General features: G+C 36.2%; 30 protein-coding genes (1 of these 30 only partly in view). 11 read left to right on the top strand and 19 right to left on the bottom strand.

Translation table 11 applies throughout. The features are described 5' to 3' along the window. Window positions 1-301: 301 nt before the first annotated feature. Genes E0F89_RS15395 through E0F89_RS15385 form a run of 3 tightly spaced genes read right to left on the bottom strand, consistent with a single transcriptional unit; the run spans window position 302 to window position 2,125 of the window. The gene (locus E0F89_RS15395) at window positions 302-934 is read right to left on the bottom strand and encodes a conjugal transfer protein TraD (protein WP_131910620.1); all 633 of its coding nucleotides are present in this window, start codon (window positions 932-934) and stop codon (window positions 302-304) included. Between the two features lie 2 nt (window positions 935-936). Continuing rightward, window positions 937-1,353 carry a DUF3408 domain-containing protein gene (locus tag E0F89_RS15390; protein WP_131910619.1) on the bottom strand — a complete coding sequence of 139 codons (417 nt, stop codon included), beginning with the start codon at window positions 1,351-1,353 and terminating at the stop codon, window positions 937-939. A 4-nt stretch (window positions 1,354-1,357) separates the two neighbouring features. Beyond that, window positions 1,358-2,125 carry a ParA family protein gene (locus E0F89_RS15385; RefSeq protein ID WP_131910618.1) on the bottom strand — a complete coding sequence of 256 codons (768 nt, stop codon included), beginning with the start codon at window positions 2,123-2,125 and terminating at the stop codon, window positions 1,358-1,360. Window positions 2,126-2,848: 723 nt separating this feature from the next. Here E0F89_RS15385 and mobA point away from each other — a divergent pair. Both mobA and mobB read left to right on the top strand, forming a co-directional pair. After that, complete coding sequence (mobA, locus tag E0F89_RS15380) at window positions 2,849-3,280, top strand: conjugal transfer protein MobA (protein ID WP_131910623.1); 432 nt, start codon at window positions 2,849-2,851, stop codon at window positions 3,278-3,280. Between the two features lie 7 nt (window positions 3,281-3,287). Then, window positions 3,288-4,589 carry a conjugal transfer protein MobB gene (gene mobB, locus E0F89_RS15375; protein ID WP_131910617.1) on the top strand — a complete coding sequence of 434 codons (1,302 nt, stop codon included), beginning with the start codon at window positions 3,288-3,290 and terminating at the stop codon, window positions 4,587-4,589. A gap of 26 nt (window positions 4,590-4,615) precedes the next feature. Here the strand turns inward: mobB and E0F89_RS15370 are convergent, their stop codons facing one another. Continuing rightward, window positions 4,616-5,173 carry a hypothetical protein gene (locus E0F89_RS15370; RefSeq protein ID WP_131910616.1) on the bottom strand — a complete coding sequence of 186 codons (558 nt, stop codon included), beginning with the start codon at window positions 5,171-5,173 and terminating at the stop codon, window positions 4,616-4,618. Window positions 5,174-5,383: 210 nt separating this feature from the next. Between E0F89_RS15370 and mobC the strand changes: the two genes are divergently transcribed. Continuing rightward, window positions 5,384-7,405, top strand: coding sequence for a conjugal transfer protein MobC (gene mobC / locus E0F89_RS15365; protein ID WP_131910615.1), 2,022 nt, complete (start codon window positions 5,384-5,386; stop codon window positions 7,403-7,405). Window positions 7,406-7,431: 26 nt separating this feature from the next. On the opposite strand, the gene E0F89_RS15360 is transcribed toward mobC, so the two are convergent. The 8 genes from E0F89_RS15360 to E0F89_RS15325 form a co-directional block, all read right to left on the bottom strand. Next, window positions 7,432-12,825, bottom strand: coding sequence for an N-6 DNA methylase (locus tag E0F89_RS15360; RefSeq protein ID WP_131910614.1), 5,394 nt, complete (start codon window positions 12,823-12,825; stop codon window positions 7,432-7,434). Continuing rightward, window positions 12,812-13,249 carry a DUF1896 domain-containing protein gene (locus E0F89_RS15355; RefSeq protein WP_086452589.1) on the bottom strand — a complete coding sequence of 146 codons (438 nt, stop codon included), beginning with the start codon at window positions 13,247-13,249 and terminating at the stop codon, window positions 12,812-12,814. The genes E0F89_RS15360 and E0F89_RS15355 overlap by 14 nt, the downstream gene beginning before the upstream one ends. 162 nt (window positions 13,250-13,411) lie before the next feature. After that, on the bottom strand, window positions 13,412-13,690 hold the full coding sequence (locus tag E0F89_RS15350; RefSeq protein ID WP_317126102.1) for an ORF6N domain-containing protein: 279 nt from the start codon (window positions 13,688-13,690) through the stop codon (window positions 13,412-13,414). Beyond that, complete coding sequence (locus E0F89_RS15345; RefSeq protein ID WP_131910613.1) at window positions 13,632-15,722, bottom strand: type IA DNA topoisomerase; 2,091 nt, start codon at window positions 15,720-15,722, stop codon at window positions 13,632-13,634. Before E0F89_RS15345 ends, E0F89_RS15350 begins: the two co-directional genes overlap by 59 nt. A 21-nt stretch (window positions 15,723-15,743) precedes the next feature. Next, on the bottom strand, window positions 15,744-17,198 hold the full coding sequence (locus E0F89_RS15340) for a DUF3945 domain-containing protein (protein ID WP_131910612.1): 1,455 nt from the start codon (window positions 17,196-17,198) through the stop codon (window positions 15,744-15,746). 83 nt (window positions 17,199-17,281) lie between these two features. Beyond that, a complete protein-coding gene (locus E0F89_RS15335; protein WP_086452585.1) occupies window positions 17,282-17,590 on the bottom strand; it encodes a helix-turn-helix domain-containing protein in 309 nt (102 codons plus the stop codon). 484 nt (window positions 17,591-18,074) lie between these two features. Further along, a complete protein-coding gene (locus tag E0F89_RS15330) occupies window positions 18,075-18,908 on the bottom strand; it encodes an RteC domain-containing protein (RefSeq protein ID WP_113667154.1) in 834 nt (277 codons plus the stop codon). A gap of 31 nt (window positions 18,909-18,939) precedes the next feature. Continuing rightward, a complete protein-coding gene (locus E0F89_RS15325) occupies window positions 18,940-21,369 on the bottom strand; it encodes an aminotransferase class I/II-fold pyridoxal phosphate-dependent enzyme (protein ID WP_131910611.1) in 2,430 nt (809 codons plus the stop codon). A gap of 221 nt (window positions 21,370-21,590) precedes the next feature. Here E0F89_RS15325 and E0F89_RS15320 point away from each other — a divergent pair, with 221 nt between their 5' ends. The 4 genes from E0F89_RS15320 (at window position 21,591) to E0F89_RS15305 (ending at window position 24,874) form a co-directional block, all read left to right on the top strand. Next, window positions 21,591-21,974: a DUF7793 family protein gene (locus tag E0F89_RS15320; protein WP_131910610.1), complete on the top strand. Its 384-nt coding sequence runs from the start codon at window positions 21,591-21,593 to the stop codon at window positions 21,972-21,974. 38 nt (window positions 21,975-22,012) lie between these two features. Beyond that, the gene (locus E0F89_RS15315; protein ID WP_131910609.1) at window positions 22,013-22,933 is read left to right on the top strand and encodes an AraC family transcriptional regulator; all 921 of its coding nucleotides are present in this window, start codon (window positions 22,013-22,015) and stop codon (window positions 22,931-22,933) included. Window positions 22,934-23,021: 88 nt separating this feature from the next. After that, entirely contained in the window at window positions 23,022-24,506 is a 1,485-nt protein-coding gene (locus tag E0F89_RS15310) for a MauE/DoxX family redox-associated membrane protein (protein ID WP_131910608.1), read from the top strand. An 89-nt stretch (window positions 24,507-24,595) separates the two neighbouring features. Then, on the top strand, window positions 24,596-24,874 hold the full coding sequence (locus tag E0F89_RS15305) for a DUF6520 family protein (protein WP_131910607.1): 279 nt from the start codon (window positions 24,596-24,598) through the stop codon (window positions 24,872-24,874). A gap of 42 nt (window positions 24,875-24,916) precedes the next feature. Here E0F89_RS15305 and E0F89_RS15300 read toward each other — a convergent pair whose 3' ends face one another. The 3 genes from E0F89_RS15300 to E0F89_RS15290 are packed head-to-tail and all read right to left on the bottom strand — an operon-like array spanning window position 24,917 to window position 31,925. Beyond that, window positions 24,917-27,499 carry a S9 family peptidase gene (locus E0F89_RS15300; RefSeq protein ID WP_165930052.1) on the bottom strand — a complete coding sequence of 861 codons (2,583 nt, stop codon included), beginning with the start codon at window positions 27,497-27,499 and terminating at the stop codon, window positions 24,917-24,919. A 4-nt stretch (window positions 27,500-27,503) separates the two neighbouring features. Next, on the bottom strand, window positions 27,504-28,913 hold the full coding sequence (locus E0F89_RS15295) for a RagB/SusD family nutrient uptake outer membrane protein (RefSeq protein WP_131910605.1): 1,410 nt from the start codon (window positions 28,911-28,913) through the stop codon (window positions 27,504-27,506). 18 nt (window positions 28,914-28,931) lie between these two features. Further along, the gene (locus E0F89_RS15290; protein WP_131910604.1) at window positions 28,932-31,925 is read right to left on the bottom strand and encodes a SusC/RagA family TonB-linked outer membrane protein; all 2,994 of its coding nucleotides are present in this window, start codon (window positions 31,923-31,925) and stop codon (window positions 28,932-28,934) included. 904 nt (window positions 31,926-32,829) lie between these two features. Here E0F89_RS15290 and E0F89_RS15285 point away from each other — a divergent pair. Then, window positions 32,830-33,105, top strand: a complete 276-nt coding sequence (locus tag E0F89_RS15285) for a helix-turn-helix domain-containing protein (protein ID WP_165930051.1) — start codon at window positions 32,830-32,832, stop codon at window positions 33,103-33,105. Window positions 33,106-34,062: 957 nt separating this feature from the next. Here the strand turns inward: E0F89_RS15285 and E0F89_RS15280 are convergent. The 4 genes from E0F89_RS15280 to tnpA form a co-directional block, all read right to left on the bottom strand. Then, the gene (locus E0F89_RS15280; protein WP_086455350.1) at window positions 34,063-35,286 is read right to left on the bottom strand and encodes a hypothetical protein; all 1,224 of its coding nucleotides are present in this window, start codon (window positions 35,284-35,286) and stop codon (window positions 34,063-34,065) included. Then, a complete protein-coding gene (locus tag E0F89_RS15275) occupies window positions 35,283-35,723 on the bottom strand; it encodes a QcrA and Rieske domain-containing protein (protein ID WP_086455349.1) in 441 nt (146 codons plus the stop codon). Before E0F89_RS15275 ends, E0F89_RS15280 begins: the two co-directional genes overlap by 4 nt. Before the next feature lie 2 nt (window positions 35,724-35,725). Further along, window positions 35,726-36,925, bottom strand: a complete 1,200-nt coding sequence (locus tag E0F89_RS15270; RefSeq protein ID WP_131910603.1) for a di-heme oxidoredictase family protein — start codon at window positions 36,923-36,925, stop codon at window positions 35,726-35,728. A gap of 101 nt (window positions 36,926-37,026) precedes the next feature. Then, window positions 37,027-37,464, bottom strand: a complete 438-nt coding sequence (gene tnpA, locus E0F89_RS15265) for an IS200/IS605 family transposase (protein ID WP_131910622.1) — start codon at window positions 37,462-37,464, stop codon at window positions 37,027-37,029. A 169-nt stretch (window positions 37,465-37,633) separates the two neighbouring features. Here tnpA and E0F89_RS15260 point away from each other — a divergent pair, with 169 nt between their 5' ends. From E0F89_RS15260 to E0F89_RS15250, 3 genes are all read left to right on the top strand, one after another. Further along, window positions 37,634-37,948 (top strand): DUF6660 family protein, encoded by a 315-nt coding sequence (locus E0F89_RS15260; RefSeq protein ID WP_225872936.1) that lies wholly within the window; start codon window positions 37,634-37,636, stop codon window positions 37,946-37,948. Between the two features lie 96 nt (window positions 37,949-38,044). After that, the gene (locus tag E0F89_RS15255) at window positions 38,045-42,364 is read left to right on the top strand and encodes a CusA/CzcA family heavy metal efflux RND transporter (protein ID WP_086454895.1); all 4,320 of its coding nucleotides are present in this window, start codon (window positions 38,045-38,047) and stop codon (window positions 42,362-42,364) included. Between the two features lie 11 nt (window positions 42,365-42,375). Next, window positions 42,376-42,790, top strand: the start of a protein-coding gene (locus E0F89_RS15250) for an efflux RND transporter periplasmic adaptor subunit (RefSeq protein ID WP_024981662.1). It continues 836 nt past the right edge of the window; 415 of the gene's 1,251 nt are visible here — the first part of the coding sequence; its start codon is at window positions 42,376-42,378; its stop codon lies off the right edge, out of view.

Raw genomic sequence — 42,790 nt, 5'->3', positions numbered from 1 at the left:
TCTTTACCGTATTCCTAGAAAGGGATAAGTAGCTACTTATAAACAACTTACTCTTGCCGTTACAATAGAATTTAATTGCTTTTCTAATTTTACTCATGTCTGTTATTTTGTTTGCCATAATCCGTATTTTTTTAACGAATGTATGGTGCTAACAACATGAAAAAGTTAGTAGTTTTTAATGGTCAATTGTACCCCAAAATCAGGTGGTCAATTTGCACTGGAAAGTGGTGGTCAGTTTGCTCCGAAACTGGTGGTCAATTTACACTGGAATAGGGTGGTCAATTTGACCGGTTTTTCCAGCCTACACAAACTCCCCAATATCAAAATCCTCAAAATCATTTTTCCGCAAAAAGAAAGAACCGGCATCTGTTTCAGAAAAAAGGCTCCCGTCTAATAGCTCAGCTATTTTACGGGAAGCACTTTCCATAGAATTCTCCAGTAAGGTGAATAATTCGGTTCCTTGTATTTTCTGAACTATAGCAACTGCTGTTTCCTTTTGAGATGGCTCCAATTTTTCTTTTTGCAGCAGCATCCCCACGGAGCTTAGTTCTTCAAAGGTAACCCCTTGGGCAAAACCGTTATCCCCACTAGATATTCCATACCTGTTCCATTCTTCTTCCTCTTCCTCCAAATCAGCTATATTTCCAAAAACTTTGTCCAGTTCTTCCTGTGGAATTTGTATATCGACATCTTCCTCGTCGATTTCAATATCAAAATTATCCGTTTCTTGCTCCTGGTTTTTATTTTGTCTTTCAGTGGCACTTATTGGCACTGAAAGACTTCTCATCGGTTTGGGCTGCCCCATGATATCGGGCAGGTTCGGATTAGTTTTTTCCTGTATTGGTTTTTGCTCCTCCCCTTTCCTGATGACAATCTTATCCTCCAACAACAGCCCAATAACAATCAGTAGGCATATAACGATTACTGTTTCCATAATTATAAAATAGGTTTGTATTTATCATTGAAACTTGTGGTAATCTGCTCGCCGAACTCCTGAAAATGATATTCGAGAAGATTGTCTAAGTAGGCGTAAATGGTTATCTTATCTTCGCCTATTACCTGTACGATCCGAGACAGTTTCTCATGGAAATCCGGTCGAATATATACCGTTTTGCCATCACGGGCATTGGTACCAGGTCTTTTGAAAAATATACTTTCGTAATCCTGTTCATTTACTTTTTTGGTTCTATTACGTTCCTTCAGTAAAGGTTTTTCCTGTAACGGTTTCATAGGAGCTTCGGGTTCTTCCGGCGGAAGTTGCAACCCTTCCTTTTTTACTCCATCTACCATTAAATTCATCATTAGCTCTTCGTTGATTTCAGGAATAGCTTTTTTCTTATTGTCTTTTTCCATACTATTATAATTGAACGATTCTTAAAAATTCCGTCATAAACTGGTCTAAGCGGCAAGCTTTCATCAAACGTTCATCGGGAGGCATTAAAGTTGAACGAAAAACGGTCTTGGCACCGGCTTCGCTCTCCTTGCGGAAACGTGTGCTGTTCATGATAAGGCATTGCATCAGACTTAATCCCAACTCATCAATCAATTTATTATAAACATCATACAAGGGCGAGCGTTCACGACCATCTACCTGATTCCAAAACAGGTTAATGGTTACAATGGAGGTTTCTCCTTTTTTCATAATAACATCCTTCATCAGCTGGGTAAAAATGAGCGTACTTTCCATAACTACACGATCTGCTATGATAGGTGTGAAAATATGGTGCATCCCCGCCAGAGCTTTCAAAATACCGGGAGTGTTTACTGTACCCGGAAGATCAAAAAAGATAAAATCAACCGGAAAAGAAATGGATTCTAAAAAATCATGCGCAGCTTCCAGTACACCTTCAGCTTTATGTTGAATGATTGGATAAGCTTTTTTGTTAATGGTTGTAAATTGTTTGAATGCCACCCTTTTTAAAAATTCATTTTCCATCACCATAGCCAAATCACGGGTCTTCATTTTCATTAAACTATGTTGTGGAAAATCGGCATCGAATACGGCTACATTGTAGCCCAAGCGATAATGTAGCGTACTGGCCACAAGTGCCGTAAAGGTGGTTTTGCCTACACCTCCCTTTTGGGAAGAAAAAGCAATGAATACTGTTTTGTGTTCTGTTTTCATTTTTAACTGTATTTAATTATTTACTTATATCGTTGCGTTGGTAGATACTTATCTGCTATTGCCTATACGTATGCAGTTTTGTAGAAAGCTATGTGGTCATTTAAACAGGTATTGCTCTGCTTAAATACTAACATATGTACCTCTATTTTTAGGCAGCTATACATATAGGTTTGTATCATCAGACCAAGTTATATGCAAACCCAAGTCTGTAAATATGCACATATACAACTATATGATTTCATATCCTCAACTGCATCTATCCACATCCGTACGCTTGTACATACACAAGTGACTACATACATAATTAAGGAACTACATACCAACATAGTTATCTGTTTACATCCGCTTGCAGGTACAAAGAAATGCAGATATATACGTCCTTATTCTAAGGTGGAACGAATTGGCGTTCATTGGCACTGTTTGGCACTGCAACACAGCTCAATGCTCTACTGAAGAGGAGTTTACTTTGTAAAGTGATTTTTATTAACGGACTTATGCAAAAATATTATGAAATATCAAGTAAGAAAGTGAACGGCCCGAAGCCGTTTATCCCTGCTTTATTTAATCCGTCCCGAAGGGCGGATTTTTGTGTTCACCAGAACACGGCAAGTTGTGTTTTGAGGCACTCGAAACTGAGTTCGTGCCTCAAAACAACTTGCCCTGCTGGGGGCTGAAAAGCCTTCCGAAGTCAGGCTTTTTACTAAAGTTAAAAATGGATTAATGATGAACGAAAACAGTAACAGAAAACAGAATAAAGGCGGACGGACGCCCAAGAGCAATCCGAGTATTCACCGCCACGTTTTTCGCCTTACGGACGAAGAAAATGCGAAATTATTATCGCTTTTTGAAGCATCGGGAATGGTCAATAAAGCAAAATTTATCATTTCCGTATTGTTTGGAAGAGAGATTAAAACGGTCAAAATAGACAAAGCTGTGTTAGATTTTTATATGAGGTTAACCTCTTTTCACAGTCAGTTCCGTTCCATTGGCGTTAATTATAATCAGGTCGTAAAGCTGTTGTACCGCAATTTTTCGGAGAAAAAAGCAGCAGCTTATCTCTACAAATTAGAAAAACAAACGGCTGAAATGGCAGTATTATGTCAAAAAATTATTCAGCTCACAGAAGAGTTTGAAGCAAATCATTTGAAAAAATAGTGTTGAAATGATAGCAAAAATCGGAAGAGGGAGCAATTTATACGGAGCTTTGGCATACAATCAGCTCAAAGTGGAGAAAGAAAACGGGCAAATTCTGTTTGCCAATAGAATAATTGAAACACCTAATGCGCAGTATTCCATTGCTCAATTGACCCAATCTTTCGAACCTTATCTGATAGCCAACCGCAATACTGAAAAACCAATTTTACATATTTCACTCAATCCTGACCCGAAGGATAATGTAAGTGATAAAAAGTTCAAACTGATGGCTCAGGATTATATGCAGGAGCTGGGTTATGGGGAACAGCCTTTTGTAGTATTCAAGCACACGGATATTGACCGTACCCATATTCATATTGTATCGGTTTGTGTGGATGAAGAAGGCAAAAAGATTTCGGATAAGTTTGAAAAAAGAAGGTCTATGAAGGTATGCCGTGAACTCGAAAACAAATATGGATTACTATCGGCTACGGAGAAAGGACATCGGCAGAATGACAAGATTTTTCGTCCTGTTAATTACCAAACAGGAGATATAAAAAGCCAGATTGCTTCGGTTGTCCGGTATCTGCCTAAGTATTATAAATTCCAGACGTTGGGGGAATATAATGCTTTGCTTTCCCTGTTCAATATTACCACTGAAAAAATAGAAGGCGAACTGCAAGGAAAAATCAAGCAAGGCTTATTATACTTTCCTTTAAATGAAAAAGGAGAAAAAGCTGGGCATCCACTCAAGGCTTCCCTATTCGGTAAAAATGCTGGGCTTTCGGCTTTGGAATTACATTTTGCAAAAAGCAAAGAGGCTTTGAAAGACCACCCGACAAAGCCAACCATTAAAGCTACTGTTACCATTGCCCTGCAATCAACAAGTGATGAGCAGGCTTTTAAAAAGCGATTAGGCGAACAGGGCATTAACGTAGTGGTACGGAGAAATGACAAAGGGCGTATTTACGGAATAACTTTTATAGACCATAATTCTAAAGCAATTTGGAACGGATCCCGATTGGGAAAGGAATTTTCTGCCAATACCTTTAATGATTATTGGAACCATAATATCAAACCGGAAATAAAAAGGCTTAACGAACCTCATCCAAAAATATCTCAGCACAACGCAATGAAAGATCCACCAGCCGAAAAGCCCCATGAATTATTCGATTTCCTAAACAAAGAAATCACCGCTTCCAGCACAAATGAAACTAGTATGATGGAAAGTTTTGGAGGACTGTTGCCTGAGGCACAAGGAGAAGATTACGAAGAACAGGACTTTACCAATAAAATGAAGAAGAAAAGAAGACGTAAGAGAGGTAAGTAGGTTTTACGTTTATTATGAATTCCTTATTATAAAAACACTTTCAATCCCAATGCATAGCTCCAGTACAAAATCTTCGGAGCAGTTGGTGTCTTGAACTGATAAATACCATAGACATATAATGAAAAAAGTATAAATGCTCCCCAACTCAACCCAATACACAATATACTTTGTCGTTCTGTCAGATTGAACATACCTGCAACGAATGATTTTATTATGAGTGCTGGAATAATACAGCATATTAACACACATGTTACCCAAGGTAATATCCATAACTTCCTGTTCTTTGCTTGCAAGCCAATGATAGTTCCTTTAAAAAAATAAATAATGCAGAAAATAAAGTAGGTAAATAATAGAGAGAGACCCCAAATTTTAAATTTGTCGGTTTCTTCTCCCCAGAACTTTTGAGACAGTAAAAATCCTGCATAAAAAAACATACCGAAAATAGCAGCTATTTTTAAGGCTAGAATAAAACCCCCAACGATTACAAACATTAGTCCAGTAGCAGAATCACTTTCTTCTCTTTTCTTAGCTATATATTCATCTTCACTTTCTCCTGGATCAGCATCAGGATTATTCCAATTCATATTTTTCTTCTTTAATATTGATTATCAAATTGATGATGTAACCTAAAAATTTTTCAAGAGTATAAATTTACTAAAAAATCATAATAAAATCCGAACCTAGTTGGAGCTCCTTAACGCCAAACACTGTCATGCATCGCTAATGTCTGCCACTTTTTTGTAACCATGCTGCACTGCCTTTAAATTAACAACCGAACATTTAATAATTATAAAATGCAGGGAGAAGACGATTTAAGAGGATTAGCCAAGATAATGGCTTTTATTCGGGCAGTGAGTATCCTTTTAGTACTAATGCACCTTTATTGGTTCTGTTACGGTTTCTTTATGGAACGTGGCTGGACATTAGAAATCATCAACAAAATCTTAGGTAATTTCGACAGAACGTCGGGCTTGTTTTCACACATCTTATATACCAAAGTCTTTGTTTTGATATTATTAGCATTAAGCTGTTTGGGAACAAAAGGCGTAAAGAATGAAAAGATAACTTGGACAAAAATTTATGTGGTTTTGGGAATTGGTTTTGTACTATTCTTTCTTAACACATCATTGTTAAAACTATCATTAAACATCGCTACATTTCTCTATATCCTTACCACAGGTTTGGGCTATATCTCCCTTATGGTAGCAGGAATTTGGATAAGCCGTCTGCTCCGTACCAATTTGATGGATGATGTTTTCAATAATGAGAACGAAAGTTTTCAGCAGGAAACTAAGCTAATGCAAAACGAATATTCCGTGAACTTACCCACCAAATTCTGGTACAACAAAAAACAGCACAATGGTTGGATCAATATTGTAAACCCTTTTAGAGCGACCATTGTATTGGGTACACCCGGTTCGGGTAAATCGTATGCTGTAGTAAACAACTATATCAAGCAGCATATTGAAAAAGGTTTTTCAATGTATATCTATGATTTTAAGTTTGACGACCTATCTACAATTGCCTATAATCATTTACTAAAACACACTGATAAGTACAAGGTAAAACCGAAATTCTACGTCATTAATTTTGATGACCCTAGAAAAAGCCATCGTTGCAATCCCATAAATCCAGATTTTATGACCGATATATCCGATGCTTACGAATCGGCCTACACCATCATGCTAAATCTTAACAGGAGTTGGATACAAAAGCAAGGGGATTTCTTTGTAGAAAGCCCGATTATTCTTTTAGCGGCTATTATATGGTTTCTTAAAATCTATGAAAACGGCAAATACTGCACATTTCCACACGCCATTGAACTGCTCAACAAAAAATACGCTGACGTCTTTACAATCCTAACCACCTATTCGGAATTGGAAAATTATCTATCACCCTTTATGGATGCCTGGCAAGGTGGCGCGCAAGACCAGTTGCAGGGACAAATAGCATCTGCGAAAATTCCTTTGTCAAGAATGATCTCACCGCAATTGTATTGGGTTATGACAGGAGATGATTTTTCACTGGACATCAACAACCCTAAAGAGCCGAAGATACTATGTGTAGGTAATAATCCTGACCGTCAAAATATCTATTCCGCAGCGTTGGGTTTATACAATTCAAGAATTGTGAAACTTATTAATAAAAAGGGACAGCTTAAAAGTTCAGTCATCATTGATGAATTGCCTACCATCTACTTTCGTGGATTAGACAATCTTATAGCCACTGCTAGAAGTAATAAGGTGGCCGTTTGTTTGGGCTTTCAGGATTATTCACAATTAACCCGTGATTATGGAGACAAAGAAAGTAAGGTTATACAAAATACCGTGGGCAATATATTCAGTGGTCAGGTGGTAGGAGAAACTGCCAAAAACCTTTCGGAACGTTTTGGTAAGGTGTTGCAGAAAAGGCAGAGTTTGTCAATCAACCGTAATGATACGTCGACATCCATTTCCACACAATTGGACAGCCTCATTCCTGCATCTAAAATTTCTACATTGACCCAAGGTGTTTTTGTAGGGGCTGTATCAGACAATTTTGATGAACGTATCGAACAGAAAATCTTCCATGCTGAAATTGTTGTAGACAATGATAAAGTAGCTGCTGAAACCAAAAACTATCAAAAAATACCGGAAATACTATCTTTCGTAAACGAAGCAGGAGAAGATATGATGAAGCAGGAAATCGAAGCTAATTACAGACAGATAAAATTGGATATTATTCAGGTAATTGAAACTGAATTGGAGCGTATTAAAAATGACCCTGATTTACAGCATTTGGTGCAAAAGGATAGTACAAAAAGAATCAGCCAATAAATGTAGCTTCTTGTTTTGTTCCAGATTTACATTGTTTTTAAACGCACAGAAGATTTTCCCTGAACATCATCTATTTTAATTGTACTTTTTTGCCCTTCAGTCATCTCATCTTTCGGTTCTGGAGCAATTGACAATTGTATCTTCCTATCGATGGCCGCCAGTTCGGTTTTTAGTTCGCTCAGCCTGCTTTCTTTTGTCCACGTCCCATTGACCATTTCCTGAAGTACAGGAAGATCTTTTTGCAATTCAGCAATTTTCTTTTGTTGCTGTTCGATATAGCCAGGTATTTTTTCCAAAGCATTAAGGAAGTTCATTGACGCAAGCTTTTCATCATTAGCAATCAAGCCATTATTGTAGGTGTATTTTATGTTGCCTTCACCCTGTACCAAAAAACGATTGACCCTAATATCAATACCCTCTTTTTCGGACATTTCGGTTTTAACTAACAATGCAAACCCATATAGGCTGCCTATTTCTTCATATTGACCACCAGTACGAGCTTTATCGGCAATCTGGTTAAGCTTGGTTCCAATCTGTTTCATATCTGCATTAGACGATAATCCATCAAGTTGGACAGGATTTAGTATCGTACCATCCTGTCGTTTTTGTAAGCGTTGTTCCAGGTTTTCCCTATCAAGGCTCATTCGTTCCAATCGTGACTCGGCAGAATCCAGAGTAGCGGAAATATCTTCCAGTTTGTATTTGGAGCTGAACTTGGAACGGTTGAATGCCTGCTTCTCACTTTCCAATCCGGCAACCTGTTTTTCCAGCTTCGCTTTTTCCAAAAGATCGGTATTGCCCGAAAGAATAGCTACATATTCCGAAAAGTTCATACCCGATTTTTCATCCATGCTTCCCTCGTCAATGGTCCGCTTTCCGAGATTGTTGGTTTTAAGCTGGTCAATAAAAAGCTGTTTATTGTACAGCAGATTAAACTTGTAGCTGTCCAGCGATTTTTCGACTGCATAGATAATTACATCCACCTTGTTATCGGCGAAAAATTTGGCGATTTCATTGCCTTTTCGGACAGCCCTTCCGTCACGTTGGGCAAGATCGCTTGGTCGCCACGGGGTATCCAAATGATGAACGACAACGGCTCTTTTCTGTGCATTTACACCAGTTCCCAACATGCCGGTAGAACCGAACAGCACACGGATTTTTCCCTCATTCATACCATTGATAAGTTCCTTACGCTGCTTATCATTTTTAGCTTCCTGTATAAAACGTACTTCATGTGGCGGTATGCGGTAGTCCTCTACAAGCTTTCGCTTGATCTCCCCATATACATTCCATTCTCCTGGCTTGTAAGTGCCTAAATCTGAAAAGACAAACTGTGTTCCTTTCTGCGCATGAAACTTTTGGTAATACTTTGCAATATTGGCTGCACAATGAGAAGCTTTGTTATCTGGGTGGTCATCATATTTACCGCTTACCATTCGCATATCGAGCGACATCTTACGGGCATAATCAGTAGCAATCAGCATCTTTGCTTTTCCTTCCCGATCTGTCAGCGGAGGTCTCCCTAATAGGATAGCATTACCTGATTTTGCAAACTCCATCAATTTCTGGATGAATACTTCCTGATCTGGTGTAGGCGGTATATTATAAAGCACCTCGTTCTTTTCCGGACGATCTATACCAATATCCTTAGCGGTTCTGTAATCTGTAATTTCCGAATAGAACTGTGCTAGTTCCGGCACTTTGATAAAGTAACGAAAGCGCTCTTTTGACACGATATTATTCGCTACCGAAAACTCATAATCAGTCGTTTTCCTTGCATAGATAGCCGCCCAAGCATCAAAGCAATTGATACCCTGTTTTTCCAATGCTCTTGGACGCAGATATTTGAACAATAGATATAGCTCGGTTAAAGAATTGCTGATAGTTGTTCCCGAAAGAAACGTAGCGCCCATATCTCCTTGTATGCGATCCTGAATGGTGCGGATGGCAAAAAGCAGATTCATAGCCTTTTGACTTCCCATCATATTGCCCAAACCTGCAACCCGGTCATGGCGGGTATTGAACATCAGATTTTTGAACTGGTGGCTTTCATCAACAAATAAGTGGTCGATGCCCATCATCTTAAAATCCACTACATCATCTTTTCGGTTTTCGATGTCATGTTCCAATGTTTTCAACCTAACTTCAAGGTTCTGCTTCCTAATGATTACACCTTTGAGCATTCCCCTTGAAATCTCCTTGCCCTGTGCTTCTAAAGCGGCAAGATTATCTCCCACGCTGTTGAGTTCGACTTGTAGGATTTCCTTTTGCATTTCTGCTGACTGGGGTATCATGCCAAACTGATCATGGGTCAATATCACGCAATCCCAATCGTTGTTTTTAATATCTCCGAAAATCCGTTGCCTTTTCTGTGGGGTAAAATCTTCTTTACCAGGATACATAATTTTAGCGTGTGGGTAGGCTTCACGGTACGTTTCTGTAATCTCATGAACATTGGCTTTCAATCCTATTATCATAGGTTTGTGTACCATTCCCAAACGTTTCATTTCCTGTGCTGCCGTACACATCACCAATGTCTTTCCTGCTCCAACTTCGTGGTCACAAATGGCACCGTTGTTCAGCTTGATCATCCATACTGTATCTTTTTGGCTCGAATACAAATCGTTAATACCTAAGCCTTTTCTGTCCAGTCCGGGAAATTCCTGATGACTTCCGTCGTATTGCGGTCGTACAAAACAGTTAAAGGTATCATTATATTGGTTGGTTAGTCTTTTTTTAAACTCATCATTTTGGGCGTGAAGCCATTCACTAAATGCTGTACGAATTTCATCAATCTTGGTATTTGCCATTTGTATGGCTTCCATATCCCGTACCTTGATCTCCTTATCATCAATCATGACCTTTTTGGTAATATCAGGAGTGGTGTTAACTAATGCATTTTTCAGCAGAGCAATCCCGTCAAATGTTCGACTTTCAGACTTGACAGCATATTTATCCCATATATGTACATTTTTCTGGTAGCATTTTATAGAAAAGTCATCGGAAGTTTCAGAATATTGAATGCGCACCTCTGTGTCGAAAAGATGAGAAGCGAAGCGAGCATAGATCCCTGTCGGTATCCAGCGTTCACCAAGATTGAAATCCAGCTCTTCAAATTCAATTCGTCTTGGACGAGCTTCTTCTAAAGAGGTAAGGCTTTGTTTGGCCTGCCTATCATAGGGATTGTTTTCGAGATATGTTTTTACAGCTGTGGCTTTCTCCACCACATTGCCTGCTATCCATCTTTCAGCTATTTCATATTCCTTTTCCAAAGGATTGTAAAAAATACGTCCTTGTAATGCCTCTTTCAAATTGTCGGATGGCATACCACTGATTTTGGACATATACCCCAAATCAACCCTGCCGTATTTGTTCAGCGATGCGGCCAAAGCCTCATCAGGATTATCAGCAGTCAATGTGATAATGGAGAAGCTTACCGGACGGTGGAAGATATCTGCCTTATGTACCACACCACCCACCACACGTTCCAGATAAGGGATTTCCTTACCTGAACTGTCTGTTTTGATAAGCTTGATATTATCAGCACTGTTTAGGTTGCCGTACCTTTTTACAAAGGCATCGTAAGCCTTATCAAATTTTTCTCTCTCTTCTTTATGTTCAATTTGCAGTTCGGCTTCCTTCTGATATAAATCGAGATAGCTATCCCGTACAGAAATATAGGCTTCAGCCCTTACTTTCTGCAAGGATGATAATTGCAGAGGATGAAACATTGCCTGCTTCTTATCACTTTCAAAATCTTTAAGATAACCTACCCAGCCGTTATCCACTGCAAGGCTATCGTTACGATGAAAAGACTGTATTCCCTTGGTATAAATTGCAGGTTCGGGAATAGTGTTCTCTGAGGTAATCTTTTCGATCACACCATTTCTGTTCACTACTGAAAACAAATCGCCAATGACTTCCTGCGCATTTCTTTCACTTGGAGTATTATTTACTGGAGAAATAGGAACAGGAGGTTGCTGCATCAAACCGCTGAACAGGTTTCCCTGATATCCGCTCACAGTTCTTTTTCTTTTGGCTGGTTGTTTTGTTGTTGCAATTGCTTTAACAGGAGTGGCAACAGCAGCCAGTTCTTCTGAATTTTCAAAGAGATCAAAAATGCTCAGTTGCCTTTCCTCTTTTACAATGTCCTTATTTGTTGTTGAAGCAGATAAAATCTGTGTTTCCAATGTAATTGATACAGGTCCGGAAACGGGAGGTGTAACCGTTGGTTTTATCGGAATTTGTACGACAGACGAATCGTTCCGTTCACCTTTATACAAGCCAATATCAAGATGTTTTCTAAAATCCTCCGTTACCATTTGTTTCAGGTCTTTGGCAATTCCCTCCACACCATTCGTGTGCGTATAGATAAATGCAGGTTGTCCGTACGGATCAGTACCAAGCACACGCGTAGTATGGACAATCCTTACGTTATCCTGAAACAAGGCATTGTTTGGTTTATTGTATTCCGCTATTTTGCTTTGACAAAACAGTTCTTCCGCTTGGGTCACACTTTTCTTTGTAGAATTTTTTTGCAGGATTATCAAATCGCTACCGACTTCCGTACCGGCATAGTCAGTAAACAGGTTGTTTGGCAATCGAACTGCTGAAACCAGATTATTATCCTTCATCAATGCCCTACGAATGGTTTCATTTTTAGGGCTATTCAGTACACCCTGTGAAGTTATAAAAGCCAGTATACCGCCCTCACGGAGCATATCGGCTCCCTTCAGGAAAAAGTAATTGTGTATGCTTCGAGCAGCCTGTACTTTTGCAGTATCCCTGCTTCTAGAATAGGAAAGATCAAAAACGGAAGTATCACCGAAAGGGATATTACTAGCAACCACATCATAGCTATTTTGTTCTCTTTCTGGTACTTCTTCAAAACCGTTTATTCTGACAGAACTGTCGGGATAGAGCTGCTTTAAAATTTTTCCTGTAAGCAGATCCTTTTCATAAGCGGTAACCTGAGGTGAGTCTCTATCGGCAAAAGATTTTATAAAAGAGCCGATACCGGCAGAAGGTTCTAGAAATTTTCGGATGTTTATACCGTTTTCTTTTAAGGGAGCAGAAATAGCATCAATAACCAAAGGCGGAGTATAAAATGCAGTCAGTACAGAACTCCGCATACTGTCCACATACCTTTGGTATTGCTTCTCGTCAGTTGCATTTTCTTTTAGAAGTTGATGGAGTTCTTGTGTAAGTGAAAAGAGTTCGTGTTCAGTTTTCCTCCAATGGTTAATGTCTATCGGTTTTTTGGCAGGGTTCAACACGAATTTAAGACCGCCAAATCCGCTGTATTGCATCATTAGCAGTCTTTCGCCTATCGTGGCTTTCCGTTTCTCCCTTTCCAGTTCAAAAGCAATTCGTAAGGCATCAATATTCCTTTGGAGATGTTGACGTTTACTGAAGCCCATTTTCTTCTATCCAAATGGCTATAGTTCCAGTCAGTTCGGTATAGAGCAGTTCAAACTCCGAAGAATAGGCAAAGTCATCCTCCAATTTGTAGTTTGTAAAAACAGGGTCGCAAACAGGCAACATCTTGAAGGCAAACGGTCGTAGTTCTTCGTCTGCCATTGTAGTATCAAACTCATTGCAAACCACCTGAAAAACGGTATCAAATCTGGAGAAGTACAATCCTTCAAATAAAACATAATCAGCAATATGATTGCATTGACTGACGGGGTTTCCTGCCCGAAATGCTCCTTCATAAGCATTGGAAGCCCAACTTGAACGCTGGTCAATAAATTTAACATCATACGTTTTTTCGGGAAAGCTTGTAGTCAATAATTCTTGTAGTCGTAACCTGAAATAAGACAGGTCTTTTTGATGTGTTTCCATACTATATTTTGTTTATAATTTTGCTAAACGGATAAAATTTGAAGCATTCTGCCAATCTCAATATCCATTCGTGAAAAGGCAAACCATTTTTTACCCAGATCTTTCAATGATACTCCAATATGATAGAGTTCGGTATTATCAATTATGAGAAAACGGTCGTGGTCATCCTTTTACGGCAGTATAGCTGCGGAGCACAGATAAGAGCATAGCGATACCTTGCTCGGTAAAAGCATAAGGCAGATAACGCCTTCCCGCATAATTCAAACTTGAGTTCACAAATTGTGACCTCAAGTTTATAGTATCAAATTCATCTTGGGTCAACTGGAAACGGAAGTTTTCAGGAAAGCGGTCTATATTCCGCTTTACAGCCTGATTAAAGACTTTAGTTTCTACCTGATAAATTAGATTTTTCAAATTCAAAGGAGCTTTCCCCTTTTTCATTCAATACAATATAGGCCTCGAATTTCTTTCCAGCTTTACTTTTCATTCCTCTTATAAGAGAAGTTTTGCCAGTATTGACAAGACTTTCTATATCAGTTATGCTTAAATGCACACCACATACATTTCGGAACTGTACCCAGTTGCAGACCTCATCAGAACATTTAACAATTTTATCTCTAATAATCAGTTGCTGCTTTTTGCATTTAGGACAAACAAGGCTAGGTAGGTTTTCTTGTACAATAGCCGTTTGCAGCAATTCATTGGTAATAGACGTGGCATAGATTTCCATTTCTTTTTGAAAAACTTCCGCATTACTTTCGTTGTTTTCAATTTTCTGCAAAGCTAGCTCCCACTCTGCGGTCATTGCTACATCGGCAATTTTCTTGTCTTTGACCAGTTCATAGACTTGCAATCCTTTATCGGTAGGTAACAGGGATTTATTTCCCCTTTGGATATAGTTACGGCTAAACAGGGTTTCAATAATGGAGGCTCTTGTGGCTGGTGTACCAATACCTACGTTTTGCATTGCTTTGCGTCCCTCTTCATTTTCAATCTCCTTTCCTGCCGTTTCCATAGCTGATAAAAGTCCGGCCTCAGTATAAAGCACAGGTGGTCTGGTTTTCTTTTCCAAAACCGAAGCATCTTTGATTTTGAGTTCATCACCTTTTTTTAGTTCGGGTAATTCCTGCATAGGTCCAGTATCATTATCTGAAAAACTGCCTTTGATGGACCGCCAACCTGGTTCCAATATCTTGCAGCCTTTCAGGGCAAAATCATAATGCAAAGCCTGTAAAGTAATATCGGTTATCTCTTTTGTACAGGCTTGTGAAATTGCTTCCAGTAGTCGAAAGGCAATCATATTGTAAACAGCATTTTCCTTGGCCTGTAATGCTGATGGGATTTTGTCCGTAATCAGCAGACCATGATGATCGGTAACACGAAGGTCATTTACGATACGTTTATTGAAATGCCCCCATTTCACTTTGGTTACTGCTTGCTTGAAGGCTCCCATATCCTGTAAAGCCCTTATCAGATTTGGAATCTCTGCCCACATATCTTCAGGAATATATTTACTCCCAGTACGTGGGTAAGTAATAAATTTCTTTTCATACAGGCTTTGGGCAATGTTCAAGGTTTCTTCAGCCGTCAGATTCAACTTTTTATTGGCTTCTTTTTGCAAGCCAGTCAGATCAAACAGCAAAGGCGGTTGTTCCGTCACGCTTTTGGTTTCTACAGTGGTAACCGTAACTGTATTGCCATTTCTTTCGATGGACTTTAATATATTTTCCACAAGCTTTTTATCTTGCCATTTGTTTTTGGAAAGGCTTTTAAAATCTATGAACTCTTTTGTATGGGACACCTGTATTTGCCAGTATTGCTGCACCGAAAAATTTCTATTTTCCAGATAACGTCTGCATATTAAAGCAAGTGTAGGTGTCTGCACTCTACCAAGTGAATAGATACCATTTCCTACAGCAATACTTAATGCCTGAGAAGCGTTGATGCCCAAAAGCCAATCAGCTCGGCTCCTGCCCTGCGCTGCCTGATATAATCCGTCAAAATCGCTACCAGGTTTTAAGTTGTCTAAACCCTGCCTGATTGCCTTTTCGGTCAGCGAATTAATCCAAAGACGATCAAAGGGTTTGTTGCTTTTGAGGTATTCATAGATATAGCGGAATATCAGTTCACCCTCACGCCCGGCATCGGTTGCGACAATAATCTCTTCACTAAGGTTGATAACATGTTCAATTACCTTTAACTGCTTTAACGCTCCTGTATCTGCTACATAGATTTTGTCTTTTTTGACTTTTCGGACGGTCAATAAAAAAGGATTTGGAAGTATCGGCAGGTATGATTTCTGAAATCCTGAAATTCCGTAATCTTCCGGCATACCCAATCCTACCAAATGTCCAAAAGCCCACGTAACATAATAGCCATTGCCCATTAGGTAGCCATCTTTCTTTTCGGTGGCTCCTAACAGGGCTGCTATTTCACGGGCTACGCTTGGTTTTTCTGCAATCACTACTTTCATAATTCAATACATTTTTAGTAATTACCTTTTTATGCCTTTAGATTTGGCCGGTGCTTTGGCTGCTTCTTGTTCCTCCAGCTGTTCCTTGCTGTCGGGATTTTTTTGTCCTGATTTTAAAGGCTCTTTGATATTCTTGGTCGCTTCATTAGTTTTCCCTTCAGAATTGACTGCCGTCTGTGTTTTATGAGCTTCGGTAGGTTTTGCCTCTTCTTTGATTTTGTTCGGGTTTTGAAAAGAAAAATCTGTTTTGTTTGTCCCCTTGTTGAAAGTGATGTAACCATTGTATTCTTTACCTTTCTTATCCACCAATCCACTAACATAGACAGTCTGACCGTCTTTGAACTTTTGATACTGCTCATTATCCAGTTCTTTACCTCTAAAAGTTTTCGGAGTTTCCAGCGATTGTTTTTTCTCATTACCTTGTACCTGCTTATTGGTATTATTCCTGTCAAACAAGAACTCTACAAAACGTTTGTCGGCATTGAATTGTACCTCTGCATCAAACGAAGTTCCTTTTTTGGAAGTCATACCCTCTATATGAAGCGGCTTACCCTCCATAAGGGTTTGCTTTTGTACATCATCCAGTTTCACGCCTTTGATCTCATCAGGGATTTTGATTTTGTCTGTTCGCAGAGCAATAAGCTCATTAGTCAGCCTATCCACGCTGACAATAGAGAGAATGGTCTCATTAGTTTTAGGATTGATCAGATTGACCACACGCCCCATATTGCCTGTTTGGAGCAGGTTCTCTTTATCTTCCTTACTGAACTCATGACCGAAAAAAGCAAAATTCAGATTAGGTTCTTTGCGGATACCATGAATAGCAACCACAACCGCTCCTTCATCATTTTGTTGTAAAGACAGTCGTGCATCCATCCGAGTAACGGCAGTGCCGAGATTAAGGCTTACTGGTACAAGCTCATTGGTTTTAAAACCTCTCAATAAAGGATCAAGGAGGTTCATCTTTTCAAGTTTTTCTTTATTCAATCCTAGATTGTTCATTGTTTCCCAGTCAATCTGTTCTGGTTTGTAACGGTATCCACCTGTTTCCGATGTTGTCTGTGTTGTTTCCATACTATTTCTATTTTCTTGTTTATTATTATTTTTATCAGGTTCTGCTTTCACTTCGTGTTGCTTCATCAGCTGTTCTACTTCGGGAGTTGGTCTATCCATCTGTTGTTTCATTTCATTTGCCATATCAATAGCGACAGGTTCAGTAACTTTGAAAAAGGAAAAACGAGTAGGATCCTTTAATTGGCTGAAAAAATTAGAAAAAAAGTTAGAAAATAAATCGCCATTCTTATCCACCCGCATAAACTGGTTCTGGTTTTTCTTTATAGGTTCAACGGTTTCCAGCTTGCCATTTTTATCAATGCCCTTTACAGCCTGAATTTTCTTTTTCTCTTTATCCAGTACCAATAATATCTCAGATAATTGTTCGGGAGATTTTGGTGTATCTAAAGTTTGTTCGCTCATAATCTGAATATTTTCTATTTCTATGCCGAAAGTAAAGAAGCTGCCACTGTTTCTCTTTGGTTGGCTTTAATTGACATCATTTGTCAGCCGTTGACTTTTGCTTTGGACAAGGGAGAGGTAAAGCTTTCTCTGATGAACTGGTGCACATCTGAGAGCTTATAATAAATTTTTCCACTAATAGTATAATAGGGTAACTTACCGGAAGAGCGGTAACGCTGCAAGGATCGTGGGCTTATCTTCAGTATTTGTAAAATATCCTGATTGTCCAACAGCTCTTCTCCATCAATAATCGCATGTTGATTTTTAGTCCCACTTGCCAATTCCATAAGGATGTCAAATCGCTCCATTATTCGCTCCATCCAAGCCATAAATTCTATTCTGTCGATATTCATAATCAAAAATTTAGGTTCAATACGCAGTATGTAGCAATTCTTCCAGATAGAGGTACTGTTTAAAATGCTTTTACAAAATTCAGTTGCTTTTGTTGGATTTTATCCCAATGGCTTTCGTAGTACTGAAAAATTTTAACATTTAAAATTCTTAAAGCCTTGGTTTTACTGGAAAATAATTCTCCATAAAATGATGATTTCTTATTCGATTTAAAATATTCTCTTTTTAGGCTCCAATTATTTGAGTGATCTTCTCATGAAAAATGAGTGAAACCATGATTTCTGTTTTTAGATTAGTACTGTTTAGTATGTTTTTATAAAATTCAGCAGCTTTTATTGGATTTTATCCCCATGGCTTTCGTAGTATGAAAAAAGTAAAAACCTTAATTTTTCTGATAATTGTTCTTTGATTGATTCTGGCATAAAAAAAAGCAGTATATCCTTTTAAAATCAGGATTTACTGCTTGTGGGCATAGTGGTTAAGGCTTTATTCTTGGTCTTCTCTATACATTTTTTGCTGTAGGTTTAGCGTTAATTCCTCCAGAAATTTTGTCTTACTGCTTTTACGTGCTTTAATTTCAGTATAGGTTTTATAAATGTTATCTAGTTTGATGTTGAAAAAATCTTCAAATGATGTCGTTATCATATTAATATCTGCCGCACCATGATTGATTGTTCCATTAGAAAACAAGGCGTAGATTAATTCTGTCAAAGCTGTTTTTGGCCCTGTCCATACCAATACTTTATGCTTTTTTTCTTCAAAAATATCAGAATCATCCACTTTTAGTCTTTTTAGTGCTTGTCGGATGTAATGAATAAATCGATACATCGCCTTTACTTTTGCCCAGAGCATGTCTTGCGATGTTGAAAATTCCGGAAATTGGTAATAATCAGTCATAGGTGTAAAGGGAAAATTATCGCGATGGTTTCGAGTAAAGAATTGATGATCCAGATAACTGTATCCTTGTTCCATATAATGCACAAAATCGGCATTTCTGTAAAAGAACTTATTAATTTTCCGCAATTCTTTTTGGAGGAATTCGACTTTATAAGTGTTACCCGCTTTTGGCATTCTTAGCTCGCAGGAACGCACTTCTGTAAAATAGATCAATAAACTCATAGGAACGGGTTTGATATTTTTGAAAAAATCGATCTCCTCCGGAACGGTGTTGAAATCATTTTTATCAACTATCTCTTTTAAGTTCGTTAATGTTTTATTACACAATACAATTCCATTACAAGCCTTATTTTGCATTGTATCGTTTGCCTCTAAAATTTCATTGCAGACAGCATTAAATGATTCGATCGCTTTTTCAAACATCTTTTTAAATATTAGTTGTCAATATCTATCGTCATTTTGCAATTGATTTGTAATCATTTTGCAAAGTATTCATAAGTTCCATTGCGTAATTATCTCTTGTCTGAACATAGGCTACTTTTGGAATTATCCTAGCTCCTAATTTTCTTTTTTCAAATGAGGCTGACACTCCAAAATCTATCTTTTGAAGTTGCAAATCATTAGCTCTTTTTATGGTTTGAAATAACAATTGCCTGTACAGTTGGTATTCTTTCGCCCATTTATAATCCATACCTATTAATTCCGGTACATAGGTATGATTGTCATTTTTGTAGCAAAACATAACTCCTACAAATGGATTTTCAGGCTCTACTTTCAGGGCTAATACTATAAATTCCCAGTTGGGACTTTCATTCATGTTTTCGAAAATTTCTTGGGTGTATCGGAATGTATTGATAGCGCAATTATTGTCTTTTACATTGTTGTAGAGTTGATATGCTCTTCCTATTTCTGATTTGCTCAATTTATCTTTTATTACAACATCATAGTACTTCTCATAAGGTTCTATCTCTTTATTGAAATGTTTACGGGAACGCAACGATAATGTTTTTGTAAACTCTTCGTGTGAATGCCAAACTTGATTTTCAATTACACAGGATTCCGGCATGTCTATTTTGAAATAACCTTGATCTACTATTATTTTGTTGTAGCTGTTGTCTTTTTCGAAATCTCTTAAAACTAACATGTCTGCATTTAAGTCATTGAATTTTTCTTCTAGCTTATCCAATAATAGTTTCAATGCTTTTTCTGCCAAAGGATGTTCCTGATTGATAAAGCAGTGTTCTCCTTCGGTAAATAGAGAGCCCATACCCAATACTCTTGAGGTGAGGTATAAAGGATTAGTCTTTCTTATTTCTTCCAAATGGATAGAAACCGACTCAGTAGCCAGCATGTCGTCTTTCCAAAGACCGTAGGTAACAAAGGTCATTAATACTATGATACCTTTGTTGTCTTTAATGATATAATAGTAAAAATCCCATTGGTTAGTCGGGTCTGGATGCTGACTAAATGTTTTTTCTAAATAAACAATTCCATCCCAATCGAAAATATTTTGTTTTCCCATGTATTGATTCCATGCTGATTTTTCAATATCTTGAATGGTATTTTTTTCTTCGATAAAAAGCTCCTGCTCTTTTGATTGTGAAATATTTTCTGCTTTTTTATTGTCCATTCCAAAAGCCCGTCTGATTTTGATTTCACTACTATTTGTTTCTTCCAAAGCTTTGGGAAAATGGTATTCCATTGCATCAGCTAAGGCTGTAATATCTTCTAGCTTATTGTGGCTCGATAATGTTATTCTGATTCCTGTATTCTTTATTGGAACTGCTGGATAAATTCCCAAGTTCAGAAAAAATCCTTCTTCAAATAGGCGATGCACAAACTTATAAGCTGTTGCAGGCGTACCCATACCCAAAAAGAACACTGGCGAATCATTTTTTGAAATTATGGGGAGGTTTCCGTTTGATAATAACTGGTTAAAATAATCGATTTTATCCGCTAGCACTTTTTGTTTCAATTCTATTTCAGGAGATAAATGAATGTCTGCCGAAGCGATTGCTGCTGCTACAGATGCAGGTTCTAACTGAGCGGAAAAGGTTAATGGTCCGCCAAAATTTTTGATTTTATCTCTTAGTTTCTGATTCCTGCAAAATACCGTCGCACCACTGGCTCCAAAAGTTTTGCTTAGTGTACTCACCACAATACAATTTTCGGGAAGTTCTTTTATTGCATCAAAAATAAAACCAGTTCCATTTTTACCTCGCCAACTCATACCATGAACATCGTCAAAATAGAGATTAAGCTGAGGATATTTTTGAGTTAAAGCCAATAATTCTGGGATAGGTGCATAATCACCAAACATGGAATATACTCCATCAGCCATATACCAGATTTTATTGCATTTGGTAATTAATTGTTTGATTTTATCTTCTAACATATCCAAATTGCTATGTCTGATCATTTCTACTGGAATTCCCCGTAGCTTTAAAAGCTGACACGCATTTTGTACACTCCAATGTACTTGATGATCCATTATTACGGCATCTTCATCTCTTAACAATGTCGGAATAACAGCTAAATGTCCTAATGTACTGTTCTTTGTTATAATTGGTGGTATGCCATACATTAATTCTATTTTTTGCTCTAGTTCACTGTAAAGCGGATGTGAAATATATGACTTAGAAAGTGGGAATTGTGTACCATAATTGTTTATGGCTGCTATTGCAGCCTGTTTCAACCGAATGTCTTGTTCGAGTCCCAAGTAGCCAGTTGTACCAAAATGAAACATTTCTTTTCCTTTAATTTTGATTGTTCTACCTGTCAATATTTTGTCTTCAGCATAGAGATGTAGTACTCCTTCTTTTTTTGCTCCTGATAAAACCTCATCGACTGTGTCTATGAAATTATTGTGCTTAATTTTTGCCATTTTTAAATTGTTTAGGTTGTTTTAAAAATTAGATATCTAAAATTCATCATAAAAATTGAAAGTTATTTCATCTAATACCTCAATACTCCCAATATAACAAGTCAAAGTCCCGAATTGACAACTAAAACATCCAAATTGCAACAAATAATCCCAAATTGGCAAGTGACTTATTAATAGATGTTTATATTTTTGTTAAATTAGAAAAATTAAATCCATAAAACATGATTGCAGCACATGATTTTTATGAGAATGATTTTGCCAGGTTTTGGATCTCTGGGGGCATTCTCTTTTTTGAATACAAACCTAACACTACTATTGATTTAAGAGTAGCCCAGTGCGTTGTAACCGATAGAATTCATTTTCAAAACGAATGCACTTATCCTATTTTATGTGATATTAGAGGTGTTGTTGCTACTGAGAAAGCTGGAAGAGATCATTTAGCACAGTCGGGCTCTATTTTGACGCAAGCAGTAGCACTTATTGTACATGAAAAACTTTCCTTGATTATTAGTACTTTTTATGTAGAGATTAGTAAGCCCTCTGTACCTACTCAAATTTTCACGAAAGAAGATGACGCTTTAATTTATCTAAAAGGGTTTGTTTAGCGTTTAATTTAAGAAAAAAGAATTAAAAGTTGAATCTTATGAATAAAACATACAACGAAGAGCGTATTGTTACAATTCATCAAATGTTATTTGAGATGGCACGTGGCAATTTCAACACTCGCATTCCTTTAAGTTCAAATGATGAAGAATTGGAAACGATAGTTGTTTTAATTAATATGGTAGCGGAAGAAATGAAGGAGTCGGTTTTTCAAATTGGTTACATTAATACACATAAGACCTTTCAAGTTACAGCTCTAAGTACATTTGTTTTAGATTTCTCTTTTTTAATCAAGAGCTTTACTCCTGAAGTTACTTCCTTTTTGGGTCATTCCGAATCTGAGTTGATAAACCTATCTTTGGCGGACATTATTACTACAGTTTCTTTTGAACAACTTCAAGAAGTACTTGATGCAAATAGTACTTTGCCTATAACTATTACATTAGATTTTACACCTAAAGAACATTTACCTATTTCGATTGCCAGTAACATTGTAAGGTTGGTTAATCGTTCGGAAATTATAATAAATCTGGTTACTCCTGCACGTCAAGATACTTATAGTCCTTTACTGTATGGGAATGAAAACGAGAAACATAATAAAACTCGAAAGGCAGATGCATTATTGATTCAAAAACTTTATGATTATATTTTAGCACACCTTGAAGAACCCCTTCCCTCCTTAAAGGTACTTTCTTCTAAATTTGGTACTAATGAACATAAATTAAAAGATGGTTTTCGCCATTTTTTTAAGACTAGTATTTATCAGTTTTATAATCAAGAGCGACTCAAAAGAGCTTTCTTTATGATTGAACATACTGGAATACCGTTAAAAAACATTTCTGTCATGAATGGTTTTAATAATTATCCCAATTTCTCAAAATCTTTTAAAAAACAATTTGGTTTTTCTCCGAACGAATTAAAGCGAAATGAAGTTGATTTTATTTTGGTAGACGAGGATTAAATTTATCCCTTTTAGATATCTCTTACTCCCAAAAAGACAAGTGTTGTTATTTTATAATTCAGAATTTTGCTTTTAAATATAAAGCAATATGAAACTGAATATTAAATTACAAAATGTATTTTTAGAAATGGTGTGCTTCCTGTATATCGTTTTATTTACTTATGCTGCGATCAGTAAACTAATTGATTTTGAAAACTTTCAAACACAATTAGGCCAGTCTCCACTTTTAAGTGCTTATGCTGCTTCTATCTCGTTTCTTGTAATTTTTGCGGAATTGGGACTAGTAGTTGCTTTATCTCTGCGAGTAAGTCGAATAAAGGCCCTTTATTTATCAGTGGGCTTAATGACTGTTTTTACTACATATATTATTTTGATTTTGAATTTTAGTTCGTTTATTCCATGCTCTTGTGGTGGAATTTTAGAAAAGTTAGGATGGACTGAACACTTGATTTTCAACCTTTTTTTCATTTTCATAGGTAGTTGCAGTCTGTTGCTTCATCAATATGATAAAAAAGGGATTATCTCACTGTTATTAATAGTAGTATCAAGTGTGCTTTTCGTTGTTTTTTTATTTCTATCATCAGAGGATACTATGCAGAAGCAAAATCCATTTATTCGTCGATTTACTCCTAACGTTGTATCAAGAACTCTAACAAAAAATTTAAATAATTATGGATTTTACTTTGCCGGCCACTCTAAAGGAAAGATCTATTTAGGAAACACCATTTCTCCATTAACTATCATTGAGTTTAACAGCACATTGCAACATAAAAAACAATATTCTATTCAACTTATTCCGGATACTTTACCTTTTAGAGCCGTTAAAACAAAAATTGTGGGTGCTCATTTTTTTCTTTATGATGGTTCTATTCCTATCATTTATCGGGGTTTAGTTTCAGATTGGAAAGCTACCATTTGGGTTACCAAAAAACCTTACTTTACTACATTACAACCAATTGATTCTACTCTTTGTGTATTTAGAGGGCAACAATTAGGTACTTACGAAAATATATTGGGTACCATAGCTTTAGATGATTCTTTAAAAATTAGAAAGCAAAAGCACTTATTGCAAAAACAAATAGACGGTATTTTTGACACGGACGGAACCCTGACTTACAGTGAGGGTTTAAAGAAAATCGTTTACACGTATTTTTATCGAAATCAATTTATTGTAGCCGATACAGCTTTACAACTTGTCCATCGCGTTACGACTATTGATACCACTACCAAAGCTAAATTAAAAGTAGTCAGAGTCAAAAAATCAGGGGATAGTAAACTTGCAGCTCCGCCTTATACTGTTAATTTAAGAAGTGCTGCCTTTGATCAACTTTTGTTTAATCAATCAGGGCTTCGTGGTCGTTATGAAAGTAAAAAAAATTGGAACTATGCTTCTATAATTGATGTTTATGATATTACGAAAAAAATCTATCTATTCAGTTTCTACATCTACCACGAAAATAAAATGAAAATGAGTGATTTATTGATAACTGAAAAGGCCTTGTATGCAATAGTAGGACATCAAATTGTAAAATATACTTTTGGAGCCCCAATTTTAACGCAACTAAAAAAATAAAATTAAAGATATACTGGCCAGTATCAGGGGTAAGATCGAAAACCTGTAGAAAAGAGTAGATCGAAATAATAATTATTAATTTTTTTATTATGAAAACAGATTTTTTAAAATTGATGGTGCTTCCAATGGTAGCATTCTCATTGGCTAGTGCTGCTGCTGTAACCACTAGTACGGCTACAGAAAGCCAAACGGCTACTGCAATTATTAATGGTTATATCCATTCACCACTCCCTTCCAGTTGTAAACTGGTAAACGTAGATTGCGATGTTACTGGAAATGCTTTTTGTATGAGTGGTTCTTCACAAGTATACGATAAAGATAGTGAAACGAACTGTGCTACGCCGCTTTTTAGAACTGTTAATCCGTAGATTAACGAATAAGTGCAGTTTATTCAAACTGCACTTATTTTTTTATTCCTTTAAATATTGGTCAAACCAATCGGTAATTCGTTTTGTAAGGTCCATTTTATTCTCCTTGATTACAATTACATGCTGGTCTTTTGGGTATACTAATAATACATTCTTTTTCTTGGCTCTCCTCAATGCATTATAAAAAAGTAAACTCTGTTCGTAGGGTAAATTAGTCTCCATTTTACCCACCCAAGACAGTAATGGTGTAGTAACATTATCTGCATAAAGTATTGGTGAATTTTTTAGGTACAACTCTTTGTCTTCATAAATAGATTTTCCTATTCTCCATTGTTGCGATTCACTTCTCCATAATTCTGGAATATTGAGACTTTTTGAGTTACTAAAATACCAACTTACCATGTCTGAAATTGCTGCACCCGATACTGCCGCTGCGAAAATATTCGATTTTGTAATAATGTAATTTGTTTCATAACCTCCGAAAGAATGCCCTATTAAGCCAATATGCTTGGTGTCAATCATTCCAGTTTTTGCAACTGCATTGTTTGCAGCAACAACACAATCCAGTGCACTATTTCCGGTTTCTCCTTCATAATATTTCACATCAGGCATTAGTACAAAATAATTCTGTTGCACAAAATGTTTCACATTAAAACCGGTATCGTTGTATAAAGTCGGAATGCAATATTCATGCAATGAGTTAGTGATTTGGGAGTACACATTGATTATCATCGGATATTTTTTACCTACTTCATAATTTACTGGATAATATAATAATCCTTGCAGTTTGTCTCCTTTTGAATTTGAAAATGAAATTAGTTCTACCTTTCCTTGATTAAAGTTTTTATCATGGGTATTGCTTTCAAACAGAACTTTATTTACACCATTTTTAAAAGATACAATTCTTGGAGACTGATTATGTGATTGTTCTCGATAGACATAGACTTCATTATTGGCTCTTCGCAATTCATCTGATTTTGTATCATTGTTAGCTACTGGAATTAAAATATTGGATGTCGAAACTAATTTGAATTGTTGTGCTTTGGTGGTTGCATTTCTTGATGAGACGATTAAATCATTAGTCGCATTAATTTCAGTAAGAGCCCAACCGTTGTAATTATCATTTCCTATTTGCTTGATGTTCGAACCATCTACAGTGAAGTGAGTACCGCTTTCTCGTCCGCTTGTAATCCGTTTTAGTTTACTTGTTTTTATATCAAATTTAAAAATATCAAACTCATCTTGTACCAAAAGATATTCTCCATTATCACTCCATCCTTTCATTCCAAAAACATGTGGTCTTGTTATGTACTTTAAATCATTTGAAACCCATTCGGAACCTGCAGGTGGAACAATTGACACCGTAGATTGTGTTTTTATATTGTACAGCCACCAATTTTTATCTTTAAAATAGCATATGTACGCTCCATTTGGGGAAAAAGACAATAAGTAATTTTCGCCAGGTTGCTTTTCTAAAAATAACTTTTTGGTGCCATCAGCCAGATTGTACAAGAAATAGTCAACCTCACCATAGCGCTTAAAATGAGGTGCATATGCAGTTGGATTGTAAAGTAATGCAACTGATTTACTGCCGTTAAGCTGTACAAAAGGGAGTTCTTTACTTGTAATCCTATTCCAGCGATTTTCTTCAATAAACCAAACCAATAAAGTGGAATACCCTTCTAAATTTTCCCTGCTTGCTTTTGGATAAATCCATAAATCTTCTGTATCCCAAACCTCGACATCGTCTTTTTTTGGTGTTGTCTCTTCTTTGACTTTTGCGATTCCAAAAAATACCCTTTTACCATCACTTGAAATTTTGAAAGATTTTGTGGTAACAATTTCATGCTTTTCTGGAAAATTTAAGAATGATTTTGGTTCAAAGGTTTGAATACTGTTATCTTGGGTTTTGTAGAAGTTCAGTTTTGTGTATTTCCCGTTAATGCCCTCTTCGAGCCAAAAAACACCTTTTCCATATTCTGCTAATATCAGACCAGATAATTTGTTTTGCGTTGTGTGATATTCTGTTTTTTGGTTTGTCCTAAGATTTATTGTTCCGAAATTACTTTTCCCTTCATGGCTAGTGTGATAAAACAGGATATTGTTAGGCTGATCCAATTGGTATTCCGTTACATTTGGAACACGGATGATTTCTTTGTTTTTTATTGTTCTCATGATTAATTGCCCATCATTGGAATAGCTCACAATAATTTTCCCACTATTTGCAAATTCAAAAGCAGCACTATTCGCTATAACATAACTTTCACTACTTTCTAAGTTGGTTACTATTACTTTATCTCCTTGAAAGGCACCAAATGCAATTTCACCGCCAAATTTGCCCTGTGTTCCTAGTGGAAAGCTAAATCCAATATTTTTCTGCGTATGTTTCACAAAGAGTGTATCTGAACCATTGCTGTACTGCATATCAAATGATATCCAGTTTCCCTTTTGGGAAATAGCTCTGTTTTCTAATTTGCCCCACCTTTCATACTCTACTTCAGCAATATTCTTTTTGGAATGATCCTGCCCGTAAATAGAGCAGGATATTACTATGCAAAATGATAGAATTGTTTTTTTACAAGAATAACTGAAAGCGGTAGTACTATTTTTTTTAAATAGTTTCATAACTTTAATAACCTGTGTTTTGTGGTTGTAAATTTGGATTTGCATTCAATTCTAGCTCAGGGATAGGCCACAAAATATCGGAACTGTTCCAGCCTGGTTTTGAAACAGATAGTACTTCATCGACTGATCCAGTGCGCTTTAAATCAAAAAAGCGATGGCCGTGTTCCGTAAAAAATTCAAATCTTCGTTGTTTTTGAATTTCAGATAAAATTTCAGTTGCAATAGTTGAGGTAATTATTGGTAAACCAGCGGTCGTTCTTATCTTATTTAAATCCTCTTTTGCGCCTGTTAAATCGCCTAGTTTTGCTCTTGCCTCGGCTCTAATTAAATATTGTTCTGCTAAGCGCAACACAATAGAATATTCCTGCGAACTTGTTGTTGCGGTGCGTAGTTTGTATTTATTGGGATGATACCAAGTATTTAGTCCGGTGTTAACTGACTTTGTCCAATTCACTTTGCGTTGGTCGCCTGTTTCAAATGCATTTATAAAATCGGTACGAAGCGCACAAACTGGTGGCGGTCCTGATACGAAAATAAAAGTTGTACCTTCATTACTGTTTCGTACCGCTGTTGCTGATGCTAATTGCCAAATAGTAGTTTTACTATTTCTTAGAAAAATCTTGTTTAAATCCGTTTCCCAAGCATAAATCGGACTATTGATAACAGTAGTTGCTTCATTTGCTGCTTCTGTATTTTTATTCATGTATAAATATACTCTCGCCAGCATGGCTTTGGCCACCATTTTATTGGGTTTGGCACGATCCGAAGAACTATAATTTTCAGGCAATCTAGTACTGGCACTTTCTAAATCCTTCGCGATTGCTGCATAGACTTCATCAGCAGAACTGCGAGTAACTTTTCTATTAATTTCATAATTGGTTCCTGTAATATAGGGGATGCTACCATAAATTTGTAACAGATAAAAATGTACTAGAGCACGAACGAATAGTGCTTCACCCGACACTCTGTTTTTAACCGAAATAGGTAAATCAGTCGAATTTTCAACACCTTGAATAACCGAATTTGCGTTATATATTTGACTATAGCTTGAAGTCCAAAGTGACGCCACAGTAGCATTATCAGCCGTAAGCGCATTGTTGTAAATAGGTAGGGCAATTGTAGAGTTGGTATAATCTTGTAATTCATCCGCATACAATCCCATTCTAACAGATGCACCAGTAGGTAATCCAGATAGGATGCCGCCGTCACGAAGTTGTGCATAGATTTGTGCCATTGCTGCATTTGCTGTCAATTCACTTTCAAACACTGTAGTTCCTGTAAGCTGAGAATTAGGCAATGGAACCTCCACAAAATCACTACAGGAACTTGAAGACAGTATCAGTGCCAAAACTAAAAGAATGCGATACACCTGAAATGGCTTTGTTTGTACCGTTATAAATTGTAAATTTTTCATATTACTATTTTTTGAGGATTAAAAGTTTAATGTCATTCCGCCACTGATCACTTTTAGCGGAGGGAGGAATCCTGAGAATTTAAACTCGGGATCACCTGCTTTGTAGGATGTAAATGTGAGTAGGTTTTGACCTTGAATAAAAAGTTTGCATTTTACATTAGTGGTCGCTAGTAACGGAATATCATAGGAAAGTGAAATATTTTTTAGTCTGATAAAAGAGCCGTCTGTAATAACAGCATCACTTTCTATGTACCTGTAATACGTGCTTACCGCTGCACCATTTAGTCCCGTAGTGTGCAGTTGCGAACTGCTTTGATCCCCAATTTGCTGCCAAGCATCACCACTAGTGTTGCTTTGGTTTACTTGACCACCTCCCGGAACATTTGAAATGTAATCGTAATTGTCTCTTTTTACGAACTGCAATAAAAAATCCAATTGCCAATTTTTATAGTCCAATTGGTTTTGGATGCCTCCAAAATATTTAGGAGATAAGTCCTTGCTAATTTGCTTGTCGCCTGCTGTTATGCTTCCATCCCCATTTAAATCTACAAAATCGTATAATCCTGTTTGTGGATTAACACCTTTGCTTTGGTATAATTTTACAATATCAATTGATTGTCCAATTACATACCGATTTGCAAAAGTGGAACCTGAAAGATTCGGAAAAGAAAGTAGTTTATTTTTTGCAACGGCCACATTGAAGTTCGTTGACCATTTAAAAGAGTTTGAATCAATATTTAGGGTTCTTACGGAAAATTCAAAACCTGAATTTTCAACGGTAGCATCAAGATTCGCATTCAATGACAAGAAACCTGTTGTAGCTGGCATAGGAATACCCACCAATTGATCCGAAGAACGATTCCTATACAACGCTAGCGTGCTAAAAATTCTGTCTTTAAAAAAACCAGTTTCTAAAGCTAATTCTAGTTTACGATTGGTTTCCCATCCAAAATCGGCATTATAAAGTCGTGTAGGTTGTAACCCAATTATGCCCTGATAATTTGTACCAGTTGTTCCGTAGGTATCATAAAACTGATAATCTCCAATTTGATCATTACCTGTAGTTCCATAACTAAAACGGAGTTTTCCAAAACTCATTTTACTGTTTTCTGGATTGAATTTTTCTTTGCTAAAAATCCATGCAGCACCAATAGCCCCAAAATTAGCATATTGTTTGCCTGGTCCAAATCGGCTGGAGCCATCCCGACGACCTGTAAAGTTTAAAAAGTATTTTTCGTTGTAACTGTAATTAACGCGACCAAAAAAAGCTTGATAACGGTATAAAAAGATATCGCTATTGGTTGTGTTTTTTGTAATTGCAGATGCTAAGTTATTAATCAGATTGTTGTTTGCAAAACCAATACCCGATTGGAATAGGCGTTCTGTGCGTTGTTGCTGGCTTGTCATCCCCAGTAGTACATCAAATTTGTGGTTTCCAAAAGTTTTGAAACCTCTTATTTGTGGCTCAATAATCCATGATTGTCTGCTGGTATGGTTTAAGTATAGTAAGGAATTGTCACTCCCAACTTCGTAAACGGGATTGTAAATCGTGGATGGTATCGTTCTGACTTCTTTGGTTTTTAAATCGGTAAAACCAAAATTTGATTTTATTTCTAACCCTGGAAGTAGTTCATAAGACAACACGCTGTTGGCTACTAAGTCATTGGTGTTCGCACGGTAGGTACTTTTTAGAGGTGCCAAAGGATTTTCGAAGGTATCATTTTCCCAATTCAGATTTCCATTTGAATCGTAAAGTGCGGGAGCGTTTGGTGCCAAATAACGCGCTGTTAACGTCAAATCTGTCGCTGCTTGTAGATTATCTTGTGCCGTATAATTTCCCGAAAAAGAGATTTTAAATCTCTTATCTAAAGAAGTATGGTTTATTGAGCTAAGAATCCCTCCTTTAATGTACCTGAAATCTCCCGGAAGGACTGTTCCCTCGGTTCTGTAATTCCCACTAATCAAGAATTGCGTTGTTTCACTACCACCAGAGATACTGGTTCTAAAGTCATTGATTGTTGCTGAACCACCTAATAATTCCTTTTGCCAATTGGTATATCGAGTTTGATCCCAAGCTCCATTTACATCATAATCGGTATCCGAGATTGGAATTCCATCATTGATAAATGCTTGTTTACGCATCGACAAATACTGCTGCGTATTCATCAGCTCTACAAATTTAGTCGCTGTACCAACGGCTGTTGAGGCAGTTACTGAAATGTTTGTTTTGCCTGATTTTCCTTTTTTTCTGGTAATTAATACCACACCATTTGCTCCCCTTGAGCCGTAAATTGCAGTCGCATCGGCATCTTTTAATACTTCTATGCTCTCTATATCATTGGGGTTAATACTGTTGAGCGGGCTGGCTTGGCTTGGTAATGCTGTTGAAGTGTTCGTACTTCCTATAGACTCGTTTGAATAGGGAACTCCATCAATAATGTATAATGGCTCATTTCCATCAAGACGAATGCTGTTGCGACCTCTAATTTTAATTTGGAAACCACCGCCGGGAGTTCCCCCATCTTGAATGATATTGACACCTGCCATTCTTCCTTGCATTGCGGCTAATACATTTGTGACAGGTTGCTTGTCGATGTCTTTTGCAGTCATTCTTGCAATGCTACCGGTTTGCTCTTTTTCTTTAATAGAATAATATCCGGCATTTATTACGATTTCTTTTAAAGTCGTTGCATCTTCAGTCAATTTTACATTGATAGTTGCTTGATCTGCAACTACAATTTGAATCGTTTTATAGCCTAGATAGGAAAAAACCAAAACATCATTCTCAGCTGCTAGTATTGTGTAATTTCCATTTTCATCAGAAAATGCTGTTGTTGGCTTATTGTTAACCTTTATGGTTACGCCAGGAACTGTGCTGGTATCATCGGTGATTTTGCCTTTAATAGATCGTGTTTGAGCATTTAATCCTGCAAAGAAGCACAGGAAAAGGATGCAGTACAGTTTGGACAGTTGTGTTGTTGTCCAAAACTTCAAAAATGATTTTTTTTTCATACTTTTGAATTGGTTAAATGAGACTTCGGTTTAGTTTGCTTTGGTCCTCTATTCGTCCGCCAAGAAGAGTTAGAGGGCCTTTTTTTGTGATTAGCCTCGAAAGCGCTAAGGCATAGATTTTTATTTTTTAAGTCATAGGCGTTATCTGAATATTATTAGGTGTTATTACATCTAAGCACGCTGTGTGATGTGAAAATAAATAGTTATTTTTCTTAGTTATTGCTATTTATATAAAAGCATCGGAACCATAAAGCCAACAAATTATCAGCGTAATGAAAGCTAGAATTAAAGTAACTTTTATAGTTTTATAGTATTTCATCTTTTCGTTGTTGTTTGCTGTTTTTCAATTTATTATTTCGATTTGCACTATTGCTATTACCACAGATCTTGAGAGCACTCTTTTTTGGATGCAAAGGCTTTTGAATTTATATTGTTTATTTAGGAAAGTACACTGCCGTTGCCAGTTGCAGCCCAACTCAGGCAGTGCGTTTCCAAACAAACTAATTCAATTAATTGATTGATTTACGATACTGTAAAAAAGAAGATTAGCTAAGAATAAAAGGGAGTAACTTTTGCGCATAAAAAATGGCATGGAACTCAGCTTATTGCATCAGAGGCATTGGCATACCTTAACCACAAATAAGTGAGCCCACGCCATGGGACGTGAGCATCTTACTTATCATCTCGTGGTTATAAAACGCCAATTTTCTGATACGAGATTCTAAGCGAATGCTTCAAATATTTTATATGAAGAATCGCAAATATATTAATTATGTTACAAATATAACAAAGTTATTCAAAACTAGCACTATCGTGCCAATAAAATTCATGAAAAATATTTTCTTTTGCCGTAATGGTTAATAATAAAAGTAATAGCAACAAAAGTAATGAAGCAAAAATATTTTTGCTCGATAGATTTGTTTGTAACTACATTAAAAAAGAATGGATTTCAGATGAAAAATCAAATCTATCTCAAAGTCAAGAACTCGGAATACATCCTCATGTTCTAACTAAGATTAAAAATGATGATGGCTACCGAATACCTTTATCAACACTGGCAATTATCTGCTTTTACAAAAAAATTGAATTATCTGAATTTTTCAAATTGATTGAAAAACAATATGGTTCTAAGATTAATGACGATTTTGTTTTAAAAACGAACACAAAAAAAGATGCTTAAGCATCTTTTTCTGTTTTATGGCGGTATGAAAAACTTATCAATTTGGCATTTAAACTTATCAGAAACTGAAGAATTGATTTCATGCTATAAGTGTAACTCTCTAAACATATTGTAAGCTTTAAAATATTAATTTGCAAAACTTCCTAAAGAAAGTAAAAGTACTACAAATTACAAAAAGTTATTAGATTTCAGCCTATAAATGAAAAGTAAATTTTTATGAATATGGGCAAGAATGGTAAAACCGCAAAATATCCTTTAACTCATTTCAGTCTAACGGTTAAAAAAAAAATTGAATAAATCGATTTTATTTCTCATCGTGAATAGAATTCTCTCTCTCCTCTACCTCCTTTACTGTGCGTTTAAAATTAAACTTTTTTGGAATAATTAGATTAATGATGGTATAAAAAAAGCTCATAAGTAGAAATAATATTCCTGTTTATATTTCTGTATGTCAACACAGAAAAAGGACAATTATTAAAATTACCCAACTTAATAGAACATTTCACAGAACAGACCACGAAGTGAAAAAACTGAAACTGTCTGCGCTAGTTCCTAATAAACAGGTAATAAAAACTATACAAGAGGGGACATTAACTTTCCACTTGTTTTACAAATATGGTAGATAGTGTTTTGGATATGCCATGAGTTATCCCACACAACTTATGAATACTATAAAGGTGCAGCGTTCGGCGCGTACAATGCAGTCACTGGGTATTCCCAAAATATCCAAAATTAACAAAAGATGATGAAGCCAAACTAACCTCTATTTGATGGTTAGCACAGGACAGATAAGCACGCAATCGACTTTTAATCTTTGTTTGGAATTTTTCAATAAAGTTTCGGACGCACTAATCCTTAAATTAAGCAACCAGAGGCTGTCCGAAAATTACTTTTCGGACAGCCTCTGGTTTATATTATTTATAATTGTCGATAGATAGAATTAGTCTATAAAAATCCCTAAAAATAAGTTGAAACTCCAACACTAAATCCATCGGTAGTAGCCGGTGGGTTTCCTAAAATATCGGTTTGTTTCTGAAAGCGATAATTTAGTCTAAAAACAGTCTGTGAGGTAGGACGGAAACTTAACGCAGGCATGATGCTCCAAATATCTTCTGCAATATTCCCACTAGTTTCGTTAAAGGTTCCAACGTTCCAATCAACATATTCCAGTCGACAAGCTAAGTTTAACACAACATTTTCCCAACCTAAAACATTTTTTGTAAGTAAAGGTTGAACGATATCGATAAATCCTCCAAATTGCTTATTGCCAAATTGTTGGCCATACGTTTCCGGAACATCTACTTTAACCCATGCCAATTCTGAAGTTATAAACGTTTTAATTTTAGGAAGCGTTGTGTTAAAGTCTAATGCATAAATATCGACACGTCGTTTTTTGTCTAAAATTATTCCTTCATCTTGAAATTTATTGTAAACGCCCCCCATATAGGAGAGTCCTAATTCACCAATTTTACTGTTTCGAATAGCGATTTTACTAGTAAATAAAGGTAATCCGCTATTTATTTCTTCAAAACGTTCTGGATTGTTTTTGGCAGCTGGCAGAAAAGTTTTGTTCTCTGTGTTTTCAATTATCGAGTTATCAAAACTTCCTGAGAAATAAGCTTCATAGCCAATCATCCAATTCTTCGAGTATTTTTTTCCAAAAAGCCCAGCCCCAGCATTACTAAAAGTACTCGGTAACATTTGTGTTGCTGAAATGGGTCTGTCGGTAAATTCCCATTTTGGACCATCATGATTCTGATTGAAAGCCCCAATAGGATTCATGATTATTCCTCCTCTAAAATTAACCAAGGGATTAAATTCAACATCCACAGAGGCGAATTCTATAGCGATTTCCTTTCCACCTTCTTCAAATTCGATCTCGCTTAAAAATTTCACACGTTTGCTGATTGCCGATGACATAAAAATGGTTAATCGTCTGGCTTGAAATTGATGTCCTTCGGAAACGCCATCGGTGGAAAGGCGTTGCCAATTAGCTTCCAGATAACCTCCAACGGCTATGGGTGTTTTTCCAATATTTAAAAAAGGACGATTATAAACAGCATCCATATTTAAAGCTTGTTTTGTACTGTCTTTAGACGTCCTTTTTAGTAAAACAGGGTCGATTTGTGAATAGAAATTTATAGAAAATAAAAATGTTATGCATAGGAGTTTTAGTCTCATTTTAATGATATTTTAAGGGTGCCGTTATCTATTATGATCGGAAAATTTCGTAAATTTCTATCAGCCGGGCCGTTTTCTAAACTTCCTTTGTTGCTAAATTCACTTCCATGTGCCGGACATTGTAATTTATCTCCAAAAACCTGCAGTTCTGCTCCTTGATGAGTGCATTGCATAAATAGTGCGCTATAATTATTCGCGTCAAAACGATAAACACAAATAGGATGGGTCAGTTTTTCGTTTTGTATGATTACGTATTTTTTATATTCTATGATTCCCTTATTTTTGATTTCAAAATCAGTCAATGGAACTAGAATATCTGAACCTTTTATCTCTTTTTCCAAAATTTTAGATGTGCTGCAGCTTTGTAATAAAGTAAGAGTTGAAATTCCTGCTAAACAACCAAAACCACATGTTTTTAAAAAATCTTTTCTGTTCATAATTACAATGATTTTATAAATTTTAGTAATGCCTCTCTGTCTGATTGTGAAAGATTTTGATAGCCTGTTTTACTGTTGTTTGCTTCGCCACCATGCATTAAAATGGCACTTTCAATACTATTTGCTCTACCATCGTGCATTAAGAAATAGTTCCCTCCTTGTGCGTCTTCAGAAAGCCCTATTCCCCATAGTGGTGGTGTTCTCCATTCGTAAGTTTTTGCGCTTCCTTCAGTATAACCATCGTCTAAACCGCTTCCCATATCGTGTAATAACAAATCGGTGTAAGGAGCGAATGTTTTATTTGAAAGGGCCTTAATAGGTGAATAACCTGTTTTCAATTCAGATTTATGACAGCTTGCGCAATTAATTTGGTTAAAAATGGTTGCTCCTTGTTTAACAACTGCATCACCTTGATTGCGTTGAATTGGTGCTTTTAATGTTTGCAAGTAAAAAACAACGTCGTTTACGGTACTTGTCGCAATTTCAGGATCAATTTCCAGATTAGTATAAACGTCAATAGGATTGAATATAGAGGTAATTCCGATGTCTTGGTTGTAAGCATTTACGGTTTGGTGCAATAAATCAAAAGCCGCGGCTTTTTTGCCAAAACGGCCTATATATTTTCCGTTTTGTGAAACAGCATTTGATGTTGGGATTACAAAGTCAGGAATGTCTATCCAGTTTGGAACACCCGATATTCCATCGCCATTAACGTCATTAGGATCTGCCATTGCCAGGATAGTTGCATCTGTAACAGATTCTAAAAATCCTAAACCTGTATTTGCTGGTGGCGTAAATTTAGCAAAAGTAGCTCCAGATGGGATTTGTTCGGGTAAAAATCCGGGTAGCGATCTATTTTGTAATTGTGGGCCACCTTGGTTTAGGAACAAGTTTCCTGTTTCATCAATTTGTCCAAAACGGGTAAGTGTGGTAGAGGGGTGTCCTTTACCGTCGCCAGCATGACAACTGATACAGCTTGACGCAACAAAGGTAGGACCAAGTCCTGTTTCACGGGTAAAAACCTCATTGAATGCCGCATCACCTTTTAAGAAACGTGCTAACTCTTCATGGGAGAGCCCTTCAACGGTTCCATCTAAAACTTCATCATCAGCAGGAATTTCAGTATAATTTTCATCACAAGATGTGAATAACAGGATCAAGAGTATTGGTATAACCCAAAAAAAAAAGTGTATTGTTTTCATTTGCATAAATTAAATTTTAGGCAAAGCTAACTAAACCACTATGGACTGAAAGTCCATAGATTTGGTTTGGCAGACTGAAAGTCTGCAAGGTTGCGAAACCTTTAATCTTCTATTATGAAGTTGTCATTACCATTTTCATTTGGATTTCTATGATGTTCCAAATATTCATTTACCATTTCATCTGTTATATTACCTGTACTCCAACATCCGAAACCAATTGCCCAGAAATGACGCCCCCAATATCTTTTCTTTAATTCTGGGAATTCCATTTGCAACTTCCTTGAAGAACGGCCTTTCATTAGCTTTACCAAACTACTTACATCTTGAGAAGGACGATATTCTATATGCATGTGAACATGATCTTTAGACACAACTCCTTTCAAAATTTGAAGCCCTTCTGCTTCACAAATTTGTATCAAAATTGTTCGGCAACGAACTTTTATATCTCCTTGCAAAACTGCATAACGATACTTGGTAGCCCAAACTACATGAACTGTTAAGCGCGAAACTGTATGCCCATTTGACCTTTGAAAATCCATACTCCAAAAGTACATTTTTAGAAGCTAAAAGCGAAATGCACTAAAGTGCATAGTTTTAACTATTTTTGAGACCAATAAATATTTCGTATTAAATAAAAATATAATAATAAAAATTAATTAATCCCTAAATCATATAAATTTTATTGTTACTTTTGTATTAGTGAAATGGATGAACCTCATACTATCAATTTATCTAACAGCACTTTCATTTTTGCCTTGTGCTGATTTGGAAGTAAATAGTTTGGTACATACATCAAAGGAACTTTCCTCCTATAAAGAAAACCATTCCCACAATAAAGAAAAAGATTTGTGTTCTCCTTTCTGCGCTTGCAATTGTTGTGGAGTGCAAATATTAAGTCATTTTCCAATTAAATTCGATTTTCCTTTAATTTCTGCGGTTATAAAAACCAAAGAGCCATTCTATAAATCTATTTTTGCTTCCAATTTCTTCGGAAGTATTTGGCAACCGCCTCAAATAGCATAATGATGCCCGAGTAATTTCGGGTTAGAAAATTGTGACCTTTTCACAAATAATGGCAAATATTCTATTTGCTGATTTCTAATTCATTATAATATTTCAATGTTAGACAAAATCATACAATTTAGTATAAAGAACAAGTTCATTATACTCTTATTTACCCTTGTGCTTATAGCCTGGGGAAGTTATTCTATTAAAAATTTACCGCTGGATGCCTTGCCAGATGTAACTAATAATCAAGTACAAATAATTACTACTGCCCCTACTTTAGCAAGTCAGGAAGTAGAACAATTAATTACCTATCCACTCGAACAAGCTGTAAAAACGATTCCAAAAGTAATTGAATTACGAAGCATTTCTCGTTTTGGATTATCTGTGGTAACTGTTGTTTTCAAAGACGATGTAGATATATATTGGGCAAGAGAGCAAATTTTTCAACGCTTAAAGCAAGCTGAAGAAAACATACCTAAATATGCAGGTTCTCCAGAATTAGGACCTATTTCTACAGGTCTAGGAGAAATATATCAATACGATGTATATGCCAAAAAAGGCTATGAAGATAAATACGATGCCGTAAAATTACGAACCATTCAGGATTGGATTATCACTCCACAATTACAGGGTATTGAAGGTGTTGCCGAAGTCAGTACCTGGGGAGGAAAATTAAAACAATACGAAGTGGCTATTAATCCAAATAAACTAAATAGTTTAGGAATAACCATTACCGATATTTTTGAGGCTTTAGAAAAAAATAATCAAAACACAGGCGGTGCTTACATTGAAAAAGACCAATACTCTTATTTCATTCGTGGTGTTGGTATGGCTACAGGCATCAAAGATTTAGAAAATATAGTGGTTGCCAATAAAAACGGTGCACCTATTTTAATTCGAAATGTAGCCGAAGTTAGAGAAGGTGTAGCACTACGTTATGGGGCATCTACTAAAGACGGAAAAGGAGAAATTGTATGTGGAATGGCTCTTATGCTAAAAGGAGAAAATTCAAGTGCAGTTGTCAATAGAGTAAAAGAAAAAATGGATCAGATCAACAAAACTCTTCCAGAGGGAGTGGTTGCTGAAGCTTTTATCGATAGAGGAAAATTAGTAGATAGTGCCATAGGAACTGTTACTAAAAACCTATTGGAAGGTGCATTAATAGTAATATTTGTATTGATCTTATTTCTTGGAAATCTTCGTGCAGGACTAATTGTAGCATCTGTAATTCCATTATCAATGCTTTTCGCTGTGATTTTGATGAATACCTTTGGAGTAAGCGGAAATCTAATGAGTTTAGGAGCAATCGATTTTGGAATTATTGTCGATGGTGCGGTTATAATTGTCGAAGCAACAATGCATCATTTGCAAAAACTCAAAAGAAAAAAAGATTTATCCCAATCTGAAATGGATGAAGAGGTATATCAATCGGCTTCCAAAATTAGAAACAGTGCCGCTTTTGGGGAAATAATTATCTTAATCGTGTATTTGCCAATCCTGGCATTAGTTGGCACAGAAGGTAAAATGTTCCGACCAATGGCAATGACAGTAGGATTTGCAGTAATAGGTGCATTTGTTATGTCTTTAACTTATGTACCAATGATGAGTGCGATGTTCTTATCCAAAAATACAGAACACAAAACCAATTTTAGTGATAGAATGATGGCTTGGTTCGAGGGAATATATACCCCGTTTTTAGAAAAAGCATTGCGTTTCAAAAAAGCAGTTTTGGCAATTTCATTAGGTCTATTTGTATTGGCGCTAGTAATTTTTCAAAATATGGGTGGCGAATTCATTCCAACAATTGAAGAAGGAGATTTAGCCTTAAATGCTACAATTATGACCGGAAGTTCGCTTTCGCAAATGGTAAAAACAACCACAGAATATGAAAAAATTCTAAAAGCTAAATTTCCCGAAATTAAAACCATAGTAACCAAAATTGGAAGTGGTGAAATTCCAACGGATCCAATGCCTATAGAAAGTGGGGATATGATTATTGTACTTAAAGACAAAAGTGAATGGACAGGTGATTACGACAATTGGGAAGATTTAGCCAATGCAATGAAAGAAGAAATGGAAGCCATTCCAGGTGCTAATATTGAAGTTTCACAACCAATTCAAATGCGATTCAACGAGTTAATGACCGGAAGCCGAAGTGATATAGCCATTAAAATTTTTGGTGATGATTTAGAAATTTTAGATACTAAAGCCAAAGAATTGATTGCTAAAGTCAATAATATTGAAGGCATTGGAGACTTAAAAGCAGATAAAGTAACAGGCTTACCGCAAATTACTGTAAAATACGATTACAATAAAATTGCATTATATGGTTTGAATATTACCGATATCAACCAAATCATCCGCTCTTCATTTGCAGGAGAAAGCGCAGGTAAAATCTATGAAGAAAGCAAACGATTTGATGTAGTGGTGAGAATGGATGCAGCTAGCCGAACAGATATTACAGATGTGAGTAATCTATTTATTCCTTTACCAAACGGACAACAAGTACCACTATCACAAGTAGCAACGGTTTCTTATGAGCAAGGCCCTGTTCAGGTTTCTCGTGAGAATGGTAAACGTAGAATTACTGTTGGATTAAACGTTCGTGGTCGAGATATAAAAAGCGTTGTCGAAGAAATTCAGGCTAAACTTGATAAAGATTTCAAACTTCCCCCAGGTTATTATGTTACTTATGGAGGACAATTCGAAAACTTGATTGAAGCTACTAAAAGACTTTCGGTTGCTTTACCTATTGCATTAGCATTAATAATGGTGCTGCTATATTTTACTTTCAATAGTATGAAACAATCTTTGCTAATATTTACCGCCATCCCATTATCAGCCATTGGAGGTGTTTTCGCACTATGGATGAGGGGAATGCCTTTCAGTATTTCGGCAGGAATTGGATTTATAGCCCTTTTCGGAATCGCAGTGTTAAACGGAATTGTATTGATTTCTTATTTCAATCAATTGAAATCTGAAGGAATAACCGATCCATTACAAAGAGTTTTAATGGGTACAAAAACACGGTTACGACCTGTTTTAATGACAGCTGCTGTTGCGTCTTTAGGATTTATGCCAATGGCATTATCCACCAGCGGTGGAGCTGAAGTACAAAAACCATTGGCAACGGTTGTTATTGGAGGATTATTATCGGCTACATTATTGACGTTGATTGTTTTACCAATACTTTATTTATTGTTTGAAAAAGGAATTAAAGCAAGAAGAAAAATAAAAACACCAATCGTTACCCTAATAGTTTTATTGATAAGTAGTTTTTCTTTTGCTCAAAATAGCCAGCCTATTTCATTACAAAAAGCTATCGAAATTGCAAAAACCAATAATATTGATTTAAAGATTGCTGATAAGGAAATTGAGAAACAAACGGTTCTGAAAAAGACAGCATTTCAAGCAGATCCTTTGCAAGTGCAATATCAGGGTGGGCAATTCAATAGTAAATATTATGATAGCAATGTTTCGATACAGCAGTATTTTCCAATTGGAAGAATTACAAAAGCCAATCGTCAATTGCAGGAAGAATTGGTGAAACTAGCTGAAAAACGAAAAGCATTATCCGAATATGAAATCGAAAAAGCAGTAACAATCGCCTACTATCAATATTTATATGGTGTTTCTGTACAAAAACTAAATGCAGATTTATTGGAAATTTATTCTAAATTCCTAAAGAATGCAGAACTACGTTTTGAAACAGGCGAAAGCGGAAAAATTGAAGTAATCAGTGCCAAAGCAAAGTCAAAAGAAATAGAAACACAGCAAGCGCAACTCGAATTTGATTTGGCAATTTACCAAAAACAATTACAATTTTTTATTCAAACGGAAGAGAATATTGTACCCGATAGTACAACGCCAATGCAATATTCATTTCAACCGAATGAAAACCAATCCAAAGTAGAAACGTTGGTAACCGATTATTATACACAGCAAATTTCGGTGTATCAAAAAGAAGCCAATACTTTTAAAGCATTGCGAACACCAAAATTAGGATTAGGTTATTTTGGACAAACCATTGATACCAAATCTTATTTTCAAGGGTTTACGGCAGGTTTACAAATTCCTTTATTTGGTGGGGTAAATTCAGCTAAAGCTAAAGCATCTGCTATCAGTATTTCGCAATCCCAATTAGAATTAGACAAAAATAAATTGACTTTGAAATTACAAATGCAGGAATTGAAAAATGATTTCGAAAAGCAACAAAAAGCATTAGATTATTATCAAAAGGAAGGTTTGCTATATGCAGAACAAATAATTGCAACGGCTCAAAAAAGTTATGCCAATGGTGATATGAGTTATTGGTATTACATCAGTTTTTTGAATCAGGCTATCGACATCAAAAAGCAAAATGCCGAAGCTACCAATGCTTATAATCAAAGTGCTATTCAATTGCAATTTCCATCTATTTCTAACAAATAAAATTTCTCAAAATGAAAAATATAAATTCAAAATTCAAAATTTTCTTAATACTTAATACTTTATTCTTACTACTTCTCACCTCTTGTGGAGAAAAGAAAACAGAAGAAGCAGGTCACGAAGAAGAAAAATCAGAAAACGAAGTAGCATTAACAGCCTTACAATTCAAAACAGTTGGTATTCAAACAGGTTCTGTAGAAAACAGGAATCTTAATTTAGTGATTAAAGCCAATGGATATACGACAGTTCCACCACAAAATATGGCTAACATTTCAACCTTAATTGGAGGAACGGTTAAGGATATTTTTGTTTTAGAAGGCACGTATGTAAACAAAGGAAAAGTACTGGCAACTATTCAAAATTTAGAAGTAGTTGGAATGCAGGAAGATTATAATTCGGCTGTTGCCAATATTGAATACCTGCAATTAG

The organism is Flavobacterium caseinilyticum, assembly GCF_004349085.1.
Lineage (GTDB): Bacteria > Bacteroidota > Bacteroidia > Flavobacteriales > Flavobacteriaceae > Flavobacterium > Flavobacterium caseinilyticum.
This window is presented reverse-complemented; position numbering and strand designations above follow the sequence as displayed.

Coding starts and splice junctions, on each gene's coding strand:
- mobB (WP_131910617.1), top strand. CDS start 3,288: ATGATAGCAAAAATCGGAAGAGGGAGCAATTTATACGGAGCTTTGGCA.
- E0F89_RS15370 (WP_131910616.1), bottom strand. CDS start 5,173: ATGAATTGGAATAATCCTGATGCTGATCCAGGAGAAAGTGAAGATGAA.
- mobA (WP_131910623.1), top strand. CDS start 2,849: ATGAACGAAAACAGTAACAGAAAACAGAATAAAGGCGGACGGACGCCC.
- E0F89_RS15385 (WP_131910618.1), bottom strand. CDS start 2,125: ATGAAAACAGAACACAAAACAGTATTCATTGCTTTTTCTTCCCAAAAG.
- E0F89_RS15260 (WP_225872936.1), top strand. CDS start 37,634: ATGAACCTCATACTATCAATTTATCTAACAGCACTTTCATTTTTGCCT.
- E0F89_RS15355 (WP_086452589.1), bottom strand. CDS start 13,249: ATGGAAACACATCAAAAAGACCTGTCTTATTTCAGGTTACGACTACAA.
- E0F89_RS15345 (WP_131910613.1), bottom strand. CDS start 15,722: ATGAAAGTAGTGATTGCAGAAAAACCAAGCGTAGCCCGTGAAATAGCA.
- E0F89_RS15340 (WP_131910612.1), bottom strand. CDS start 17,198: ATGAGCGAACAAACTTTAGATACACCAAAATCTCCCGAACAATTATCT.
- E0F89_RS15290 (WP_131910604.1), bottom strand. CDS start 31,925: ATGAAAAAAAAATCATTTTTGAAGTTTTGGACAACAACACAACTGTCC.
- E0F89_RS15305 (WP_131910607.1), top strand. CDS start 24,596: ATGAAAACAGATTTTTTAAAATTGATGGTGCTTCCAATGGTAGCATTC.
- E0F89_RS15275 (WP_086455349.1), bottom strand. CDS start 35,723: ATGAACAGAAAAGATTTTTTAAAAACATGTGGTTTTGGTTGTTTAGCA.
- E0F89_RS15335 (WP_086452585.1), bottom strand. CDS start 17,590: ATGAATATCGACAGAATAGAATTTATGGCTTGGATGGAGCGAATAATG.
- tnpA (WP_131910622.1), bottom strand. CDS start 37,464: ATGGATTTTCAAAGGTCAAATGGGCATACAGTTTCGCGCTTAACAGTT.
- E0F89_RS15270 (WP_131910603.1), bottom strand. CDS start 36,925: ATGAAAACAATACACTTTTTTTTTTGGGTTATACCAATACTCTTGATC.
- E0F89_RS15390 (WP_131910619.1), bottom strand. CDS start 1,353: ATGGAAAAAGACAATAAGAAAAAAGCTATTCCTGAAATCAACGAAGAG.
- E0F89_RS15320 (WP_131910610.1), top strand. CDS start 21,591: ATGATTGCAGCACATGATTTTTATGAGAATGATTTTGCCAGGTTTTGG.
- mobC (WP_131910615.1), top strand. CDS start 5,384: ATGCAGGGAGAAGACGATTTAAGAGGATTAGCCAAGATAATGGCTTTT.
- E0F89_RS15300 (WP_165930052.1), bottom strand. CDS start 27,499: ATGAAACTATTTAAAAAAAATAGTACTACCGCTTTCAGTTATTCTTGT.
- E0F89_RS15310 (WP_131910608.1), top strand. CDS start 23,022: ATGAAACTGAATATTAAATTACAAAATGTATTTTTAGAAATGGTGTGC.
- E0F89_RS15325 (WP_131910611.1), bottom strand. CDS start 21,369: ATGGCAAAAATTAAGCACAATAATTTCATAGACACAGTCGATGAGGTT.
- E0F89_RS15330 (WP_113667154.1), bottom strand. CDS start 18,908: ATGTTTGAAAAAGCGATCGAATCATTTAATGCTGTCTGCAATGAAATT.
- E0F89_RS15280 (WP_086455350.1), bottom strand. CDS start 35,286: ATGAGACTAAAACTCCTATGCATAACATTTTTATTTTCTATAAATTTC.
- E0F89_RS15315 (WP_131910609.1), top strand. CDS start 22,013: ATGAATAAAACATACAACGAAGAGCGTATTGTTACAATTCATCAAATG.
- E0F89_RS15350 (WP_317126102.1), bottom strand. CDS start 13,690: ATGAAAAAGGGGAAAGCTCCTTTGAATTTGAAAAATCTAATTTATCAG.
- E0F89_RS15360 (WP_131910614.1), bottom strand. CDS start 12,825: ATGGGCTTCAGTAAACGTCAACATCTCCAAAGGAATATTGATGCCTTA.
- E0F89_RS15295 (WP_131910605.1), bottom strand. CDS start 28,913: ATGAAAAATTTACAATTTATAACGGTACAAACAAAGCCATTTCAGGTG.
- E0F89_RS15395 (WP_131910620.1), bottom strand. CDS start 934: ATGGAAACAGTAATCGTTATATGCCTACTGATTGTTATTGGGCTGTTG.
- E0F89_RS15255 (WP_086454895.1), top strand. CDS start 38,045: ATGTTAGACAAAATCATACAATTTAGTATAAAGAACAAGTTCATTATA.